This is a genomic window from Sphingomonas gei (genome assembly GCF_004792685.1).
Lineage (GTDB): Bacteria > Pseudomonadota > Alphaproteobacteria > Sphingomonadales > Sphingomonadaceae > Sphingomonas > Sphingomonas gei.
Window position 1 is genome coordinate 519044 of record NZ_SRXT01000003.1, and the last position, 57671, is coordinate 576714.

At 66.0% G+C, this 57671-nt stretch carries 27 protein-coding genes (2 of these 27 running past the window's edge); 19 read left to right on the top strand and 8 right to left on the bottom strand.

Going from position 1 to position 57671, the window contains the following annotated elements; genetic code table 11:
* Both galA and E5A73_RS09435 read right to left on the bottom strand, forming a co-directional pair.
* Positions 1 to 208 carry the 5' end (the start) of a beta-galactosidase GalA gene (gene galA, locus E5A73_RS09430; protein WP_135963554.1) on the bottom strand. Its footprint begins 2699 nt before the window's first position, so only the first 208 of its 2907 coding nucleotides appear in the window; it begins with the start codon at positions 206 to 208; its stop codon lies off the left edge, out of view.
* A 24-nt stretch (positions 209 to 232) separates the two neighbouring features.
* Entirely contained in the window at positions 233 to 970 is a 738-nt protein-coding gene (locus E5A73_RS09435) for a GntR family transcriptional regulator (RefSeq protein WP_135963555.1), read from the bottom strand.
* Between the two features lie 249 nt (positions 971 to 1219).
* On the opposite strand from E5A73_RS09435, the gene E5A73_RS09440 reads away from it, so the two are divergent.
* The 11 genes from E5A73_RS09440 (at position 1220) to E5A73_RS09490 (ending at position 38375) form a co-directional block, all read left to right on the top strand.
* The gene (locus E5A73_RS09440; RefSeq protein WP_135963556.1) at positions 1220 to 3859 is read left to right on the top strand and encodes a beta-mannosidase; all 2640 of its coding nucleotides are present in this window, start codon (positions 1220 to 1222) and stop codon (positions 3857 to 3859) included.
* The gene (locus tag E5A73_RS09445) at positions 3856 to 6417 is read left to right on the top strand and encodes a glycoside hydrolase family 3 C-terminal domain-containing protein (protein ID WP_135963557.1); all 2562 of its coding nucleotides are present in this window, start codon (positions 3856 to 3858) and stop codon (positions 6415 to 6417) included. Before E5A73_RS09440 ends, E5A73_RS09445 begins: the two co-directional genes overlap by 4 nt.
* Positions 6414 to 8726, top strand: a complete 2313-nt coding sequence (locus E5A73_RS09450; protein ID WP_420822568.1) for a GH92 family glycosyl hydrolase — start codon at positions 6414 to 6416, stop codon at positions 8724 to 8726. The genes E5A73_RS09445 and E5A73_RS09450 overlap by 4 nt, the downstream gene beginning before the upstream one ends.
* Before the next feature lie 10 nt (positions 8727 to 8736).
* Complete coding sequence (locus tag E5A73_RS09455) at positions 8737 to 10653, top strand: alpha-L-fucosidase (protein ID WP_135963559.1); 1917 nt, start codon at positions 8737 to 8739, stop codon at positions 10651 to 10653.
* Between the two features lie 247 nt (positions 10654 to 10900).
* Entirely contained in the window at positions 10901 to 11899 is a 999-nt protein-coding gene (locus E5A73_RS09460; protein WP_135963560.1) for a glycosylasparaginase, read from the top strand.
* Between the two features lie 94 nt (positions 11900 to 11993).
* Positions 11994 to 14969 carry a TonB-dependent receptor plug domain-containing protein gene (locus E5A73_RS09465; RefSeq protein ID WP_240700110.1) on the top strand — a complete coding sequence of 992 codons (2976 nt, stop codon included), beginning with the start codon at positions 11994 to 11996 and terminating at the stop codon, positions 14967 to 14969.
* Between the two features lie 658 nt (positions 14970 to 15627).
* Complete coding sequence (locus tag E5A73_RS09470) at positions 15628 to 17301, top strand: Hint domain-containing protein (RefSeq protein ID WP_135963561.1); 1674 nt, start codon at positions 15628 to 15630, stop codon at positions 17299 to 17301.
* 80 nt (positions 17302 to 17381) lie between these two features.
* Positions 17382 to 20930, top strand: coding sequence for a hypothetical protein (locus E5A73_RS09475; RefSeq protein ID WP_135963562.1), 3549 nt, complete (start codon positions 17382 to 17384; stop codon positions 20928 to 20930).
* Positions 20931 to 20943: 13 nt separating this feature from the next.
* Positions 20944 to 24753, top strand: a complete 3810-nt coding sequence (locus tag E5A73_RS09480) for a hypothetical protein (RefSeq protein ID WP_168355871.1) — start codon at positions 20944 to 20946, stop codon at positions 24751 to 24753.
* Positions 24750 to 26309, top strand: a complete 1560-nt coding sequence (locus E5A73_RS09485) for a ComEC/Rec2 family competence protein (protein WP_135963564.1) — start codon at positions 24750 to 24752, stop codon at positions 26307 to 26309. Before E5A73_RS09480 ends, E5A73_RS09485 begins: the two co-directional genes overlap by 4 nt.
* A gap of 48 nt (positions 26310 to 26357) precedes the next feature.
* Positions 26358 to 38375 carry a hypothetical protein gene (locus E5A73_RS09490; RefSeq protein WP_168355872.1) on the top strand — a complete coding sequence of 4006 codons (12018 nt, stop codon included), beginning with the start codon at positions 26358 to 26360 and terminating at the stop codon, positions 38373 to 38375.
* Positions 38376 to 38377: 2 nt separating this feature from the next.
* On the opposite strand, the gene E5A73_RS09495 is transcribed toward E5A73_RS09490, so the two are convergent.
* The gene (locus E5A73_RS09495; RefSeq protein ID WP_206366436.1) at positions 38378 to 39742 is read right to left on the bottom strand and encodes a glycoside hydrolase family 88/105 protein; all 1365 of its coding nucleotides are present in this window, start codon (positions 39740 to 39742) and stop codon (positions 38378 to 38380) included.
* 285 nt (positions 39743 to 40027) lie between these two features.
* On the opposite strand from E5A73_RS09495, the gene E5A73_RS09500 reads away from it, so the two are divergent.
* On the top strand, positions 40028 to 42775 hold the full coding sequence (locus tag E5A73_RS09500) for a TonB-dependent receptor (protein ID WP_135963566.1): 2748 nt from the start codon (positions 40028 to 40030) through the stop codon (positions 42773 to 42775).
* Positions 42776 to 42784: 9 nt separating this feature from the next.
* Here the strand turns inward: E5A73_RS09500 and E5A73_RS09505 are convergent, their stop codons facing one another.
* Entirely contained in the window at positions 42785 to 44053 is a 1269-nt protein-coding gene (locus tag E5A73_RS09505) for a family 1 glycosylhydrolase (RefSeq protein WP_240700111.1), read from the bottom strand.
* Between the two features lie 278 nt (positions 44054 to 44331).
* Here E5A73_RS09505 and E5A73_RS09510 point away from each other — a divergent pair, with 278 nt between their 5' ends.
* The 7 genes from E5A73_RS09510 to E5A73_RS09540 all read left to right on the top strand — a co-directional run bounded on the left by E5A73_RS09510 (position 44332) and on the right by E5A73_RS09540 (position 55001).
* Positions 44332 to 44574, top strand: a complete 243-nt coding sequence (locus E5A73_RS09510; RefSeq protein WP_135963568.1) for an LPS-assembly lipoprotein LptE — start codon at positions 44332 to 44334, stop codon at positions 44572 to 44574.
* 173 nt (positions 44575 to 44747) lie between these two features.
* Positions 44748 to 45509: an AcvB/VirJ family lysyl-phosphatidylglycerol hydrolase gene (locus tag E5A73_RS09515; RefSeq protein ID WP_135963569.1), complete on the top strand. Its 762-nt coding sequence runs from the start codon at positions 44748 to 44750 to the stop codon at positions 45507 to 45509.
* A complete protein-coding gene (locus E5A73_RS09520; RefSeq protein ID WP_206366437.1) occupies positions 45509 to 45928 on the top strand; it encodes a DUF2147 domain-containing protein in 420 nt (139 codons plus the stop codon). Before E5A73_RS09515 ends, E5A73_RS09520 begins: the two co-directional genes overlap by 1 nt.
* 77 nt (positions 45929 to 46005) lie before the next feature.
* Positions 46006 to 48489 carry a bifunctional lysylphosphatidylglycerol flippase/synthetase MprF gene (mprF, locus tag E5A73_RS09525; RefSeq protein ID WP_240700112.1) on the top strand — a complete coding sequence of 828 codons (2484 nt, stop codon included), beginning with the start codon at positions 46006 to 46008 and terminating at the stop codon, positions 48487 to 48489.
* Between the two features lie 194 nt (positions 48490 to 48683).
* Complete coding sequence (locus tag E5A73_RS09530) at positions 48684 to 50402, top strand: eCIS core domain-containing protein (RefSeq protein WP_206366438.1); 1719 nt, start codon at positions 48684 to 48686, stop codon at positions 50400 to 50402.
* 460 nt (positions 50403 to 50862) lie between these two features.
* Complete coding sequence (locus E5A73_RS09535) at positions 50863 to 51861, top strand: ABC transporter substrate-binding protein (protein WP_240700113.1); 999 nt, start codon at positions 50863 to 50865, stop codon at positions 51859 to 51861.
* 296 nt (positions 51862 to 52157) lie between these two features.
* Positions 52158 to 55001, top strand: a complete 2844-nt coding sequence (locus tag E5A73_RS09540) for a TonB-dependent receptor plug domain-containing protein (protein ID WP_240700114.1) — start codon at positions 52158 to 52160, stop codon at positions 54999 to 55001.
* Between the two features lie 75 nt (positions 55002 to 55076).
* On the opposite strand, the gene E5A73_RS09545 is transcribed toward E5A73_RS09540, so the two are convergent.
* From E5A73_RS09545 to E5A73_RS09560, 4 genes are all read right to left on the bottom strand, one after another.
* A complete protein-coding gene (locus tag E5A73_RS09545; RefSeq protein ID WP_206366439.1) occupies positions 55077 to 55418 on the bottom strand; it encodes a hypothetical protein in 342 nt (113 codons plus the stop codon).
* A 64-nt stretch (positions 55419 to 55482) separates the two neighbouring features.
* A complete protein-coding gene (locus E5A73_RS09550; RefSeq protein ID WP_135963574.1) occupies positions 55483 to 55929 on the bottom strand; it encodes a hypothetical protein in 447 nt (148 codons plus the stop codon).
* Positions 55926 to 56753 carry an amidohydrolase family protein gene (locus E5A73_RS09555; RefSeq protein WP_135963575.1) on the bottom strand — a complete coding sequence of 276 codons (828 nt, stop codon included), beginning with the start codon at positions 56751 to 56753 and terminating at the stop codon, positions 55926 to 55928. Before E5A73_RS09555 ends, E5A73_RS09550 begins: the two co-directional genes overlap by 4 nt.
* Positions 56746 to 57671 carry the 3' portion of an MFS transporter gene (locus tag E5A73_RS09560; RefSeq protein WP_135963576.1) on the bottom strand. It continues 433 nt past the right edge of the window, so only the last 926 of its 1359 coding nucleotides appear in the window; its start codon lies off the right edge, out of view; it ends in the stop codon at positions 56746 to 56748. The genes E5A73_RS09555 and E5A73_RS09560 overlap by 8 nt, the downstream gene beginning before the upstream one ends.

Consider the following 57671-nt stretch of genomic DNA (forward strand, 5'->3'; position numbering starts at 1 on the left):
CCGGAATGTCGCCTTCGTGGAAGCGCCAGCCGAGTTCGAGCAAGGTACGCGAGGGATCCGACTGAGGAAGCCGCGTGGGGAGGTTCCGCTCCGGCGCCGGCATCGGGAAACCGTCAGCATTTTCGGATCTGGCCGCTGCCGTGCCTGCGCTCACCGGGGTGACGAGCAAGGCGCCGGCGCCTCCGACGAGAAGTTCGCGGCGATCCATTGCGGTTACTCCAACTAAGGTGCGCTAGATGTCGCTGAGCTCGGCGACGAAATCATAGGCATCGCCGCGATAATAAGAGCGAGTGACTTCGGCGGGGCGGCCGTCGCGCAGGAACGCGCGCCGCTCGATCAACAGGCCGGGATGGCCGGGGTCGACGCCGAGCATCTTGGCGTGCTCGCTTCCGAATGGCACCGCGCGGAGGCGCTGGAGTGCGCGAACGGGGCGATTTCCGGCCTTTTCGAGCGCAGCGTAGAGCGAATCCTGCACCATCTCGACCGACGACAGGCAGTAACCGGCGATGGTCGAGAATTCGAGCGCCATCGCCTCGTCATCCGCATAGCGGATGCGCGCGAAGCGCAGCACCGGTGCGCCGGGAGAGAGCCCCAGCATCATCGCCTCTTCGGGATTGACCTGGCCGGGCGCGCGCGAGATCCAGCTGCTGCTCGCCTTGCGCCCGCGTGCCGCCATGTCTTCGGTGAACGACGAGAGCTTGGAGAAACTTTTCTCCACGCGGCCGGTAACGAAGGTGCCGGCGCCCCGGCGCCGCGTGAGCAGGCCTTCCTCGACCAGCCCGACGATCGCCTTGCGCACCGTGATGCGCGCCACCTCATATTCGACGGCGAGATCGCGTTCGGGAGGAATCGCATTGCCGGGCGTGAGGACATCGGAGCCGATCGCGTCGCGGATGAGCTGCTGAAGCTGCAGGTAGAGCGGAGACCGATTGTCCTCGCGGAAACGCCCGACCTGATCCGAAAATGCCATCCTTCTCCCCTGCGGTGCCCCTGCAGCCGTCGCCCCGGGTCGATGGCAACGCTATCGCAACGAGAATGATCGGGCAATGGCATGCAGTGGATTCATATTGGTCTCTATTGCGCTGTTCGCGAGCGTTCGGCGGCGTAGCCGCACGACAAGGCGCGTGGCAAAGCGGCGCAGGCGGCTATTGTGCCGCAGGACCTATATTGGTTACATCGGCCCGAATGCGTCCTCGGACGCCAGTTAAAGGGTGCGCGCATGCAGGTTGTGGAAGTTCGGCAAGCCGATCGTCGTCGCCGGCTTCGCGCTGCCCGACCTTTGGCATTGCTGCCGGCGTTGCTCGCCAGCGTCTGTGCCTTTGCCGCGCCGCGCGAGACAGTGTCGCTCGACGGCGCGTGGGAAGTGCGGATCGATCCGGCGGACACCGAACAGGTCGGGAAGCATCCGAAGGAGGCGAAATGGTTCGCCGCGCATGTTCCGGGCAGCGTCCAGCAGGACCTGATCGCGGCGAAGCGCGTCCCCGATCCGTTCAAGGGGATCAACGAGGCGCCGATCCAATGGGCGGGGCTGACCAACTGGCAGTTCCGCAAGCTGATCAATGTGACTCCGGCGATGCTGGCGCGCGGCCATGTCGAACTGGTGTTCGACGGGCTGGATACGTTCGCGACGGTGACAGTGAATGGCAAGCAGTTGCTCGCCGCCGACAACGCGCATCGCCGTTGGCGGGTGGACGTCAAGACGGCGCTCAAGCTCGGACGCAACGAGCTGATCGTCCGCATCGCCTCGCCGATCCGCACGCTCCAGCCGATGGTGTTGGCGCAGGCCAATCCGCTGCCGGGCGAATATGATTCGGCGTTCGGTGACGAACCCAAGGGCAAGCAGACCTCGCCGCACATCCGCAAACCCAAATATCATTACAGCTGGGACTGGGGTCCGCGGCTGGTCAATGTCGGCGTGTGGCGGCCGGTACGGATCGAGGCGTGGGACGAAGCGCGGATCGATGGGTTCCGGGTCGATCAGGAAGCGATCAACGATACCGAGGCGCGCCTGGTCGCACGTTGGCGGATCATGGCTGGGGGTCCGGCCGAGGTGGCGTTGCGCGCTCGCGTCACCGGGCCCGATGGCAAACAGGTCGAAGTCAGCCGGGTCGCGAGCCTCGTCGCCGGAGAGAATTGGGTCAGCGCGCCGCTGACGATCGCGACGCCGCAGCGCTGGTGGCCGGTCGGCTATGGTGCACAGCCGCTTTACGCAGTCGAAGCGACGCTCGACGCGGGCGGCGAGACCGAGGACCGCGTCACCCAGCGGATCGGGCTGCGCACCACCGAGTTCATCCGCAAGCAGGGCAGCTTCGGCTTCAAGATCAACGGCGTTCCGATCTTCGCCAAGGGCGCGAACCTGATCCCGTTCGACAATTTCCCGTCGCGCGTCGGTGAGCCGCAGATGCGCCAAGTTCTGGCCAGCGCGCGCGACGCCAACATGAACATGATCCGCGTCTGGGGCGGCGGCTATTATCTCGATGACGCCTTCTACCGGATGGCCGACGAGATGGGGCTGATGATCTGGCAGGACTTCATGTTCGGCGGATCGGTGACTCCGCCCGACGCGCCGTTCCGCGAGAATGTCCGCGTCGAGGCCGAGGAGCAAGTCGAGCGGCTCCAGCCGCATCCGTCGCTGGTCGGCTGGTCGGGCGGCAACGAGATATTGTCGGGCTGGGAGAATTGGTCCGATCGCAAGGCATTCAAGAAGCGTATCGGCGCCGACGAACAGGAGCGGATCGGTGCGGGCATGGCAGTGCTGTTCGATCGGGTGCTGCGCGAGGCAGTGACCAAGCGCGCGCCGGGCACGCCCTATTGGCCGGGCTCGCCTTCGAGCGACTATGAGGGGCCGACCGATACCGACAAGGATGGCGACCGCCATTTCTGGGACGTGTGGTCGGGATCGAAGCCGGTCGAGCGTTATCTCGACACGTGCCCGCGCTTCATGTCCGAATATGGCTTCCAGGGCATGCCCGATGTGTCGACGATCCGCGGCTTCGCCGGCACGGGTCCGCTTGCGATCGACAGCCCGGTGCTCAAGGCGCATCAGAAGTTTCTGGCGGGCGAGGGCAATGAACGCCTCCAGCTCTATCTCGACGCGCGGTTGCGCAAGCCGAAGGACTTTGCCGATCTGGTCTATCTGACTCAGGTCAACCAGGCGCAGGCGATCGACATGGCGGCGCGGCATCACCGCGCCTGCCGCCCGGTGACTCTGGGCTCGCTCTACTGGCAGCTCAACGATACCTGGCCGGCGATCTCCTGGGCGAGCGTCGACTATGAAGGCCAGTGGAAGCTGCTCCATTATGCCGCACGGCGCTTCTTTACGCCGCAGGCGATCGTTGCCGAGCACAAGGACGGCGCGACGCGGGTGGCGCTGGTTTCCGACGCCATGGCGCCGATCGCCGCCGAATGGCGAGTCCGCGCATTCGACATGGCGGGCAGGCCGCTCGGCACCAAAGGCGCGGCAGTGACCCTCGAACCCCTGGGCGCGCAGGAAGTGGCGCGCATCGCCGATGCCGAATTGTTCGCCGGCGCCGATGCCAACGCAAGCTTCGCCGTCGCCGAACTGACGATCGACGGGCGCAGCGTCTCGCGGACCATCGTCGAGCGCGCATTGGCCAAGGACATGGCCTATCCGGTGCCGGCGCTTCGCGCCCGCTGGGAAGGCAAAAGCGTGACGATCACCGCAGGCGCGCTTGCGCGCGCAGTGATGCTCGACTTCGGCGAACTGGCGGCACAACCGAGCGACGACGGCTTCGACTTGCTGCCCGGCGAGAGCGTGACGATCGATGTCCGATCCCAAGCCTCCGCCCCCGCACTGAAGCGGGCGCTGACGCTGCGCACCCTGGGACCGCAACAATGATCCTGCCATTTCTGCTTGCCGGCGCCGAGCCCGATCCCGACGCAGTCGCCAAGGCGATCGCGACGATGACGGTCGAAGAGAAGGCCGCGCAGCTGCAGAGCACTGCCCCTGCCGACGCCGAGGCCGGGATCCCGGCCTATGACTGGTGGAACGAAGGACTGCACGGGCTGGCGCGAAATGGCGTCGCGACCGTCTTCCCGCAGGCGATCGGGCTTGCGGCGACCTGGGACACCGGGCTGATGCGGCGCGTGGGCGACGTGGTGGCGACCGAGGCGCGGGCGAAGTTCAATGCGCGCCCGATCGGTGCCGACCGGCGGATCTATGAGGGGCTGACGATCTGGTCGCCCAACATCAACATCTTCCGCGATCCGCGCTGGGGTAGGGGGCAGGAAACCTATGGCGAGGATCCGTATCTGACCGGGCATCTCGGCGTCGCGTTCATCCAGGGGCTGCAAGGTCCCGATCCCGCGCACCCCAAGGTCATCGCCACGCCGAAGCATTTCGCGGTCCACAGCGGCCCCGAGGCCGGACGCGACGGCTTCGATGTCGATCCGAGCCCGCAGGATCTGGAATCGACGTATCTGCCAGCATTCCGGCTGGCGGTGACCGAAGGCAAGGCGCGCTCGCTGATGTGCGCGTATAATTCGATCCACGGCGTTCCCGCCTGCGCGCTGCCATCGCTGATGATCGATCGGCTGCGCGGTGACTGGGGCTTTACCGGCTTTACGGTTTCTGACTGCGACGCGGTCGCCAACATCCATCTGTTCCACCATTACCGGCTCGACGGGGCGGCGGCGGCCGCAGCCGCGCTCAAGGGCGGCAACGACCTCAATTGCGGGTCGGCCTATGCGGCATTGCCGCAGGCAGTGAAGCGCGGGCTGGTGAGCGAGGCGGAGATCGACACCGCGCTCACCCGCGCACTTTCAGCCCGCGCCGCGCTTGGCACTTTGTTCGGTGCGAACAGCCCGTGGCGCCGGATCGCGCTCGACGCGGTCGGCACGCCCGCCAATCGCGCGCTGGCGCTCGAAGCCGCGCGCAAGGCGATCGTGCTGCTCAAGAACGATGGCGATCGCCTGCCGCTTGCCAAGGGCAGCCGCATTGCGGTGATCGGCGCCGATGCCGACGATCTGAATGTCCTCGAGGCCAATTACCACGGCACCGCCAGGGATCCGGTGACGCCTCTCGAGGGCATCCGGCGCCAGTTCGGCGCGGCCGATGTGCGGTATGCGCAGGGCTCGCTCTTGGCCGACGGCGCGCCGGTGGTGGTGCCCGAAACGGCCTTCACGGCCGACGGCAAGCCCGGGTTGAAGGCGGAGTATTTCGCCGGCGCCGCGGTGACGGGCGCGCCGGCGGCGGTGCGGCAGGATCGCCGCATCGACTTCAACTATACTCGCGCCGCGCCCTTGCCCGGGCTCGACGCCAAGGGCTTCGCAGTGCGCTGGACCGGCGAACTCGTGCCGCCGGGGCCGGGCCGCTACGCGCTGGCGATCGATATCCCGGCCTGCTGGAAGGATTGCACCAGGCATGATGCCGTGCGGCTGTGGATCGACGGCAAGCCGCTGCATCAGGGCTCGCTCGGCAAGGCGCGAGTCGAAATCCCGCTCGTCAGCGACGGCCGGCGGCACGATTTCCGGCTCGAGCTCGACCATCATGGCGAGGACGAGGGGCTGCGGCTGCTATGGATGCCGCCCGCCGAGCCGTTGCTCCAGCAAGCCGTCGCGGCGGCGAAGGTTTCGGACGTGGTCGTCGCGGTGCTCGGCCTGTCGCCCGATCTCGAGGGCGAGGCGCTCCAGGTCACCGTTCCCGGCTTCGTCGGCGGCGACCGCACCGACATTGCCTTGCCGTTCGCCCAGCAAAGGCTGCTGCAGGCGCTGCGCGATACCGGCAAGCCGGTGGTGCTGGTGTTGACCAATGGCAGCGCGGTCGCGGTCGATCCGGCGATGGCCGATGCGATCCTCACCGCCTGGTATCCGGGCGAGGCGGGCGGCACTGCGATCGCCGAGACCCTGGCGGGGATCAACAATCCGTCGGGGCGGCTGCCGGTGACCTTCTACAAGTCGGCCAGCGACCTGCCGGCGTTCGTCGATTACGGGATGAAGGAGCGGACCTATCGCTTCTTTACCGGCACGCCGCTCTGGGGCTTCGGTCATGGGTTGAGCTACACCAGTTTCGCCTATCGGGGACTGGCAGCAAAAAGCGCGGGCACCGCCGCACCGGTTGAGGTTCGCGTAAACGTCCGCAACAGCGGCGCGCTAGCCGGCGAGGAAGTCGTGCAGGCATATCTGGTGCCGCCGTCACAGAAGGGCGGGTCGCTCACCAGCCCGGTGCTGCAGCGCCAGCTCGTCGGCTTCCAGCGAGTCACGCTGGCACCGGGCAAGGCGCAGACTTTGCGCTTCACCCTCGGTGCCCGCAGCATCAGCGTCGTCGCGCGCGACGGCACGCGACGGGTGGTGCCGGGCGCCTATCGCTTGTGGATCGGCGGCGGCCAGCCCGGTGACGGGCCCGGTCAATGGGTCGAGTTCACGCTGAGCGGCGCCGCGCAGGAGTTGCCGAAATAGTGGACCGTCGCAGCCTGATCGCCGGCGGGCTCGCGCTGGCCGCGACTCCCGCCATTGCGGGCCGTCGCCGCGAGATGGGCGGGGCGCCAAACCTGTTCATCGGCACCGGCGGGACCGGCCACACCTATCCCGGCGCGGCCTTGCCTTTCGGGATGGTGCAATTGAGCCCCGACACCGGAGTCGAGCGCTGGGAGACCTGCTCGGGCTATCATCGCGGCGACACCTCGATACTCGGCTTTTCGCATACGCACCTTTCGGGCACCGGCATCGGCGACCTGCTCGATGTGCTGGTCGTTCCCGGCACGGGCGCGGTCCGGCTCCAGCCGGGCGAGGAGGACAAGCCCGGTAGCGGCTATCGCCAGCGCTTTGCCGGCGAGCATGCCGAGCCCGGCTATTACCGCGTCGGACTCGAAAACGGCGTCGCGGCCGAACTGACGGTGACCGAGCGCACCGGCTGGCACCGCTATCGCTTTCCCAAGGGCGCCGGACATATCCTGGTCGACCTCTCGCACCTCGTGCTCGACCGGCCCGGCGCGCGGCCGCTGATCGACGAGGCGATGCTGGCGATCGAGGCGGACGGCACGCTCACCGGCACGCGGCGCACCTTCCGCTGGGCCAAGGGGCGGCGGATCTTCTTGGCGCTGCAGCTGTCGCGCCGGCCCGACCGCATCACCTTGGTCGGTGACGGCGATATCGAGCAGCCTGCCGGCGCCGCGCAAGTGACGGGCAAGCGGCTCAAGGCAGTGCTTCACTATGACGATGCCGGCAAGGCGCCAGTGATGATCCGCTGCGGCATCTCGGCGGTCGACATCGCCGGCGCGCGCGCCAACCTAGATGCCGAGGCTGCGCATTGGGACTTCGATCGCGTGCGTAGCGTCGCGGCAGACTATTGGCGCAATGCGCTCGACGTCGTCCGGGTCGAGGGTGGCACCACCGATCAGCGCACGATCCTGTCCTCGGCGCTTTACCACGCCCAAGTGGCACCGACCTTAGTTTCGGACGTCGACGGCCGCTATCCCGGGCTCAACGGCGAGGTGCAGAATGCGCCCGCCGACGGCGCCGCGTATAGCAGCTACTCGTTGTGGGACACCTATCGCGCATTGCATCCGCTGCTGACGCTGGTTCAGCCTGAACGGACCAAGCAACTGATCGACGACCTGATCCGCCAGACCGCGCAATCGCCGTTTGGGCCTTTGGTCTGGCCGCTGCAGGGCAAGGAGACGGGAACCATGATCGGCTGGCACGGCGTAGTGCCGCTCGCCGAGGCGCACGCCAAGGGGATCGAGGCGGATTATGCCGCGGCGTGGCCGGCGATCCGCAAACGCAGCTTCGATTTCGCCGCGCCCGACAAGGAGAATAGCCGCGGCCGCGACCTCTATGACCGGCTCGGTTTTGTGCCCGCCGACAAGATCAACGAAAGCGTAAGCCGTACCCAGGAATATGCCTATGACGATTGGGCCTCGGCACGGCTAGCACGTGCGGCGGGCGCCGGGGCGGATGCCGATCGGCTGACAAAACGCTCGGGCAATTGGCGCAACGTCATCGACGGCGGGATCGGCTTTGCGCGCCCGCGCTTCGCCGACGGGAAATGGTGGAAGGCCTATGACCCGATCCAGCTCGGTCACATGCCTGAGCCCGACTGGCGCGATTACACGGAGGCCAATGGCTGGCAGGCGACCTTCCTCAACCAGCACGACATTTACGGCCTGATCGCGCATCTGGGCGGCGATGCGAAGTTCGAGGCGAAGCTCGACGCCTTGTTCGATGCCCCCTCGACCTTGCCCGCCAATGCCCCACCCGACATCTCCGGGCTGGTCGGCCAATATGCCCATGGCAACGAGCCCGACCAGCACGCCCCCTATCTCTATGCTTATGCGGGGGCGCCGTGGAAGACGCAGGCGATGGTCCGCCGCTTGTGCACGGAGATGTACCGCAACGATCCCGACGGGATCATCGGCAACGACGATTGCGGCCAGATGAGCGCGTGGTTCGTCTTTTCGACGCTCGGCTTCTATCCGGTCGACCCGGTCGAGGCGGCCTATGTGTTCGGCTCGCCCTTGTTCGAGCGCGCCGAAGTCTCGGTGGGGGGCGGGCGCAAGCTGGTGATCGAGGCCCCCGGCAACGGCCCCGACACGCCTTATGTCGCCGCGGTGACCTGGAATGGGCGTCCGTGGACGCGCAGCTGGATCTCCCATGCCGAATTGGCGAAGGGCGGTGCGCTGCGTTTCATCATGGCCCGTACGCCCAATCGCGCCTTTGGCCGCCCGGTTGCCGACCGGCCGCCGTCCTTTGGCCGCACTCCCGCTTGAGAGGACTGGAATGACCGAGCTTTCCCGGCGCACGCTGATCGCAACCGGGCTCGCCGCCAGCGCGCTTCCCGCCGCGCCTGCGCTGGCGGGCGCCGCTGCGCCCAAGCCGTTCGGCGCGGTGCCGAGCCCGCGCCAATGGCGGTGGCACGGCCGCGAGCAATATGCCTTCGTCCATTTCTCGATCAACACCTTCACCGACAAGGAATGGGGCTTCGGCGACGAAGACCCCAAGCTGTTCGATCCGAGCGATTTCGACGCCGACCAGATCGTCGCCGCGGCCAAAGCCGGCGGGCTCGAGGGGCTGATCCTCACCGCCAAGCACCATGACGGCTTCTGCCTGTGGCCGACCCGGCTCACCGAGCATTGCATCCGCAACAGCCCCTACAAAGGTGGCAAGGGCGATATCGTCCGCGAAATGGCCGACGCGTGTCGCCGCGCGGGGCTCCCCTTCGGGCTTTATCTGTCGCCCTGGGATCGCAACCATGCCGAATATGGTCGCCCGGCCTATGTCGACTATTATCGCGCGCAGCTGACCGAGCTCTGCACGCGCTATGGCCGCTTGTTCGAGGTCTGGTTCGACGGCGCCAATGGCGGCGACGGCTATTATGGCGGCGCGCGCGAGGCGCGGAAGATCAATGCGCCGCGTTACTATGACTGGCCGTCGATCGTCGCGCTCGTGCACAAGCTCCAGCCCGACGCCTGCACCTTCGATCCGCTCGGCGCGGACATTCGCTGGGTAGGCAATGAGGACGGCGTCGCCGGGGATCCGTGCTGGCCGACCATGCCGGACCACCCTTATGTTCAGAGCGAAGGCAATTCGGGGGTGCGCGGCGGGCCGCTCTGGTGGCCGGCGGAGACCGACGTGTCGATCCGGCCGGGCTGGTTCTACCACGCCGACGAGGATTCGAAGGTCAAGAGCCCCGAGCGGCTGATCCGGCTGTACGACGAATCGGTGGGGCGGGGGACCAATCTGAACCTCAACCTGCCGCCGGATCGGCGCGGACGGATTCCCGATCAGGACGTGCGCATCCTCAAGTCGTTCGGCGATGCGATCCGGGCGACCTTCGCGCAGGACTTGGCGAAAGGCGCGATTGCGCATGCCAGCCATAGCCGCGGGCCGGGCTTCGAGCCGGCTCGCGTGCTCGACGGCGATCGTGAGAGCTATTGGACTGCCCCTGACGAGGTTGCCAATCCGGTGCTGACGCTCGACCTCAAGCCGGGGACGCGCTTCGATGTGATCCGGCTGCGCGAATATCTGCCGCTGGGGGTCCGTGTTACGCGCTTCGCGGTCGAAGCCGAGATCGACGGTAGCTGGCGCACGCTCGCCGAGCATGCCTGCATCTCGGCGCAGCGCGTGATTCGGCTGGCCGCGCCGGTCGTCGCGCGGCGGGTGCGGCTGCGCATTCTCGAAGCGCCGGTATGCCCCGCGATCAGCGAATTCGCCTTGTTCCGCGCGGTGGCGCCGGTCCCGGTGCCGACCATCGTATCGAGCGATCCATCGATCCTGGACGTGACCCGCTGGCAAGTCGTGACGGCGAGCGCGCCGGGAGCGGAAAAGCTGCTCGACAACGACGCCGGCACGGTCTGGATGCTGCCGGCGCCGACCCCATCCGCGCCGGCGCGCGTGACGATCGACCTTCGAAAGCTCGAGCGACTCGCGGGCTTCAGCCTCACGCCTTCGCGCCACGTGATGTCGAAGGCATCGCCGCCGAAGCGCTATGTCGCCGAAACGAGCGCGGATGGAAGCAGTTGGCAATCGGCGGCGCGTGGCGAGTTCAGCAACATCGCCTATGCGCTGTCGACTCAGCGCGTTCCGTTCGCGGCGCCGCGCCCCGCACGGTATCTGCGGCTCTCCTTCGACGAGACCGCGCTTGCCGAGCCGCGCATGGCGATCGCGGGCATCGGTGGATTCGTGGCCAAACCGTAACGGAACGGCCCCGCCGTCGGCCCCTGCCAAGGGCATCAAATGCCGCTGCAGCCTGCTCCGGCGGGCGGAAGCGACGCATATCGCGCGCAAACCATTGGTCCTATCGCGCTCACATTTTTATAAAACCAATTTTGTTTTTGGTATTGAAATTATGTTTCACCCGTGAGAATTGTGTTTCAGGATTGTGGCACACCGGCCGCGCCTGCCAAGCGGACGACGCCAGCAGCGTCGAACGAAAGGATTGGGGATGGAAACTTCGCGACGGGGAGCGATCGGGCTGGGCCTTGCCGGCATGGCTGGCGTTGCGCCTGCGATCGCCGAAGCCAGATCGGCGCCGCGGGCGCTGTTCGTCTCCACCTGGGATTTCGGGGTAGCGGCGAATGCTGCTGCCTATGCGCGCTGGAAGGCGAGGGGCACGCTGCTCGACGCGCTCGAAGCGGGCGCGCAGGTCCCCGAATCCGATCCGACCAATCACTCGGTGGGCTATGGCGGCTATCCCGATCGCGACGGCCATGTGACGCTCGACGCGATTCTGATGGACGACGCCGGCAATATGGGCGCGGTCGCGGCGCTCGAAGACATTATGCACCCGATCTCGGTCGCCCGCCGCGTGATGGAAAAGACCCCGCACACGATGCTGGTGGGGGAGGGTGCGCGTCAGTTCGCGCTCGCGCAGGGCTTCAAGCCCGTCAAATTGCTCACCCCCGAAGCCGAGGCGGCGTGGCGCGACTGGCTGAAGACCGCGAAATACCAGCCGATAGCCAATAGCGAGAATCAGCGCGGCTCCGCGCTCGATCATGACACGATCGGCATGCTCGCCTGCGGCCCGGACGGGCGGCTCGCGGGGGCCTGCACCACCTCGGGCATGGCGTTCAAATTGCGTGGGCGGATCGGTGACTCGCCGCAGGCGGGTTGCGGGCTGTTCGTCGAGAAAGGCGTCGGCGGCGCCACGGCGACCGGCGTCGGCGAGGAAGTCACCCGCATCGCCGGCACCGCGCGGGTGGTCGCTTCGATGCGCGCCGGGATGACGCCTGCCGCCGCCTGCCGCGAAGCCGTGCTCCACATCGCGGCGTTGCGCGGCGTCGCGGTCAAGGACGCGCAGGTCGGCTTTCTCGCGATCGACACGCACGGCCAGGTGGGCGGCTACGCGCTCCAGCCGGGTTTCACCTTCGCGGTCACCGACCTCGAAGGCCGCACGGAAGTACGCGCCGCGGAGAGCCTAACAAGGCCGCGCGGCACGAAATAAAGTTCAGGGTCTCTCAAGGGGAAAACACATGAAGAAGTTGAATAGTTTGTTGTTGGCGTCAACCTGTGTCGCAGCGATCTTTGCGATGCCGGCGATGGCCCAGGATCAGGCCGCGGATCCCACGCAGGTCACGACCGCCGACACCGACGACACCGCCGCCGGCGGCGACATCGTCGTCACCGGTACGCGCATCGTGCGTCCGAACAACCGCTCGGCCGCCCCGATCGTCACCACCACCGCCGCCGAGATCGCCGCGCAGGGCGCGACCACGATCGAGGAAGTGCTCAATCGCCTGCCGCAGGTGCAGGTGAACTCCGAGCAGAATTTCAGCGACTCCGAAGGGCGCCAGCGCATCAAGCTGCGCAGCCTGGGATATGAGCGCACGCTGACCCTGATCGACGGGCTTCGCGTCGGCCTCGCCAACACGGTCGACGTGGGCATCATTCCCACCGCGCTGGTCGAGCGTATCGACGTGCTGACCGGCGGCGCCTCGTCGGTCTACGGCTCCGACGCGGTTTCTGGCGTCGTCAACTTCGTGCTCAAGAAGAATTTCGAAGGCATCCGCCTCGACGCCAATTACAGCTTCTTCAACCACGACAATCGCGCGAACGACGTCACCGACGCCGTCCGGCGCGCCGGGTTCAACTCGGCGACGGGCATGGCCAATGACGGCGGCCGCGCCGATGTCAGCCTGGCAGCGGGCGTCAACCTGTTCGACAACAAGGTCAACATCAGCGGCTTCGTGAACTATCGCGAATCGAGCATCGTGCGGCTGCGCGACCGCTCCTTCTCGCAGTGCGAAGTGGTGCAGCCGAGCAACACGGCGGTGCTGTCGTGCTCGCGCGCCAGCTACACGCCGGCCGGAACGATCATCCCGCAGGCCGGGGCGCAGGCCGGGCAGATCCTGGTCAACAACCCGAACGGCAACGGGACCTTCATCCCGATCAACAGCGGCCCGGCCGCCGCTTCGGCCAATCCCTATGACGACTGGGCCTTCCAGCGCCCGTTCGAACGTCTCAATTTCGGCGGCTTCCTGACCGCGCAGATCAGCGATCATGTCGAATTTTACAGCACGGCTTTGTTCTATCGCGACAAATCGTACAACACGCAGCTCAACCGCAACTTCTCCTACACAGCCTATGGCGATGGCGACGTCCCGTTCCGGGTGAATTGCGACAATCCGTTCCTGTCGACGTCGCAGGCGCAGACGCTGTGCGGCGCCAATGCCGGCGCCGCCGGGCAGTTCGCACCGCTCGACGTGCGCTATCGCTTCGATGGACTGCCGCTGGTCGAGCAGAAATTCACCAATGAAGGCTACCGCATCGTCGCCGGACTGCGGGGACGCGTATTGGACGATGTCTGGTCCTATGATCTGGCGGGCATGATCTCGCGTGCGCAGCTCGATACGATCGATGTGCCGTTCGCGCAGTTCGACAACATCAACCGCTCGCTCGACGTGGTCAACGTGGGCGGACGGCCGACCTGCCGCTCGGTGGTCAACGGGACCGATCCGAGCTGCGTGCCGTTCAACGCCTTCACCCCGTTCAACCAGGATGCGGCGCTCAACAACTATCTGTTCGGCGGCGGAGATACGGGCGGCATCAGCACGCGCATCCCGCGGCTGCTTCAGTTCGTCGGCTCGGTGAGCGGCGATCTCGGCAAATACGGCATCACTTCGCCGTTCGCCGAGCAGGGCCTGGCGATCGCGCTGGGCGGCGAATATCGCGAGGAGATGGAACGCACCATCGTCAACGAGATCTACCAGCAGAACAACCCTGGCGGCCCCCAGAATCAGCGTTTCACGCAGAGCATCCTCGAAGGCAATATCGAGCTGCAGGCGCCTTTGGTCGAGGATCAGTCGTGGACCAAGCTGCTCCAGCTCAATGCCGGCTATCGCCTGTCGAAGTATAATCGCCTCGAAGGCAAGTTCGGTACCTGGAAGGTCGAGGGCATCTGGTCGCCGGTGTCGGACATCATCTTCCGCGGGTCGTACAACAAGTCGCAGGCCGCACCGGGTGTGGGTGCCGCCGCAGGGGCCGCCAACATCTTCTGGAACCAGGGTTTCTATGCCGACCCCTGCGCCCCGCAGATCAACCCGGCCAATCCGGGTGGCCCGCGCAATGGCCCGTCCGCGACGATCGAGCAGTGCCGCAACACCGGCCTGCCCGACAATCTGTACGGCAGCACGACGCTGATCTGCCCGGACGACCGTTGCACGGTGCGTGAAGGCGGCTTCGACCTGGCGCCCGAAAGCGCGTTCACCACTACCATCGGCGTGGTACTGCGCCCGCGGTTCATCCCTGGCCTGACCGTCTCGGTCGATCGCTGGCTGATCGACCTGGAGGACCAGCTGACGTTCCTCAATCCGTCGGACTGGATCAACGAGTGCCTCAACACCGGCAACGACTATTTCTGTCGCGGCATCGTGCGCGCTCCCAACGGCACGCTGTCGAGCTCGCCGGCTTCCAGCCCGTCGAGCGGTTGGGTCTCGCGCGGCTCGGTAAACGGGTACAAGTCGCAGTCGCACGGCTGGGATTTCCAGGGGCAGTATAATGTCGGTCTGGGCGGCGCCGGTTCGCTGGACATGGGCTTCAACGGCACCTTGATGACCCGCGTCGGCAGCCAGGGCGCGCCAACGGTGGAGCCACGTGACTGCACCGGCTATTTTGGCAATGGCTGTGGCGAAAGCATGCCCACCTGGGCGCATCAGTTCCGCACCACCTGGACCACGGCCGACCGTGTCGCCAGCGTATCGCTGAACTGGCGGCATCGTAGCGGCATGCCGATGACCGTCTATGCGCCTGCCGACACCGGCATCCCGGACCTGCCCGATAGCGATCGGCGCGACCAGTATCCGGGCATCAAGGCCTATGACTGGTTCGATCTGGCGCTCAGCTTCGACGTCAACAAGCAGATGACGTTCCGGGTCGCCGCGAACAACATCTTCGATCGCGATCCGCCGCTCGTCCCCGACAGCCGCGCCCGCATCGGGCTGCTGCGTGGCAATACAATCATGGGCTACGACCTACTCGGCAGGCAGATCGTCGCGGGCATTTCGCTCCGCCTGTGACGCCAAACCGCTACGCCTCCCGGGATCTATTTCCCGGGGGCGAGATCGTCATCGCTACGACGATCGACTTCTAAGCCCTGACCCTCGACCCCGAGGGTCTCCCCCCATGGGCCCGCCTCCTCACGGAGGTGGGCTCTTTTTTTCCTTTTGGGCCGGGCTTCCGCGCGAGCGCGGCAAGCGCGCGCTGAGCCGGTGCCGAGGTCGTGGATCGCAAGGCTGGGCGGACACCACGGCTATCGCGATACTGTGTTCGAGCGCCGCCGGGTTTGCTCGTGGTCGACTTCGGCCGTCGGCAACCACTGCATATTGTTGGCTTCATTGGCTTTCCGTCGGATTAGAGAGGCATCATTGCAAATATCCGACCTGAATTTGTGGCTAATGGATTTTTAAACCGTGAAGTTTCGATTTTTTTCTTCTTCGGAATGTTCAGCCCAAATAAGTTCTGATACGCTATTGGCAAGCGAGTCGCAGATAAGTCCATTTTGGACACTAACTTTCGTCTGTATTTTGTTTCACCGTTGAGATTGATGGATGCGGTCTTGCACCTCCTCGGGGAGCGGGAGCAATCGGCACGTCTATTCGGTGGAAGCGTAGCAATTGGTCAGACTTGCTGGCGTCTTGGCGCCGATGTTCTCGAATGTCTGTTGGGGAGGGTGGCATGGAAGCGTTACCGAACGTATCGGCAGCCGATCTCGATACCTTGCACGATCTCAGGCGGAGCTTGCCGCCGGGAGAGGCGCAGCACTTGGACCTTGGCGATCCGGCGCACGAAGCGGCGATCCGGCTCGCGCTGGAAATCGGCGGCTTCACTCCGGATAAATATCCCGCGCTCTATCGATCGCTCGACGCTCCGCCCGCCGGCGATCCCCCCGCCGACACGTTGTTGCTCGTCGACGCCGGCGCCACGCCGGATGGCAAGGCGACCGCCAGAGTATGGGCATCGGCCGGCGGTGACGTACAGATACTCGGCGGCGTGCTGTTCGCGTTCGACCCGGATACCGGCGATCTCGCGGCCTGCGGCGAGAACGTCGCGGTGAGCAACGGCTTCCTAACCTGCCCCACGCGTGCCGCACAGGCGGACGCCGCGCCGAAAGACGGGCTGCACCTGCTGCAATTGAGCCACGCCACCGATCCGGCGGGCAACAGCCGCTTCTTCGCGCTGTCGGCCGAAGCGGCGGTGGGCGATGGCATTCAGGCCAATGTCCTCCAGCCGGTGATCGTCAATAGTGGCCACAAGGTGATCGAGATCAGCGTCGGGCGGATGGCCGGCTATCAGAATACCGATTGCGACTATGTCTATCTGAACCCGACCGGAGTCGGCAATCAGGACAAGCCCAATCTGATCTGTCCGTTCAAAGGCAACGTCCCGCTGTCCGGCACGCCCAATCTCGCTGCCCTCACGGTCAACAATCTGCTGACCAACATCGTCGTCGACGACGGCAGCGGCGGCTCGTGGACGATCGCGCGGGATTCGCAATATACCAGCGATGCGCAACTGGTGGCTGGGGTTCAGCAGGGGAGCCCGCCCAATGTGGTGACGTGGAATTATCCCTATGACGGGCCGAACACCTATTTCGCGAACACGACATCGCTGGTTTATCAGACGTCATCGCTCCAATCGGAAATTGTCAGCTATTTCTATTTCATGTTCGACATCCCGATGCAGAACGATCAGCCCAACCAGACCTTCTATGTCTGTTCGAAGGACTCGCCCGAAGTGCATTCGGTCAATTGCACGACGATCGACAATTTGCTGTTCTGGTGGCATTGCGCAGTCGAAGGTACCCTGGTGACGCTCGAGAGTGGCGAGACGCTGCCGATCGAGCAGATCAACAACGGACACCGGGTGAAGAGCGCCGACGGCAGCGCCTGGGCGGTGCGAGCGACGCGGCATGGCCCGCATCAGTCGAGCGACGATGCCAGCGGAACCGCGGCGGTCTATCGAATCGACACCGACAAGGGGCATAGCCTGAGCGCCAGCGGCGCGCATCTGATCGCGCTGGCCGGCGGCAAGTTCAGCCAGATCTGCGACCTTGCGGCAGGGGACGAGATCCTCACGCTGGACGGCCCGGCAAGCGTGACCGGCCTTTCGGCGATCGCCTATGACGGCATCTGCTACTCGCTCGCGATCGGCGACGATGACGAAATGGCCAATGGCGACTATCCCGTCGACGCGGCGATCTATTTCGCCGGCGGGATCGGCTGCGGCGATCACATGGCGATGCGCGCGCATACGCTGAACCGGCGCAACGACCTGGACGCGATCCTCGCCCGTGCCGACGAAAGCCTGCACGAGGATCTGCGGTCGGCCTTTGCGGACCGCCGCTTCTGATCAGGCTCTGACCCCCCCGGCCGTCGCGCGCGCTTGCGAGCGCACGTGACGGCCCCCCGCAGACTCAGGGGAGACATCGGATGACCAGCCCGGCCGACATCATTTCGAGCATCTATTATGTCACTCCCTATGCGACCTTGCCGCCGGGGCGCGGCACTGCGGGGCTGACGGTCAACGTCAAGCAGGCGAGCGTGCCGACCACGCCGCCGAACCTGGTGTTGGTGATCCGGTTGCGATTGGCGGACAATCCCTCGGTGATCGGCGTGTCGGCGACATCGGGCGCGGGTACCTCGCCGATCTACGCGCTCTACCAGCCAAGCTTTCCGCTTTCGGCGACGACCGGCTATCTGGTGGACTTGATCTGGGTGCCGCAGGGCACTTCGCCCGACGGCATCGACTGGAGCGAGGCGGTCGCCACCGCGCCGGTGATCGCCGCGTCGGTCACCGTGGCGAGTGCGAGCTTCGACGGGCAAAACGTCACTGCATTGCTCGATTACGGCCCGAGCAGCTTCCAGGTCGGCGCGCAATTGCTCGTCTACGGTTATTCGGGCGGGGTCTGGGCGCTGGCGGGGAGCGCGAACGTCGAGGGCAGCTTCGCCACGGTGAGCGTCGCGGGCTATCCCGCGCCCTATCGCATCTATGCCACGGCGCTGATGCCGGCAGTCAATCCCGGCGGCGCGGGCAGTTTTGCCGCCCCCTTCAGCCAGGGGCCGTTCAGCCCGCCCCAGACCGTGCCCCAGGCCGCAGCCTCGACGACTCAGGCGGACTTTGACGGCAATGCCGTGGCGCTGGTCTGGGCGCTGGACGGCGTGCAGGGCGCGCCGCTGCCGCAGAGCAGTCTGGTGTCGCTGCAAGTGAATGGCGGCGAGATCGCAGTATCTGCCGGCGGCCCGACTTCGGCGGGGTTCGGGTCTTCGATCGCCGCGGCCTCGGGCGTCACCGCGCGCGTGCAGACGACGGCGCGGGCGATCGGTGCCGCGCCGCTCAGCATTCCGCTGATCACCGCAGTGCCGACGGTCGGCAACGTCGCGATAAATGGCGCCGCGGTCGAGGCGATGGTGACGACGACCTCGGCGAGCAGCGAAGGCTGGCTGCTGCGGGGTGACTCAGTGGTCGCCGGCCCGGTGGACGCGGCAAGCGGCAAACTGAGTTTCACTTACGCCGCCACGGGCGCGGTCGGGCTGACGGTGGTCGCGCGCGGCAAATCGAGCGACGGCAAGACCACCGGCCCGCGCAGCCAGCCGGCGACATTGCTCGCCACCGCGCCGGCGCCGATCGCAGTGACCGTCCGCACCGATCCGTCGAACAGCGCCAATTGGCAAGTCGCGGCGCAATGGGCGGCGCTGCCCGACAGTCCGGCGAGTGTGGCGGGCTATACGGTAGCGGTGATGCAAAGCGGCAGCACGACGCCGCTGGCGTCGCAGACGACGAGCGGCACCACCGCCGTGCTGAGCTTCGCCAAATCGGCGATCACCCAGGGCCAGACGCAGGGCCTGTCGCTCCAGGCGACCGGGGTCAGCGGCGGGGCCTCACCCCCGGCGGCGCAGGCGCTCGCGTTCGTCACGCCGGCGCTGACCGCGGTCACGACGACTGGGGATCAGCTTGCCGTCGCCTGGACCGCCCCGGCCGGACTCCCCGCCGGTACGACGCCGAGCTATGCGATTCGTGTCCTCAACGGGGCCGGGGCGGGTGCCAACCAAGTGCTGCTGCTGGGAGCTCCCACCGACGCTGCTGCCGGCGCGGTGCCGCTGGCGGACCTCGCGGTCCCGGCCGACGGCAGCGCCGTCGTCATGGTCGATCTCCTGCTGGGGCCGGTGCGCATCGTCGCCGACCGCTCGATGGCCGCGAACCAGCAAGCGACCGCGATCCTCGCCGCGCCGCGCGTCGCCGCCGCCTCCACCCATCCCGTGACGGGGCTCGCCACGCTGAACTGGTCGAGCGTGGGTGCGGGGTTCGGCTATGCGCTGCAATTCTCCGACGGCACCAGCCAGACGAGCGGCACGACGCAATATACGCTGACCAGCCCGGCAAGCGTCGACGCCGGACTCGCTTACCGGATCGCAGCGACACGGACCGACAATGGCGTCGCCGTCGCCGGACCGTACAGCGCCTTCGCGTCGGTGCCGACCGGAGCCGACACGCTGGTCGCCGCGCGCTACGACGGCACGGCGCTCCGGGCGAGTTGGAACGCCCATGGCGGTGCCGACGCGCATCTCGTGTCGATCTATGACAATGCCGCACCCGCGACAGCGGCGGCGACTGTCACGGTCAACGGTAGCTCGGGCACGCTCGCTTTCGCCGCCGATGCCAGCAAGATCTATTCGGTTTATGTCCAGCCCGTAACCGCCGCCGGCACCGGGCTGGCCGCCAATCCGCTGCCGCTGTTCGCCGCGGCCTATTTCCTGAGCGATCAGCCTGCCACTAGCGCAATGCCCTATGCCTATCCGGCATCCGCGCAGGCCAATCTGGGCAGCGATGCCGCCAATCCGCCCGCGCAGGCAATCGTCCAGTATCTGCCGCAACTCGGACTCACCGCGACCGCCTTGGGATCCGATCCGATCGTCAGCGGCCCCTTCACCGTCGAACCGTCCGGCGATGCGAGCCTGCCCTACAAGCTGACCATCGCCGCCGACGCCAGCGTATGGATCTTCGACACCACCGCGGTCCGCAAGGCGCTGCAGACCGCATATGTCTCGCTGCTGACCAGCCTCGAGGCTCCGGGGGAGAGCCTTGCCGGGGCGAGCCCCTATGGCATCTATCTGGTGCAGGCCGCGATCGCGCGGATGATGCCGCAAACCTTCGACGAGCAGCTTTACTATAATTTCGGCCTGTCGCTCTCGACCAGCGCCGGCAGCGCCTATGTCGATCTGCGCCCCGGCATGGTGCTGCGCGTCGTGCTGAGCGACTATGTCAGCATCAACGAACAGTCGCTGCCGACCTGGCTCAACGGCTATGCCGGCGCCACCGTGTTCGACTTCGACATGGGCAGCTATCATACCAACGGCGCGTGGCGCGTCGGGTTCGACGGGTTTCTCAGCCAGCTCGCCGCGCACAATGCGTTGCAGGTGCCGCCACCGTTCAAGAGCACGACGGGCTCGGGCCAATCGGGGGTCGCGGGCGCGGCGGACCTCTATTATCCGCAATTCCAGCAGCCTTATTATCGCGCGTTCGTGCCCGCCACGTTGCTGTCGCCGAGCAGCACCGCCAGCGCGAACCAGGCCAACCTCAACTTCGCGATCGTCGCGGCGGCGAGCTTCACGACCATCAACGCCGCGACGCCCAATCCCCAGCAATACGCCACCGCCTATTTCCGCGGACGCAGCACGCTGGAGGCGATGATCCGCGTCCGGCTCGACGGTACCGAACGGCTGGTGCCGGTGGGGACCAGCCTCGGCAATCTGCTTGAGCAACTCCAGCAGCGAGCGCCGACGGCGGGCCGCAGCGGCGTGCGGCTGCTGCGCGCGAGCGGCCCCGGACAAACCGGGACCATAAGTGCGACCAGCCTCGCCGCGCAGCTCGAAGTGATGCTCGATTGGCAGGGCGGCGTGGTCTACGCGCAGGGCAGCGGCCTCAACGGCTATTCGCTGCCGCTGCTTGCGGGCGACCAGATCTTCTCCGGGGGATATTGATTCCTTGCCGGCGGTGCCGGTCTTCGAACAGCAGGCCGCCAGCCGCCTGTTCGCGCTGTCCACCAGCGCACAGGCCGGGGTGGCGGGATTCTGGGCCGGCTATTGCGCGGCGCCCGGATCGGCTTTGTCGGGCACGCTCTCGACCAGCCAGGTGTGGCAGGATCCGGGCGGGACCTATCTGTTCCTGGGAGCGACGCCCGGCGATTGGGCCACGTTCCTGAGCGGCTTCGACGCGCTGCGCCCCAATCTCGGGCCGCCCGAGCAACTCCGGATGCTCTGGATCGAAAATCCCGACGCGCCGATGGTCCAGTGGCGGCTGACGGCGCTGCAGGCACGGGCGCAGGGATCGGGCAATGCGATCGCCTGGCAAACCGTGCGCGCCACGGGCTTTCGCCTCGGGCATTACGGGCTCGAAGTCGCCGGGCGCGGTGCGCTGACCCAGATTGCCGACGATGCGGGCGGCGGGATCGGCTTTGCGGGGGGCGGCGCATTCCTCGGGCCCGATGGCGCGGCCGACTTCGCAGCCGATACGCTCGCGATTCCGTTTGACGGCGCGGCAGTGGCCAGCCTCACGGCGCGCTTCACCGTCCCCGCCGTGCCCGTGGGGCAGGACGAGGGATCGATCTGGCACAGCTTCGCGATCGGGCTGCTTTACGCCGCGCCGCCCCTCGCGACGGACACCGACGCAACACCGCAGCAGATCGCCGGGCAGGGCGCGACGCGGCTGCTGTTCCAGCAGGTGTTCGACGGCCAGCCTGCCGCGATCGCTGCCGCATTGGCCTTCGATCCGCTCAATCTGCTGGTGGGCGCGCGCAGCCATGTGTCGCTTGCGCCGGCAATCGCGGCGGGTGCGCCGGCACTCGCTTCGTTCCTGCGCACCACGATGGGCTATCCGATGACGCTCACCCCGCTCGCCGCCGCCGGAAGCCTGCCCGATGCGCGCTTCGTGTTCGGCGCCGCGCCGGTGCAGGGCAGCAACCGCGATGACGGGATGGTCTTTCATCTGAGCCCCGACGGCGCGTTCCAGATCACCGTCACGCCGCTCAAGGGCAAGAGCGCGAGCAGCTATCAATTGCTGCCGGGCCAGTCGGGGCTCGAATATATCGAGATTTCGCCCGACAGCCATCAGATCGCCTTTGCCGGCAACTGCCCCGCTTTCGCCATCCCCGCCGACGACGGCAAGCCCGACGCGCCGACCGTGGCCGAGGCGCTGAACGATACCGCGACGACGTCGCATGCGGCGATCCTGCCGCTCGGCAGCGCGAGCGACGCGGTGTATTTCGCGCAGCCGCGCCAGGCGCCGATCTTCTCGGGCAACACCCAGATTGCGCCCGATTTCCTCGACTTCAACCCGATGCCTGCGGCGACGCTGAGCGCTTCCGGCGCGCCACCGGTCTTCCCGTTCGGAGTCTATGCGGGGCTGCGCAGCGTGGACATCGTGCTGGCGGACACGCTGGAGAATGCCAGCCTCGGCCCGTATCGGCATTTCCAGATCGACACCCATTATGGCGCGCGCGCCAAAGCGCGGAGCGCGTGCGCAGCAGGGGAGGCTGTCGCGTCGCTCGGCCCGGTTCGCCGGGTTCGCGCCGAGACCGACCCGCTCGGCGTGACGCCGCAGGGCCTGGTCGTCGAGTTGACTCCCGATTATCGCGACTATGACGGCGTCTATATCGCCAACATGCCGGGGACCGACTATCCCAAGGTCGATTTCACCGTGGTCACCGGCGGTTTCAAGTCGGCGTTGCAGAGCAACCAATTGTTCTTCGTCGCGGCGAACGTCGACGTGCTGATGCAATCTACGTCGGTCCGCTACGCGCTGGCGGAGACTGCCGAGAACACCGCTCTGCTCCTTGCCAGGGGCGTGCCGCAGGCGATCGTTACTGCAGTCTATGCGGCGCTCAGCGGGCAGACCCAGCCATTCGACACCGAGGCGGCGTTCGTCGCCTGTATCGGCACCGCCGCAACGCCGACCTATCTGCCGGTCTATCTGGCGATGGCCGGGCTGCTGCAGGTGCAGATGGACGGCTGGACCTTTCAGCTGTCGCCGCGCGCATGGCGTCCGTGGCGCAACCCGAACGGCGGCGACGTGGCGGATCCCGCGGTCAACAGCCCGACGGTGATGATCGCGAAGTTCTGCAACCGCACGCTGGCCGATCTGGTTGCCGACAGCAGTTCCTGGCTCTGGCCCGAAGTCGCGGTGCCGCCGATCGAGGGCGGAACGATCGGCAAGACGCAGCGGCTGATCCTCGACATCTTCAAGGCCGCGGCCGGTGCAGAAGCCGGATCGCCTTACCGGCGCTTCCTCGCCGAGGTGGTCGACAATCCGGCATGGAACGGCTTCCTGTTCCTCAATGCGCCGGTCGACATCGCCGAGATGCCCGCCGACTTGCTGTTCCTCACCGCGGGGATCGATACCGACCTTTTCTATGCGCATCATCTGGGGCTGTCGCAGACACCGTTCGTAGTGACGGGCACGACGCCGACGCTCGAGAACACCGCCGCGTTCGGGCTGATCGACTATAGCGACCCGGTCGATCTCTACAGCGAGACGACGGTCGCGTTCGATTTCAAGACGCTTCAGCTGCGCGCAGGCTTCTCCAATTCGTCGTTGAGCGCTTTCTCGGCGAAGGCCGAACTGCTGGTGAACCGATTGTTCTCGGACGCGCTGACCAAGGCGCAGACCGAGCATGGCAACAATCTGGTGCTCGACGGCGGCTATCAGCGCGTCGGCGGGGTGGCGGTGTACAGCTTCGTGCTGGAGGGCCGCAACAGCTATGCGCCCCGGGCCTCGGTGCTGTCGCGGATCGACATTTCCACAGTCGCCCTGCAGACGCGCGGCGCGGGCGGCGCGCCGGGACAGATCGTCACCGACTTCACCCTGTCGGGAACGCTGCAGTTCGGCGCGCCGCAGGTGTTCGACCTGTTTTCGTTCGGCCCCGAGCCCGTCGATGAAGATGCGCCCGCCGATACCAGCGTCGGGCTGCGGTTCAGCAAGCTCACCGTATCGATGCAGTTCACGCTCGACGGCGGCGCGGATTCGAAGCAGTTTACCGTCGATGAAGGCAATCTGTCCTTCGATCTCGCGAACAGCGCGACGCGCGGACAGTCGCTGGTCAACCATTTCCCGCTTGCGCTGAACGGGCTGCTTGCGGTGCTGCCGACGGCGGACGAAGGCGCACCCGCCGGCGCGACCGGGGCGCGGCCCGAGGATCTGGGTTTCACCTCGGTATCCGCGCCGATCGAGCAGACGCCGCTCGTCGCGCCCTGGTACGGGCTGCGCTTCACGCTCGATTTGGGCACGCTCGGCGCATTGCTGGGCAGCGTCGGGATCGGTGTCGAAGTGCTCGCCGCATGGCAGGCCGGCGAATCCGGCCGCGAAGGCGTGCCGCCGCAATATCTCGGTCTGCGCATCGACACCGGTCCCGCCGAGGGCGTGCAATGGCCGCTGCAAGGGGTGCTGCGGCTCGGCTTCCGCAACTTCCAGTTCCTGACGTATATCGGGGACGACGATGCCTTGGTCTATCTGCTGCGGCTGCACCAGTTCACGCTTTCGGTGCTCGGGCTGCTCAATTTCCCCCCGGGCAACAACGACATCGTCCTGTTCGGCAATCCCGATCAGCACGGCAGCAGCAAATTGGGCTGGTACGCCGCTTATGCCGCCGACCTGAAGCAAGAAGAGAAGGCGCAGGCGCGCCCGGGTCGTGCCCGGCTCGCGGCGAGCGCACCGGCTGACGAGGTGGCGCAGCCGCATCGCCGGCGCGAGACGCTGCGGCAGATCCGCGCCGCGCGATCGGGTCGCAGGGACGGGGAGGCGCCGCGATGACCAAGGCGACCAAGATCGTCGTGACGTTGCTCGACGTGGGGCAGGGATCGAGCACCTTCGTCGAGATCTATACCGGCACGGCAATCACCGCGACGGCGCTGCTCGATCTCGGCTCGGAACGCGCCAAGACCGAGGCGGGCGGGCCCTCGGTCGAATATATTACCAAGCAGCTCACTTCGATGGCCAAGCCGCGAATCGACTTCTTCTCGCTCTCGCACAGCGACAGCGACCATATCAATCTCGTCCAGGACCTGCTGGCCAATTTCGACAAGCCGGGGACCAAGAAGCCGACCAAGCCGATCCTCGAGGTGGGCCATGTGATCTATGGCGGTCCGCGCGTGCTCTACGCCAAGCACAGCAGCAACAACGTCATCAGCGATCTGGAAAAATATCAGCCTACCGGCACGACCAAGCCGGAGCCGCTGCCAGCGAACAATTGCTCCTACAGCAAGACCAGTGCCGTATTTGCCTCCAATGAGGTTAGTTTCTATCTGCTCGTCGGAAATCACGTGGCCAGCGAGCCGCGAACTTTCAGAAAAAAGATTGCTGACAAGAAGTGGCGAACGGACAGCTATTCACTCAATACTTACTCGATGATATTCGTCGTGGATTTCGTCGGATGGCAGTTCGTCGTCACGGGCGACGCGACTGGCGCCACCATTGCGCAGGCGAATTACTTCATCGATCTGTATACCGCCAAGTTTCCGTACGTCGCGGTCCTGACTATGCCGCATCATTCCAGCGAAACGACGACGTTCAGCCTGACCGCCAGCAAAAAGCGTCTCAAGCCCGGCGAACGCGTGCCGGATGCCGCCAAGAAAGTGATTGAGGCGTTCGCGACGAGCATCGCGCCGAAAACGATCCATGCCAGTGCCGAGGACGTCGGCAGTTTTCGCCACCCCAGTGCCTATACGATGAGCTATTTCTGGAGCTATGTCGAGAAAACCTCTTGGTACGATGATCCCGTCCTTGTTGACCACCAGCACCTGTACAATGCGTATTTTGCTGAGGAAGACGATTACCAGATCGCGCTCGAAGTAGAGGATCCGACGACCAAGAAGAAGATGAAGAAGAAAGAGCAGCTTCCGCCGTTCGATGACTGGTGGACTTTCGCGACGCAGCATTCAATCTTCACCAATCGCTATTATGTTCGCGAAGCGGCTTATGACCCAGCCAAGGACGAGACAGCGAGCTTCCCGCCCGATCCCGGCAAGGTGACTGCCATTCCGGCATCGGGCGCGACGACCAGTCCGCCCTTTGCCGTCGCCTGGGCCTATAGCCTCGACGGAACGACCGAAGAGGTCACGATCGAGCGGCTCGAGAATCGCAAGGTCGGCACGGCGTTCGTCCATACGCCGGTCATGGTGCTGTCGAAGACCGCACCGGCCAGGAGACCGCCCGCCACCGATTCTGCCCCGGCCGAGACGGCGTCCGCCGTGCCGCCGCATCGGACCCTCGCGCTCCGACCGCCGACGCATCTTGATGTGCCTCTTCCCGGGAGCAGGGGTTGCGCCGCCGCGCGTCCGCTGCCCCGCCTGAGGCCGCTCGATGTCTGAGGCCATGCCTGCGCCGCGATCGGCAGATTGCCGTCGATGGGTGAGCCGATGACGCTCGACCAGATCTTCCAGGCATTGCGCGACGACATCGCGGGCGGCTCGATCGACCTGGTGACCGCGGCCACCGGCGATCTCGCGAGCATGGCAACCGCGCTCGACCTGCTCCAGCTCAAGACGCATTTCCTGGTCGCCAACGCAGTGCTGACCCAGCCGGTCAACCAGGTGCTGCTGCGCGGCACTGCGCGATACGGGCTACCCGGCGCAGAAGCGGCGGGAAACCATGTCGTCGACGTCGGAGTGGCACTCGCCGCGACGGTGGAAGGCGGCAATGCGGTATTTACGCTCACCTTGTTCCTGCCGCCGCAGGCCTGGACCTTCTCCGACACCTTCGCCGGCCTGCCGGACTCCCAGCAGATCGCGCAGGACGGCCAGACGGTGGAGCTGGCGCCGTCGTTCCTGATCGGGTTGCCGCTGCGCGACGCGGCGCTGGCGGCGCGTTCGGCGCCGGGCGCAACGGCGACGCTGGAGGGTAGCCTGCCCCAGGCAGGCGTCTTCTCCCAGGCTGCTTATGCCGGGCTGTTCCCAGGCCGCTGGCCGCTGGCGGCGCGGGGAGCCGTGGTGCTGCCCGCGACCTATGATGCGTCACCCGATCTCGACCTGATGGCAATCGTGAATGGCAGCACGCTGCCGTTCGGCGACGCGACTCTGTTCGAGCTCGGTTTCGAGCTTTCCGTCCAGACCGGCTTCGATCTCGACGATTACGGCTATAGCGCAGTGTCGAACCTCAACCTGACGGGCAAGGTGCAGTTCGATCCGGAGCACAGCCTGCGCCTGGTGCTGGCGATCCTGACGGTGCAGACCACGTGGCGGCTGCTGGTCGAGGCCGACCCCGACACGATCCGCATCGGCGATCAGATCGAAAACGTCGCGGCGCTGCTCGGACTTTCGGTGGCGGAGCTGATCTCGCCCGAGACGCTCGACACCTTCAACGCCTTCTATCTCGCGTCGATCGAAATCTGGCTGCCGGCCTATCAGGGCAGCCTGCTCGACAGCCTCGGCGCCGCGGCGTTCGACGTTTCGAATATCGGGGTCACGCTGAAGTCCGATCGCGTGTGGAACCCGCCGATCCCCTTCGTCCGGGTGATCGACACCGGGATGCGCTGGGACATCGGTTGGGCGCCCGGGCCCAACAACCAGCCCGAAATGTTCAGCTTCGGCTCGGTGTTCGGCGGCATCAACATCGGCGTGTCCGACGCGGAGGTCGCCGTCAGGCCTTCCGCCCGTGAATTGCCGTTGCTCTCGGCACCGCACCCCTTGATGAGCGATGTCCGCATGCCCGTGACATCCGCGCTGGCTGCGGGCGATGGCGAAGGGGACGACCCGCCGATCCTGGCCGACAGCTTCACGGTCGATCTGGTGGGCTTCATTCCCTCCTTCGTGATCGAGGGGCGGTTGCGCAGCAATCAGGAAATCCCGATCGGCTATGCGTTCAACCAGTTCTTCGGCAACCCCGGTCCGCCGACCAAGGACCAGATGCGGATCACTGCCTTCGCGTTCATGGCCGATCCCTATCGCCTGACCTTCCGGGCCGAGGCGGTGGTCACGATGAACTGGTCGATCCCGTTCACCAATTCGGTGAGCCTCGACCTCATCGAACTGCGCTTCAACATCGACGTGCGGCAGTCCGCCGTCGGCGGCTCGATCGCGGGGACGCTCCAGCTGACCGGCGGCGGCAGCGGCGACGCGCAGCCCCAGTTCACGGTCAGCGCCACCTATGTGCCGTCGACCCGCGCGAGCGAATGGAAGTTCCGCGGCTTCCTCAACCAGAATGCCCCGCTCGAGCTGGTGACGCTGGTCGCCAATCTGCTGACCGACGACCCGCCCGATAATCTGCCGGCGCTCAATGTCGAGCGGATGTCGATCGAATTCGCCTCGTCGAGCCAGGCCTATAAGGTCGAAGGCTCGATCCTGGCGCGCTGGCAGTTTTCACCCTTCGGCACGCCGCTGACGATCTCGGCGCGCGCCGAAGCCGCGATCTCGCGCCCGAACAGCAGCACCGCCCCTTCAGGCTATGTCGCGGGCAGCTTCCAGATCAACCGCATCGGCCTCTACGCCTCGCGCGACATCGGAGTGGAGTTTCCAACCTACACGTTCCGCGTCCTGTTCGGCGACAATTACCTTACCGCGCAGACCGCGTGGATCGGCGAGGGCGACGCGCGCCACCAGATCGTCACGCTGCAATTGAGCTCGATCACGCTGGGCGAAATTCTCGAATATCTGGTCAATCTCGCCGCACCGACCCTGGGCTACAAACTCACTCCGCCCTGGGACCTGCTCAACCAGATCGACTTGTCGCGCTTCGCACTGACGATCGATCCGACCGAGCAGACGATCGCGTTGACCTATGCCGTCACCGTCGACCTGACGATCTTCCGCGTCGACAAGATCGGCGTGAAATACAGCCGCAAGCAGGGCGAGGGCAGCGTCAATCTGATCCTCGAGGGTGCGGCGCTCGGGCAGGAATATACCGGCGACGACGCACTCGACTGGGACGTCATCAACGACAATCCGCCCGATCTGGTGCCGGCCAGCACCGCGGTGATCGACCTGCGCTATCTGGCGTTCGGCCAGCATGTGAAGATCAACGATATCGACAATCTGAACACGGTCCGCGCGGTGCTGCTCCAGATGGAGCGCGCGATGCAGCCGGTCGCGACCGATCAGTCGCCGATCGGCCAGCCCGGCGCGAACGGAGTGTCGTTCGATGCGGGCAGCCAGTGGCTGATCGGGCTCGACATCGGCATTGCCGGGATGCTCGACCTCGGGCTGATCTTCAACGATCCGCGGCTCTACGGCCTGTCGATCTCGATGGGCGGCCCCGATGCGGGTTCGCTTGCCGGGCTCTATTTCGAGATTCTCTACAAGAAGATCACCGATTCGCTCGGCATGTTCCGCGTCGAGCTCCAGCTGCCCGAGGCGTTCCGCCATCTCGAGTTCGGCGAAGTGTCGATCACCCTCGGCGTGGTGGTGGTCGAGGTCTATACCAACGGCAACTTCAAGGTCGATCTGGGCTTCCCGCACGAACGCGACTTCTCGCGCTCGTTCAGCGTCGAAGTCTTCCCGTTCATCGGCCGCGGCGGCATCTATTTCGGGCTGCTCGACGGCAACAGCTCGAGCCGCGTGCCGGCGATCTCCAACGGTTTCTTCGCGCCGGTGATCGAGCTGGGTGTCGGCATCGCAGTGGGCGTTGGCAAGGATTTCAGCGTCGGCGTGCTCAGCGCGGGCGCGTTCATCGAGCTCGAAGTGATCTTCGAAGGCGTATTCGCGCGCTTCCTGCCCAGCAATAGCGGCGAGGACAGCGCGCTTTATTACTGGGTGCGCGGCATGGCCGGGCTCCACGGCAAGATCTACGGCACGGTCGATTTCGTCGTCATCAAAGTGAACGTGACGCTGGAGGCGTCCGCCACGGTGACGCTGACGCTCGAGGCGCACCAGCCGACGCTCGTCGCGCTGAACGTGGATGTCACGGCGCGCGCGTCGGTGAAGATCCTGTTCATCCGGGTTCATTTCAGCTTCAACGTGACGGTTTCGTTCGATTTCACGCTCGGCAGCAAGTCGACGACGCCGTGGATACTCGCGGGCACCGGCGGCGGGGGCCAAGGCACGGGCCTCGCCGCGGCGCGTGGCGCGCCAATGGTGCCGGGCGCGTCCGCCAGCTTATATCGGCTGAGCCGCGGCCGCCGCGACGTCCGCATCGCCTTGCTGCGCAGCGCTCATCTGCGGCAGCTGCACGCGGCGAATTTGATCGCTTCGCCGGCAACTCCGCGTAGTCTGCTGATGGGGAAGGCAGTGGATCGGCGCGGGAGGACGGGGACGCGGATGACGGTCGAGGCGGAAGCAAGCGAGACGCTCAACTGGGATCCCGCCTTCGCGGTCTTCAGTGATTCTCCCCGCACGATCCCGCTGATCCTGCTGCCGGCCTTTGCTTGCGACAACATCGCGCTCAGCTGGTCGACACCGCCGGTCGAATCGACAGCGGTGTACAAGATCGTCCTGCAGCTCTGGGCGGCTACCGGCACCGTCATCGATCCGGACAGCATCGCCGAAAGCTATCGCCGCGACACTTCGACCAGTGCGCACGCCGGGGATGTGAGCGAGATGCCCGCGGCCGAGTTGGTCGAGGCGTTCCTGCGCTGGGCGATTTACGCGGTCACCAATCCGGCCGGGGGGACGGCGGCGGCCGATGTCACTGCCGGGCAGCTCGCCCATCTCGCCGACGAGATGGCGGCCGGGGACGCGGCGACGCGGACGGCCTTCACCTTCACGACGCTGAGCGCGTTCCTCGACACCAATGTCCGCTTCTCGGTAAGCGGCCAGCCGACCGTGCTCCCCACCGAGCTGAGCGCGATGCCGGTGGCAATGCCGCCGGTGTTCCGCTTCGAATGGAGCGGCGATGTGGCCGGCTCGGTCGACCTTGCCGCGTTCAATCCGATCGGCCCCGATTATATCGCCGACGTCGCGGCCTATCAGCAAGCCTTCACGCCGACCGCCGCGCAATCCGCCGTGCCCCCCGACGGCGCCGCGGATACAGTTTCCTTTGCGAGCCATATGTTCTCGGACTGGAGCCTGATGCTTACGCGCGCTGCGGTCGACGAGGCGCAGAAGCAGCTGGCGCGGTGGGAGCTACGCCCCGATGCGGCAACCAGCCTCGCCGCACTCGCCGCAGGATTCTCCAAGGCCCAGGTCCAATATGCAGTGCGCGAGGGGGACACGGTCAATTCGGTGGCGCTGGCGCTTGGTGCGACCGCCGAGGAACTGCTGTACCTCAACGATGATCTCGACGCGCAGCTGCGCACAACGCCGGCCGGATCGGAGATCACGATCCTCCTCGGCGTCGCGCCCGAAGTGATCGCACTGGACAATAGCGGCCGCGATCTCGTGCCGGGGCAATATGCCGTGGATCACATCACGTATCAGGTTCGCGACGGGGACACGCTGGCGGGCATCGCAACCGCGTTCGGCCTCGCCGGTGCGACCAGCCTTTTGTCTGATCCGACGCTCGCCGCCAATCCCGCGCTGTTGCGCGCCGATGCCAGCTTCACCACCCCGGCGACGCACTACACCGCGCCCGCCGGGTTCGGCGCGCTCCAGGCGGCGGCGTTCTTCTTCGCGCGCTTCCAGGACACTCGCGCGCTGGCCGACCGCCAATGTTATGTCGACTTGATCCTCTATTGGAACGCGCAGGTGCTGCGCGACCAGCAGCCCGGCGATGCGCTCGCCCCGGGGCTCGCGCTGAAGCTGCCGGTCGCGCTCGGCAACCTGACCGAGCCCGCCGAGGCCAATTACACCACCCAGATCGGCGACACGGTGACTGCGATCGCGGCGGTGGCCGACCTGACGCAGAATCAAGGTTCGGGCCCGGCGGTGGCGATCCCCGGCTGGGCGACCTATCGCGATGCGATGGTCACTGCCTTCACCCAGGGCTCGGGCGGTGCCGCAGCGCCCGCTTTGGTGCCCAGCGTGGTGACGATCCTGCCCGGCGAAAGCCTCGATCACCTCGCGCGTCGGAGCTACATCTTCGGCGGCCAGGAATTGCCTGACGTCGCCGGGCTTATCGGCTGGATCGCCAGCGCGCCCGACCTGCTCGCGGTCCATGCCGCGCTCGGGATCGACGGGTTCACCCTCGACACGACGGTCTATCCCAGTTTCGGCGCAGTATCGCAGGGGCTCGGGCTGGACATCGCGGCGCTCGCGCATCAGCTGGCCGGCGCGACGTTGGTCCCGGTTATCGCGGAGGACGACGATGCCTGGATCGTGACCGACGTGCCGGTCGTCGCAGTCGATACGCTGGTGTCGCTGGTGCTGACGGGGAAGGGCTTTACCGACATCACTGCGCAAAGCAGCCGCCAGCTGATGTCCGGGCTGCGTCTCCCCGGCCCCGTGTCGGAAGGGGACGGCCCGGCGCGGGCGACCGGGCCGATGACGGCGATGGCGAGCCTGTCGGGACAGCAGTTGACCGGCCCGCCGCCCGGCACTGCCACCACGCCATCGATCACGATCACCGCGACTCTCGACAGCGGTTTCGACTGGATCGGCCTGGTCGACAGCATTGTCGCCGAAGAAGGCGAGACCCGCGTCGCGCTCGAAGCGCGCGCGCCCGCGGCGCTGTCGGGCAACCGCCGGCTGGCGCAGTCGCCCGACGCGGAGCCGATGGCCGGCACGATCCTGCAGCTCGACGCCGTCGACCAGCTCGACTTCGCTTATACGCCCGCGGATCTGAACGGGCTGTACCCTGCCGCTTCGCTCACCGTCGTCCCGTTCTCCGGGCCGGAGGCGTTGCCGTTGTCGGTCGAAGTGCCGGTCACCTATGGCCTGTCGAACCGCATCGAGCTTCAGGTGACGGCGCCGCTCGCCATCCCCGCCGAAGGCGTGACGCCCAAGACCGGCAATCCAAGCCTGTGGCCTTTCCCCGCCGCGGTGCAGGCACTCGCACTCGCCGGTGCACCGACTGGCTATGATCTCGTCAGGTCGGCGCCGCAGGGGGTGCCGGGCGGCGAGGACGAAACCCTGCTTTCCTCGAGCTATGGCACATTGTTCTCGGTCAAGATCAAGACGCTGCCCGGGTCGCGGACATTGTACCAGCTGCTCGGCACCGACGATGTCCAGCGCCAGACGCTGCTGCACTTGTGGCAATATCTCGTAAGCAACACGACGCCGCCGCCGACGCTCTCGCTGTTCGTGTCGCCCGATCCGGCCGCCGCCAACATCCAGGGACTGGCGCAGGTCGCGCTCGATGCGAGCCTCTCGACCATCGTCAAGACCAACCTGTCGACCGAGACGGTGCCTGGACTGGCGGACGTCCACCCGCTGTTTCGCGCCCAGGCCGTGGCCCCGCGCGACACTGCGCCGGTCTATGCCGCCGCGCTGGCGGACATTCCCGGCTTCCTCAAGCTGCTGTGGGAAGGCGTGTCGGTCGGCGGCACCGGCTATTATCTGACGCTGCGCGACCCGGATGGCGGCGGACTGCCGCCGACGATCTTCACCACCGACGGCGAAGCGGTGATCCAGTTCCTCGCGATCGTCGGCGCGCAGCAGGGATCGGCACCACTCGGCCGCCCGCTGCTGCCGCTCAACACCTGCGCGCTGATCGGGCCGGGCCTGGATGCCTCCGCGTCGACGGTCTATCTCGAGGCCGCCGACGGCAGCGATATGAAGCGGATCGCGATCGTCCCGCCGGGCAATGCCGGGACGCGAATGGTCATCCCGATGGCGCCGAAAATCCCGGTCACGTCCGAGGACCGCGCGCAGCAGCTCTATTCGATCGCCACATATGATGTCGGCCAGGAAAGCGCGACCTTCTACGCCGACCGGCCGGGCATGCCGATCCTGCCCGACGCGAAGGACGATCCGGCGCTGACCGCAACCGCACGGCGCCGGCTGGCCCGCCAGGCGCGCGCGCGCAGCGAGGCCTATGCCGAGGCCGAGCCGACGCGCTGGAGCTACAGCCAGGTCTTCCCGATCGCCCAGATGGGGCCGGCGTCGAGCGCTCCGGCAGTAAATGGGTTGCCGCTGCCGGGCGCCGATCCCTATCGCGGGATCAACAGCGGCACCGCGCCCGTCCTCGCCGATCTGGCGATCGGTTTCGTCGACATCTTCGGCAACGCCTCGGCACCCGATCAGGCGAAAGCGATCACCCTGCCGGTCGGCTATACCGATGTGCTCGTCGGGTTCGATTCCTGGCCGGGGCTGGCGACCGGCTACGGCCTGGCCGCGGGAGCCACCGCCGGAACAGTCGCGATCGGCGTGACCTTCGCCACCCAGGCCGGCACGCTGATGCCCAGTTTGAGCGGACCGGCGGAGAGTGCCGTGCTGGCGGCGGAGAACCAGGCGGCGATCTATGAGACGGTCTATTACCAGCTCTCGCAGCCGTTGCTGGCGCTGACCTTCACCTCGACGCTCTATTCCGAGACAAGCGGCGCGGGCATCGGACATCCGAAGCCAGTCGACCTGTCCGCCCAGTTGCCGGCACTCTGGCGCGTCGCGGCCGCCAATTTGCTCTATGCCCGTGCGGTGGCTGCACTCGATCCCGAGCGTCCGCTCGCGGCGGCGGCGCAGACGATCGGCGCGCTCGCCCAGATCTATGGGCTCGGCACGGACGTGCTGGCGGCGGGCCAGGCGCAGGCGCGCGCGTACGACATCCTCGGCGGACAAGCCCTGACCATCCCGGCGCAAGTGCCGTTCGCCGAGAACCAGACCGCGAATGCGATCCGGGCAGTGGTGCGACCCGGCTGGCCGCAGCCTGCCTCCGGCGCGGCCATGCTCGCGATGCCGCAGAACGCCGACCATCTGCCGCTGCGCCCCGGCACGCTGCTCGCCATTCCGGATCGACCCATCACGGTGCCGTCGGGCGATCCGGTGCCGTCGCTCGGCGCGATCGCTGCGCTGGCGGGAAGCACTGCACCGCTTCTTGCGGAGGACAATGCCGCGGCGACCGATATTCTGGCGGGCGGCGTGACGGTCGTCTTCGACGCGCTGACCGTCACCACCGTCGCGCCCGGCGTCGCCGGCGTGCGCAGCTTCGACGACATGGTCGCCGGCTTCGCCGCACAGGGCGTGATCGTGTTCGTCGGCGACGTCGGCGCGCAGCTCGCCGACCAGACCGATACGCTGGTCGCGGGAAGCGCAATGGTGGCGAAGCGCTATCTGGTGCCGCTGCCGACCGAGCAGGCGCCGTTCGAGACGCTGGCGAGCAACGGCAGCGGCACCTCGGTCGCCGATCTGGCCTCGCACAACGCCGCCACGCCGAATGTCTTCGACACCGGCGCTTTGGTCTATCTCGGCGATTTCCCCGGCAGCCCGGCGGCGCAGGCTTCCGCCACCACGACGCTGGTCGAGTTCTGCTACCAATATGGCACTACGCCGGCCCAGTTGTTCGCGGCGCTGGCTGCCCAGAATCCCCCGCCGAGCCTCCCCATGGGCGTGGCGCTGACCATCCCCGGGATGCTCGCTCTGCCGCAGGATCCAGGCGCGGTGCGGATGCCCTGTCCGGTACGCGCTTCGGACACGCTGTCGGCGATCGCCGGGCGTTTTGCCTATGCGAATGGCCGCCTCGACCAGCTCGGCCTGGACAACGAAGCGATGCCCGGCCTGTTCGCGGCGAACCAGACCGTCACCGTTTCGGTGGACGGCAGCGACTATGACACGGTGACGCAAGCGGGCGACGGGATCGGTTCGGTACTTGCCCGGCTGCAGGCGAAGTCGAGCGCGATCGAGCTTCCGGCACTGATGGCGGCGATCGGGCCGCAGACTGGCCTGCTTGCGGAAGGCGCGCTGCTATCCTGTCCGCCGGCGGTGATGCCGGACCCGGCGGGCAACGGTGCGCTAACGCCCAACCAGGCTGCGGCGGCGTTCGGCACCGATGCGACTGCTTTCCTCGCCGCCAATGCCGCACTCAAGGGGCTGCTCAAGCCCGGCGTCACGGTCAATGGGCCGGGGCCGACTCCGTTCACCGCCGAAACCGCACCGATCGACACCGTAACTGCGCTGCTGGCGCGGCTCGCCGCGGCCGGTGCGCAGATCGACGTGGCGCAGCTCGCGTCGATCAACGGTGACATACCTTTCCTCGCGGCGGGGGCGCTGGCGCTGCTGCCCCCCGCACCGCTGACGATCGCGGTGTCGGTTCCCGCTGCCGCGGGGCCGTTCGCCGACCCCGTCATGCCGTTGCAGGTGTCGCTCACGCTCGCGCGTCCGGAAACGCGGATCGATCCCGCCTTCGTGCTCGAAGGCGCGGCCTCGGCAGTGCAGAGCTTCACCACGCGGATCGGCTCGCCGGTCTCGTCGTCCGGCGCGGGCGGCGGGCAGGGCGTGGACCAGGACAGTTTCGGGACGCTGCTGGCCCAGCTCTTCCCGACTTTGCGTCTGGTCACCGGCCGGGTGGCGGGAAAGCCCGACGAATTGTGGTTCCTGCCCTTCGATGCTTCGGGGCTCGCAGCGCTGACGGTGGAGGGCGTATTCGATCCGCCGTCTGGCCAGGGTGACAAATGGCCGCGCTATTTCGCGTTGCGCCCGCTTTACGCCAGCCTCGTCTCGTTGCAGGCGATCCAGCTGCCGGCGCTGAACCCCGACGGCACGTTGAACCGCGACACGCCGCTTTCCGACCTGATCGGCCTCGACGTCGAGCCGATCGCCCAGCGCTTCCTCCAGGACATGGAACAGCTGCTCTCGGCGCAATATGCCGGCGCGCTCTACGCCGATGCGCAGGCGCGCGCCGCATTGCTATCGGTAATCGCGAGCAAGCAGAAGCTGGCCTCGGCGGTGGCCAACGGGATCGCGCCGGTCTTCCAGCAAGCCGATCCCGGCCTCGTGCCCGCAACCTATGCGGCGGCGGCCGAGCTGCGCCAGGCGCTGTTGCTGAGCCTGACGCAGGGCTATGCGGTCTCGACGATCCTGCAATATGTCTCGACCTGCAGTTCGGCATGGATCGGCGGCGACGCGGCGCCGGCGCGGCTGCTCGGTCGTGCGATCGGCGGGCCGGACGACGCGGTTTCGAGCGGGCTGCAATATGCGATCACTGCCGCCAAGACCCGGCTCGACGCGGCAAGCGACTATGTCAATTTCCTGCTCACCCTCAACGATCCCGCGCATGCCGAGCAGATCGCGCTCGCGCTTCAATACGCTTTCAGCAATCTCGAATTCGACATCAATGTCATCCCGGTTGCTACGGGCATGAGCTATGATGCATCCGACTGGCTCGCTTTCACCCCGCTGCTGAACCCCGCCGCGATGCCGCCGGGCATCGTGACGAAGCTGGGCGATGTTACGGTGCCGATTCCGAACCGCGCCTTCCCGCAAGTGCCGACTCTGCGTGGGCAGACCGTCGGCAGCGATCCGGTCGCCGTGCTCGCCGGTGCGGCGAAATGGACCTATGCGCTGCGCTATTCGCACGAGCATGCGAGCCAGGATGAAGTGCATCTCGACATCCGCTTCAACCAGCAGCCCGAGGGGCTGATGCGCATGGCGGTGGTCAGCGACGCGCTGGCCGGTGCGCTGATTTCCTACGATGCGGTCGCGACCGGGCTGTGGGACCTGCTCGGCTATTATGCCGATCCGGCAAAGGGCGATGCCCAGACCGCGGCGGCCGCGGCGGCGAGCTTCGCGACGCTCGCTGCGACAGTCGCCGACACCTGGGTAGCGCATTGGCCGGACCTCGAGCAGCGCCGGCTGGCCGTCGCGCCGGTTGCGGATGCGGTGCCGCCGGGCCTGTCGCCCGCCATGTTCGGCTTCGACGTTGACCTGGATTATCTCACTGTGGACGGCGGCGTGCTGGTGACCGATGTCCGTGTCGCGTGCGGCAGCGGCGGGCCGGGGCCCTCCGGCCAATGGCCGGAGCTGATCTTCCGCACCGTCGACGGTCTGCCGGTCCCGACCACGCGCAGCGAAATTTCGTCGACGCAGAGCCGCTATACCCTGGAGCACCCGGCGCCGGCGGGAAGCTATGCCGACATCGCACTCGAGTGGCACGGCATCGCGATGGCATCCTACCAGAACGCCACTGCCTCGCTGATGGTCACCCGCAACGGGCATCTGTCGGAGGACTTCGCCACCAACCCGGATTTCGTCTTCTCGACCGATCTCGTGGACGCGTCCTCAACCGTGACACCGATCAATAACGAGAGCACGCGCTTCGACATCACCGGTCTCGGCACGGACCTGGGCTCGGCGCTGACCGCGGCATTCCAGGCGCTGTTCGGGGACACGGCCTATCTCGGCCAGCCGGTGACGCTGGCGCTGAGCTACGGGTTCGAGCTTCTCGCCAACCCGGATCCCGATGCCGAGCCGCTGGTCAGCTATTTGCCGATCGCGCTCTATCCGGACCAGGAACTCGCCGCCACGACCGGTGCCACGATCCAGAGCGCCGTCGAGGCCTGGATTCTAAACCAGGGACCCAATCCCGACGGTGGCGAGATCGTGGTGTCGCTGTCGCTCTATTCGCAGATCCAGAACCGCGAAAAGCTGACGCTGCTGACCGTCGAGCGGCTGGTCTACAAGCTCGCCAGCTCCGACTGACCTCACTTGAAGACGAGGTTCTCGCGCGGTCCGGCCGGATCCTTGCGCAGCAATGCGATCACTTCGGCGCCTGCGAGCAATACCGGCCCATAGCCATGCCCGGCCCTGACATGGCGCGGGCGATAATAATAAAAGGCGTGCTCGAAGCCCATCCCCGTGCCGACGCACACATCCTCCACTTCGCCGGCCGCATTGACCTTGGTGGTCACTGCATTCCACGCGAGCACCGCCACCGGGGCATAGACGCGTCGATCGATCCAGCCGCGGTTGACGGCGCGGGCCAGGGCAAAGGCATACATCGCGCTGGCAGATGTCTCGAGATAGCTGTCCGGCCGGTCGAGCAACTGGTGCCACAGCCCCGTGCCGGACTGCATGCTGGCGAGCCCGGCGGCATGCGCACGCAACTGCGTGAGGATCGCCGGACGCCCCGGGTGATCTGCCGGCAATACCTCCAACAGTTCGACCATCGCCATGATCGCCCAGCCATTGGCGCGGCCCCAGAAGAAGCTCGGATGCGGATCCATGCCGTCCACCCAGCCGTGGCGGTAGAGTCCCTTGTTCGCGACGAACATCCGCTGCGAGAATTGCCGCACCTGGCGCACCGCGTCGTCGAAATAGCGCCGCTCGCCGGTCAGTGCACCCATCTGCGCGAGCGCGGGAACGCTCATATAGAGATCGTCGAGCCACAGGCTGTTCGGCATCGGCACTTGCCGGGCTAGCGTGGCATCCGACAGGCGGAACTGGCGGTTGGAGATCCAGTCGAGATAGAGGTCGATCTGCGCGCGGCCCTGTGTGACCAGCCCAGCCCGCTGCGCCTTGATCAGCGCCGCCGCCATCGCCCCCGAATCGTCGAGCTTGCCTGGCGCGAGCATCTGCTTGACCGGGGTCTGGTCGGCCGCCGTCTTCTGAATGCGATAGCGGTTCGCCACATCGACGATCGTGCCAAGCCGATCCGCGACGTACTGCGTGTAGCGCGCATCGCCGGTCACTTCACCCGCGAGCAGCGCGCCCGAATAGAGGACGCCCCATTCGTAGCTGGTGAGGCGATAGGCCGAGCGGAAGCTGCTGCCCGGCGCGAGCGCGCCGCCGGGGCGCCGGTCCTTGTCGCCGGTATCGACCAAGGCCGGCGAGGTCTCGCGGTCGACATAGCCGAGCACGCGATTCATCACCGCTTTGACTGCGGCCTCCGACGGGCGGCCATAGGGGATCGGATAAGCGGGTTTGAGCCGGGTAGGGGCGTCCATGACGTCGGTCACCGGATCGCGATGCATTCCGGAGGGCGCGGCAAGCTGCGCCTGCGCCACGGGCGCCTGCGTCAGCGCCAGCGTGAGAGGCACGACGGCGGTGCGGATCAGGATATGCGGCATCTTCCCCTCCAATGGCTCGCCGACCTTGGGTCGGCTGCACCCGTTCATTTTATGACATTCTATGCCATATGATGGCACCACGATCCTGGTGGCAACGCAAGCCAAAACACGAATGCGATCTTCCACTCGATTTGCAGGATGCTGATGCGCCGCGTTTGGCGTCGAACTGCACTGCCGGGAATATCAAATATTGCGAGTGTGTCCCATATGATGTAATTCCTCACCGGACGGCAAATCGCCGCCACGGGTGACACTGCAGGAATGCAGGCGCGAGGAGAGAGATTGATGAGGCTCCACGGTTCGATCGGCACCACTTCGGGCGTTGCCGCGCTCGCCTGGGCATTGGCGTTCGCCCCCGCAGCATCTGCGCAGGTCGAGGCGCAGCCCGCGCCGCAGGACGAGGCTTCGGAAGTCGTCGTCACCGGGATTCGGCAGAGCCTTGCTGACGCACAAAGCGTCAAGCGCAACTCGGCGCAGGTGGTGGATGCAATTTCGGCCGAGGATATCGGCAAGTTCCCCGACAAGAATATCGGCGAGGCGCTCCAGCGCGTTACCGGCGTTCAGATCACCCGTGCCGGCGGCGAGGGCCAGAGCATCTCGATCCGCGGCGCGGAGCCGGGGCTCAACCGCGTAGAGATAAATGGCCAGACGGCGCTTTCGACAGTGGTCGGCAGCGGCCGCGCGGTCGAGTTCCGCGACTTGCCGGTCGAGTTCGTCTCGCGAGTCGAAGTGGTGAAGTCGGCGACGCCCGACATGACCGAAGGCGGGCTGGGCGGAACGGTGCGCATCCTCACGCGCCGGCCTTTCGACAGCAAGAAGCCATTCATCGCCGGCTCGGTCCAGGGGATTTACGGCACGCTCGCCGACAAGGTCGATCCCAAGGTCGCGCTGATCGGTAGTACGTTGTTCAACAACGACACGATGGGCATCCTCGTCTCGGCGACCTATGAGCGGCGCAGCCTGTGGTACGACCAGTTGCGCACCACCGGCTGGCGTCAGATCGATCGCGACCCGGCAACCGCGGGCGTCCAGGCGCTCGACCTCAACGGGGACGGGAGGGGGGACTTCTACCCCGATATCCCGCGTCCGGTGATCAACCGCGAATCGACCAAGCGCGGCGCGATCAGCGGCGTCTTCGAATGGCGCCCGAACCCCGATTTCCGCGCATTCGTCGAGGGCACCTACACCAAGTCGAAAATGACGCTCGACAGCCAGTTTCTACAACTCAACACCGTCCAGAACATCGTCGACGGTGGTGTCGACCGCACCCGGACCACGATCGGGCCCGAAGACACTGCGACCAGCGTGACCTTCATCGGATCGCTCGCCGCGCCGAACGGGCTCGCGGTCAGCTATCGCAACATCCTCGGCACGCAGAACCGCAACACGTTCAACGCCCAGACCGGCTTCGACTGGACCTTGGGCCGGCTGACGCTGCAGGCGCGCGGCGGCTATGCCAAATCGCGTGCGTATAATAACGAGATCAACGCCACCGGGGCGGCGCTCGGCATCTCGTCGCTGACGATCGACTATGACAACGATCAGCAGGCGCCCAACATCACGCTGCCGCTCGACCAGACCACCTCGCAAGGGCTCAACCAGCTGATCGTGCTGCGGCGTCCGCGCTACAACGATCAGGAGGAGTTTGACGGGCGGCTCGATGCCGAGTTCAAGCCCGAGGGCGGCTTCTTCACTTCGCTCAAGGCCGGCGTCCAGAAGCGCGTGCTGACTGCCGACAGCCGCTATTTCGACCGGTCGGTCACGCTCAATGGCTATAACGGCCAGACGATTACCAACAGCTACGCCACCGGGGTGAGCTCGAACGTCACGGTCTCGACCGTTCCGTCGGCGCAGCTGACCCAGCAGATCCGCGACCTGGTCGCGGCCAACGCGACGCTCGGCGATCATGATTTCTTCGGCAATGCCGATCGCGGCTATGACGGCGGCATCCGGCGCTGGCTCAATCTGGGGATGCAGGTCGCGGATGCGGTCGGCGTGCCGGATCCGTTCGGCAATGCGGTGCCGCTCGACACCTGGGAAGTGAAGGACGACAATCTCGCCGGTTACGGCCAGGCGGCGTTCGCGTTCGGCGATGGAATCAGGATCACCGGGGTGACGGGTCTCCGCGTGGTCGATACGCGCACGACTTCGGACGGCTTCCAGGTTCGCGCCGGCACGGTCACGCCAGTGTCGTTCGAGGGACATTACACCGAGTTCCTGCCGTCGCTGAACCTCAAGGCCGAACTGATACCCAACCGCCTCCAGCTGCGCGCGACGGCCACCGAGGTCCTCGCGCGGCCCTCGCCTGCGCAGCTCGCCCCGCGCTTCGCGCTCGACGCAGTCGGGCTCACCGGCTCACGCGGCAATCCCGCCCTCGAGCCCTATCGCGCGCGGCAATATGATCTGGGGATCGAATTCTACGCGAACCGCACCGGCTATCTGTCGGCGACCTATTTCCGCAAGGAGATCGGCTCGTTCATCCAGAACGGCAGCGAGGCCTATGTCGAGCCGACCACCGGGGTCACCTACACCGTCACCGTGCCGGTGAACGGCACCAGCAAGGTGACGATCAACGGCGCCGAGGTCGGCGGGCAATATGTGCTCGATTTCCTGCCCGGCGCGCTCGGCAATCTCGGCGTGATCGCGAACTACACCTATTCGAAGGATTCGGGCTATGCCGATCGCGACGTGTTCACCGGCGGCGCGCTTTCCTTCCCCGGGCTGTCGCGCCACAGCTACAATCTGTCCGGTTTCTACGAAGACAGCATATTCAGCGCGCGGGTCTCGTATAATTGGCGCTCCAAATATCTGATCACGTCGCGCGGGCGCGGCAACAATCCCGAGTTCGGCGAGGCCTATGGTCAATGGGACGCCTCGGCAGGGGTCAACCTGAACCAGAACCTGTCGCTGTTCTTCGAAGGGGTCAACCTGACCAATGCAGTGCGTGCCGAGAATGCCAACAGCATCTACCGGCGGACGATCATCGAGAGCTTCGGCCGCCGCTTCTACGCCGGAGTACGCGCCCGCTTCTGATCCGCGGGCTCATCCATTCTGCTGTGGATCCGACGCGGCGAGATCGAGCTTGATCATTTCCTGCGCGCGCGCCTTTTGCCGCTGTGCGTGCCTGCCCGACGCTTCGTCGGGCAGCACGACGGGCACGGTCAGGCACATGCTCTGCGTCGGCAGCACGTCGCGCCACTGCTCGATGAGTTTCTTATAGGCTCTGCCGACCGGCCGGATCTTGCGGTCCAGATCGTACAGGCCGAGCGGATTGACGTTGCCGTTCTTCTCGCGAAGCGCGCTGTCCCAGTCGGTCTGGTCGGTCAGCGAATACCAGGTGAAGCCGACGACCGGCACGCCGTCGTTGCGGACGCGCAGCACGTTCGCCCATTGCTTCCACAGCCAGTCCACGGCTTCGGTCCCCAGCGGACCCTCGACCAGATTGGTCTCGGTATGCATCACCGGGAGGCGATAGCGATCATGATATTGGCGGGTGATCTCGCTATAGCCGAAGATCTCGCCCGAGGCGCTGGTCCCGCCCTCGGCATTAACGCGGTGCTCGTTGGTGACGTAATAGTCGTTCCCCATGATGCAATGCTGCTTCATGCGGTTCTGCAGGAAGAAATGATATTCCTCCCGCGTCATCCCGTTATCGAGCAGAAACTCGTACATCTCCGAATCCACCCGGCGGCCATAGTTCAGATCGAGTGAGAGGAATCTCTGCGAATTCATTACTTCCGCTGCTCGGATCGCCATCGGGCTCTCGGCATGGAAATATTCCGATGACTCGCTCTGGATGAAGATCGCGTCGGGGCGAAGCTTGAGGATGGACTGCATCGCGAGGACATTGGCTTTGACGAGATGCTTGAGCGCGGTGATGAATGCGCGGTCGCTGCTCAGTTGTTCGTTCCACCAGCCGTAGCGCGCCGAGAAAGTCGCGCAGATGAACATCTCGTTGACCGGGGTGTAAAGCTGCACCCAGGGGAAACGCTCGGCAAAAGCGCGGGCGTAGCGGCAGAATTGTTCGGGGAAGTCGGGATTCTGGAAATTCCCGAGCCAATCGGGGAGCCCGAAATGGCAGAGGTCGACGATCGGGACGATGTTGCGACGCTCGAGATCGGAGAAGGTAAGATCGGCGAATTCCCAATCGTAGCGCCCGGGTCCCAGCCAGGTCTTGTGAATCGGCGGACCGAAGCGGAGATAGCCGATGCCCATTTCCTGGACGAGCTGGAAATCCTCTTCCCAGCGCTGATAATGGCCGCAGCTTTCCATCTCGTCGATGCGTGTCCGGCCACCATCGATGGTGGGCACGCTGTTTTCTATCCCGGTGGCGAACATGAAGGTGGCGATGGTTGGTCTCCCGCTTGGCGTCTGGACAACGCAGGGGAGGCGATGCGGGCCCAATCGCGGTTCAATTCCCACTAACTAGGTAGGATAAAACTTGAGCGGCCTATAGTTTTTGTGTGCGTTCAAATCGGTGAAGCCGAGGGATAGTCGAAGGTGCAGCGTCAGGCGGCCGCCAGCGTGATCCGGTTTCCCGGGATCCGATGGATGCTCCGCCCGGTGCTGCAGAAAAGGGAGATTTATATATGAAGAAGTTACTCGCACTGGCGGCGCTGGGCCCCTTTGCGTTCGCGCTCTCGGCTTGCGGCGGTGGTGCGCAGAATGAGACCGTGGTCAACGAAACCACGGTGATCAACGCTGATGAAGGCTCGGCGTTCGGTAACGATACGCTCACCGATCCGGGCCTCGACAACCAGACGCTTGCGGGTAACGCTGCCGATGTCGTCGCAGACAATTCCGCGGTCGAGGCGCCTGCCAACGCGCACTGAGCGTCTCCTCACAAGTCCCGCCAGGTTAGCTCCCTAGGCGAAACTTGGCCCGGCCATCGCCGGGCCATTTCTTGTGCCGCAAACGTCCCAAGGGGATCGTGCCAGAAGAAAGATGAAGCAAGCTTCATCCACCCGCCACTGTCCCGACAGGAACATTGTGGCAGATCTGCCCGATGTTCTCGCGCGCACGCCCCCGAACCCCGCAGCGGTGGATCCCGACCTGGTTGGGCTGGGCCGGGATCCTTGTTGCGATCCTCGCACTGATCGTCGCGGGGCTCTATGCGAGCGCGGGCTTCTTCGATCGTGACCCGGTCCACCTGTTCGGCATGGGCGGCGCACGCAGGCCCGTCGCGGCAGTCTATTTCTCGGGCGATATGGGATTGCGTTTCGGCATGGGCCCCTATGTCGCCGATGCGCTCGCCGAGGCGGGAGTGCCGGTCCTCGGCGTGGCGTCCTCGACGGCATTTGCGTCGCATCGTACGCGTGCCGAGACCGATGCGATCGTGGTCGGCGCGATCCGCCAGACCTTGCAGCGCACCGGCGCGGACCGCGTCGTGGTGCTCGGCCAGTCGTTCGGTGCCGATATCGCGCGGGTCGGGCTCGCCGATCTGCCGCAGGCGCTGCGGGCGAAGGTTGCCGCGGCCGTCCTGGTGGTGCCGGGGCGCACTGCATATTTCCGCGCAGACCCGTCCGGGCTGAGCTATCGGGGCACGCCCGATGCCGACGCATCTGAAGCGCCGCTGCTGCGATGGCTGCCGCTTGTCTGCATCCGCGGCGCCGCCGAGACCGATACGCTGTGCCCTGCGCTCGTCGCACCCAATGTCCGGCGGATTGCGCTGCCCGGCGGGCATTTCCTGCGCAACGATCACGCCTTGCTCGTGCGCACGATTCTCGACGCGCTCGGCCCGTTTCTGAAGTCTCCGGAGAAATCATGATGCGCCTGTTTCCGGTCGTGCTCGCGATCCTGCTGTGCGGCAACGGCCCCGCCGCGCGCGTGCCCGCAGTCGCCGGCGCCGCGGCCGATCCGGTGTTTGGCACCTGGGCCAACCCCAAGCATACCATCGCCGTGAAGACGGCGCTGTGCGGGGGCGCATTGTGCGGCGCGATCGTAGACGCCACCGCGAAGGCGCAGAGCGACGCGCGCGACGCCGGAATCGAGCATCTGGTCGGTACCGAGCTGCTGCGCGCCTATCACAAGACCGGCAGCGGCCATTGGTCCGGAACCGTCTTCGTCCCCGATATGGGCCGGAGCTTCGCGTCACGCATCGTCCAACTGTCGCCGAACACGCTGCGCATATCCGGATGCATCTGGGGAGGCCTGATTTGCAAATCGCAGGACTGGACGCGCCTCTGAGCACGGGCGGTTTGACGGGCCGCATCCGGGCGCGGGTGCGGCCGTTGCGCGGACCGTTATTGCTGTTCGCGGTACTGATGATCACCGTGCTCGCGTTCGAGGCGGTGCGCGGCATCCTCGCCGAGGTCCGCTTTCGCGACATCCGCGGCGCGATCGCTTCTGTGGAAACTGGACGGATCGCGCTCGCCGGTCTGTTCACCGCCGCCAGCTATTTCGCGCTGACCTTTTACGATTGGTTTGCGATACGCACGATCGGCCGCGACCTGCCGTGGCGCACCGCGGCGCTCGCTTCGTTCACCAGCTATACGCTCAGCAACAATCTCGGCTTCGCGCTGCTGACCGGCGGCTCGGCGCGGCTGCGCGCTTATGGCGCGGCGGGGCTCGATTTCGGGGATGTCGCGCGGATCACGGTGATCGCGTCGGTAACGTTCTGGAGCGGCGTGATCGCGGTCACCGCGGCCGCCCTGCTGTTCGCCCGAACCGCGATAGCGCTCGGCCCCGTGACGATAGCGCCGCTGGTGCAGCATCTGATCGGGCTGCTCCTCATCGCGCTGATCGCGACCGCGCTGGCATTGCGGAGCCGCGGCGCCAGCGCGTGGCGGGTAGGGGGCACCGGGGTTCCGCTGCCGCGCGCGCGGCTGCTGGCGGCGCAGATAGGCATCGCGGCCATCGATCTCGCCTGCGCCTCCGCCGCGCTCTACGTGCTGATTCCCGGCGCGCCGCTCGCATTGTTCGGTACCTTCTTCCTCGCTTATGCGCTGGCGATCGTCGCCGGGCTCGTCACCCATGTGCCCGGCGGGCTCGGCGTGTTCGAAGCGACCATCCTGGCGCTGGTGCCGCTCGGCCATGCCGAGCTGTTCGCCGCCTTGCTGCTCTACCGCCTGATCTATTATCTGCTGCCGCTCGCGCTGGCGGGGGCGCTGATGGTGGCACTGGAGGGACATCGGCTGCGCAAGCCGCTGCTCGCGGGCCTCGGCGTCGCCGATGCCATCGGTCAGGCCCTCGCGCCGCCCTTGCTCGCGTTGCTCGTCTTCGTTGGCGGGCTCGTTTTGCTGGTGTCGGGCGCGCTGCCGGGTCTCCACGGGCGGATGTCCGTGCTCCGCGAGATCGCGCCGCTTCCGTTCGTCGAGGCCTCGCACTTCGCTGCCAGCCTGGTCGGCACGGCGTTGCTGCTCGTCGCGCCGGCGGTGCAGGCACGGCTTAGAAGCGGCTTTCACGCCGCGCGGCTGCTCCTCCTCGCCGGTGCGATGTTCTCCCTGTCGAAGGGCATCGATTTCGAAGAAGCGGGCGTGCTGCTCGTCGTGGCGGCTATGCTCCAATATGGCCGGCCTGCATTCTATCGGCGGGCCGGTATCGGCTCGGCACCCGTCGAGCGCTGGTGGTGGGCCGCCGCGCTGATCGCGCTCGCGCTCAGCGCCTGGGCGGGGTTCTTCGCCTATCAGCACATCCCCTATTCCGACGAGCTTTGGTGGGATTTTGCCTGGCGCGGCAACGCTCCGCGGTTTCTCCGCGCCATCCTCGGGGCGACGATATTGATCGCGAGCTGGGCGTTCTGGCGGCTCATGTCGGCCGCGCCGGCGGCGAGCGAACCGGCAACGCTCCTCGCCGAAGTTGCCGAAGCGGCGTTCGCCGCAGCCCCGCGCACGGACGCGCAGCTCGCCTTTACCGGCGACAAGAGCTTCCTCGTTTCCGCCGCGGGAGACGCTTTCCTGATGTACCGGGTGCAGGGCCGAACTTGGGTAACGATGGGCGATCCGGTCGGCCCGCCCGCGGCCTGGCCGGAGCTGATCTGGGAGCTTCGCCGCCGGTGCGACGCCGCACGCGGGCGGCTGTGCCTGTTCCAGCTGAGCACGGACATGCTCCCGCTCGTAGTCGAATTGGGGCTTCAACCCATGAAATATGGCGAGGAAGCGATGATCGACCTGGACCGCGGCTTCACGCTACATGGCAGCCTGTACAAGTCGCTGCGCCATTCCACCAACAAGGCGGTCGCAGCGGGGCTGGTGTTCGACGTGATTCCCGCAGCGCGGGTCTCCGCGCAAGCCCAGGCTCTGCGGCACGTCTCCGACGCCTGGCTTGCGGGCAAGTCGGGCCCCGAAAAGGGGTTCAGTCTCGGACGCTTCGATCTCGATTATCTGTCGCGCTTCGACTGCGCCGTGCTCCGCCTCGAAGGCGAGATCGTGGCTTTCGCCAACATATGGGAGACGCGCAACCGCGAGGAAATGTCGGTCGATCTGATGCGCCATCTGCCCGACACGCCATATGGTACGATGGACCTTCTGTTCACACGGCTGATGCAGCTCGGCGTAGAGCGCGGATTTCGACGATTCAATCTCGGCATGGCGCCGCTGTCGGGCCTCCAGCGGGGGCCGCTCGCCCCGGTCTGGTCGAGACTGGGTGGAGCAATATACGGCAATGGCGAGCGGCTTTACGGCTTTTCGGGACTGCGCGCGTTCAAGGGCAAATTCGGGCCGCGCTGGGTTCCGCGCTATGTGGCGCTGTCCCCCGGTATTTCGGTGCCCCGTGCGCTCGTCGATCTCGCGATGCTCGTCGGTGGATGAGCGCATGCCCCCGCGCCCATGATCGGTATCTTGAACAGCTTGCGCGGTTAGGGAGCGCTTCCTCAAGATCACGAACAGGCGTATTCCATGCCGACACTGCACTGACGATCCGTGTTATCTGCGGCGGGGGGAGGAAAGGGGAAATGTCCACGGCTACACGGAAGCAATTCCTGCGAAGGCCCGAAAGCCAGCCCATGCCGTTGCCGTCCCTGGGTCGCCCGGGGCAACCGGCGACGCTGAGCCGCTTCGCGATCAGCGACACCGCGGATGGTTCCGAGCATGAGGCGAATGACGTCGCGGCCCGAATGGATCGCGCCGACGAGCCTCTCCACGCCCGACCCCTTGGCGCCGGGACCTTCCACCGGATCGAGCCGCCGTCCGTCGTCCGCGACGCGATCGCATCGTCCGGTAGTCCGATCGAGCCGCAGGCCCGCGCTTATTTCGAGCCGCGTTTCAGGCGGGACTTCAGCGCGGTCCGGGTCCATTCCGACGCGCAGGCGGGGCAAGCGGCGGGGGTGCTCGGCGCGCGCGCTTATACCAGCGGAGACCACATCGTCTTCGGCGAGGGCCAATATCGTCCGGGCGGCGCCGACGGACGGAAGTTGCTGGGCCACGAGCTGACTCATGTCGTCCAGCAGGGCGGGCGACGCGACGTGCTGCAGCGGAGCCCGTTGTCGGACTCGGTCAAGGCCGCTTGGGCCGCGGAGCCCAAGATCGAGGCCTTGCTCGCGCGCTTGTCCCAGCCGGACGTCCAGGCCGCGCAAGGCGATGCCGATCTCGACGCGGAAATTGCACGGCTTCTCGCCGGCCGCCCCGACGATTTGTGGCTCGCGCGCAAGATCCGCGCCCACGAGCTCGGCAAGACCAATGGGGAGGCGGGCCCCAAGGACTTGTCTGGCAAGCCCGTCGCGCGGCCGGTCCAGGCATATTTCTTCCGCGGCTCGACCGAGCGGCGGGCGCTGGTGATCGCCGGCGTCCACGGATCCGAACGGCAAGGCGTGGAGGTGGTGGAAATGCTCCTGGCCGATCTTGCCAAGCAGTCGCAAGCACCGGTCCTGAGCGTGATCGTCGTCCCGACCCTGTTTCCGGACAGCAAGGCGAAAGCGGACGACATGGTCGGCAAGGGCAAAAGCGGCATGGACCTGCAGGCGGCGCGCGAAAGCGTCTTCGGAGGCAAATCGGTGGAGACCAACCGCAACTTCCCGAGCCCCTCCAAGGACCTGGCGGCATCGCGGGACGGCGGCGGCAAGGCGATCGATGCAGTCGGCAATGCCATCTCGCCCGAAAACCAGATGCTGATGGAGCTGATGGAGCGCTTCCGGCCGGAGCGGATCATCTCGGTCCATGGCACCTGGGACCCGGGTGCCGCCGGCGTGTTCTACGATCCGCGCGAACTCCGGGCAGAGGAGCGCGACGCGGCATGGCGCACCGGGCCGCGCAGGTCGCCGTCCTGGGAAAGCGAAGGGCACGGCGATGCCATGAATGCCGCGGAGCGCAAGCTCCACGAGCGGCAGGAGGCCGAGCTACGCGCGGCAGCATCGAAAACCGACCTCGGTCTGTCAGTCAAGGCAGCGGCCGAAATCGACAAAACGACAACAGCGATCAAGGGACGCGATAGTCGCGGGTTCGGCGGGGGAAGCCAGGGAGCGAAGCGCTCCAAGCATCCCTCGGTAGCCGGCAATGTCGGCAAGAGCGGCGATCTCGACTTTGGCTTCTGGAGCGGCGGCGTGAAGGAGGGCGTGTCGCTTGGCCGATATGCGCCGGCGCGCGGAATGTCGGTGTTCACGGTCGAGCCTCCACTCAATTATCGGAGCGATGACCCAAAACGGCTGGACAAGCTCACTGAGGCGGATCGCAAGATTGAGTTGAAAGCCTATGCGGACGCGATCCGGACCATCCTGCTCGGCAGCTAAAGCAGCTGATAACCGACAGGTCGCCCGGCGGTTGCTGCCCCCCACTTCTTGTCGCTAGGCGGCTCTTAGCTTCCTGCTTTCGCGCATCATCAGTTGGACGCGGATCTTCGCTTCTTTACGAGCGAATGATCAGAAACCGCGTGACGCGGTAGTAGGCAAATTCAACCAGTAGCCGACGATCTATCCAGCACTTATCATCTAATTTGACAGTACCCGTTTTGCGCGGCCGTGTGAGCCTTGCCCTTCCGGGCAACGGCGACGATGGTTCTCGCAATGGGTATGTCCGGCGTGGACCAATATCCTCTCGGCACCTGGAAAGTAACTGCCCTCAGCTTAGCAGGAAGTTCGGAATAGCCTTGCGCGATCCGCTGCGGGACGAAGTGGCATGTCCAAAAAGGTTGTAGCACTCTTCAGTCTATCACCCTAGCTTATATCAGGTGAGGTTTGAAGGAGAGAGTTTATGTCAGCTCGGCGCCGCCGAATCGTCGCGATAGCGATGCTCATCGCATCGTCGGCCTGCGTGCCGCGTGGCGGCCCCGTGCCCGGTTGTGTGCCTGCGCCACTCAAGGTCTCCGGCAGCACCGCAACACTTGAGATCGCGCCGGTGCTGCTCGCGGCGCGCGATCATTATCCGGCGGGCGCGGTGGTTACCAATGGCGGCATCGCCAATCTGATGAGTGCGATCCCGGCGCGCCAACCGCGCACGGATGGCCTTGCCGATGTCGCCACCCATGCCGAGACCCAGGCGCTTCGATATTCGGTGGGCAATCCCGATATCCGCATCATCCTAACGATCACCGAGGGCCGCTACCGCATCATCGCCCGCCGCTCAGCCGGGATCGCCCGCATCGCCGATCTGAAGGGCAAACGCATCGCCACGCTGGCGACCACGTCGGCAGGCTATTTCCTCGCCCGGATGCTGGCGCAGGACGGGATGACCTTCGCTGACATTACACCGGTGCGGATATCCCCGCTAGAGGGAATGGGAGCTGCCCTGGAGCGGCGCGAAGTCGATGCGGTGGCCATCTGGGAGCCACATGCAGATAATGCCGCGCGCGTGCTTGGGAACGATCTGGTCATATTCGCGGGCGACGGCGCCTATCGCGAAATGTTCAATCTCAACACGACTGCCGCCAATCTGGCTGATCCCGCCAAGCGGCGCCGCATGGTGGCGTTCGTCCGCGCGCTGATCGAGACGGCCGCCCAAATTCGGCGCGATCCGGCCGGCGCCCAGGCGCTGGTTGCGGCTACAGCAGGATTCACCGCGGACGAGGTCGGGCGGTCATGGGCGACGCTCGCTTTTCCGGCGGCGCTGCCGGCTGATCTGCTCGACATATTGGTTGAGGAAGAACGGTGGCTGGCTGCGCAGGATCGCCGCGCGCCGCGATCGCGCGAAGTACTTTCGCATCTCATCGACACGAGCATATATGCGGAAGCTCTTGCGATCGGTTGGCCATGATACTGATAGTCATAGATAAAATGAACGATTCAAATGCCCGGGCCGCCCCTTCGAATTTTAGGTTGTCAGCCTGTCTTATCTGACATAAACGATCGTCATTCGTTAATACGTAATGCGTTGTGTCACCTACGAACCCGAAACGGGCCGGAATCCTGGCGCGAATAGGGATAATTGAACGAGCATTTGATGCTGGGGAACAACGGCAAAAAAGACGCCGGTCCCCATCCTCACCGGAGAGGGGAGCTGGTATGGCAGTTTTGAACAACAGTCGGTCTGTATCGTGGTTGCGTTGCCTGATGGTTACGACCGCGCTCACTGTCGCTACCTTCGGCGGTGGTGCCGCCTTTGCGCAGGATGGGCCCGCTGAGGCAGCCCCGGCTGGAGCAGGTGACGAGGGCGACGCCCGGAACGACGAGATCGTCGTCACTGCATCGCGCACCGCGACCAACGGCCTTCAGGCGCCGACGCCAACCCAAATCGTGGGCGCCGAGGTGATCGAGAAGCAGGGCGCCACTACCGTGATGGAGGTGCTCAACCAGAATCCTGCATTCAAGGCGACGCGCTCGCCCGGCGCCAACGCCACCAACACGTCGAGCCCGGCCCAGGCGACCGCCGATCTGCGCGCGCTCGGCGGCCAGCGGACGCTGGTGCTGGTCAACCAGTCGCGCGTCGTCCCCTTCGCGCCGGCCAGCAACCTCGGCGTGCCGACCACGACCGATCTCAACCTCTTCCCGACGCTGATGATCGAGCGCGTCGATGTAGTGACCGGCGGCGCCTCCGCGCTCTACGGTTCGGACGCCATTTCTGGTGTCGTCAACATCGTCATGAAGAAGAAGTATCAGGGACTCGAAGTCACTGCGCAGTCGGGTATTTCGCAGCTCGGCGATTACAGCACCAAGCGGCTCGGCTTCATTGGCGGCACCAGCTTCAACGACGATCGCGGCCATATCGTTGTCAGCGCCGATTATTCGGACAATAATGGCGTCGGCGACCTCTACACCCGCGACTGGGGCCGCAAAGAATATATGATCGTCAGCAACGGTCAGCGCACCACGCCCGGTGCGCCGGGCTTCGGTCAGCCGGCCTTCCTCCTGTCGCAGAACGTCCACAACAATCTTGGCGCCGGCAGCGTCATCCTCAGCAATATCCCCGGCCTGAACAACATGACGTTCAACGCGAACGGCACGATCCGTCCGTTTCAGAAGGGCTCGATCTTCGGCGGCGCGACGATGATCGGCGGCGAAGGCGGCTCGATCATCACCGGCACCGCGCTGGTTCCAGACGTGCGGCGCTTCACGGCCTATGGGAGCCTCTATTACGATTTCTCGGATTCGATCACCGGCTATATCGAAGGCGGCTATTCGAGCTCGCGCGGGTTCCTCGACGGCGTTCCGATCCGGCTTTCGACCCAGCCGATCCGCCGCGACAATGCATTTCTCCCCGCGCAGGTGCTGGCGCTGCTGCCACCGACGACGGCGAGCTTCAACATCAGCCGTATCGGCCACGACATCGGCATCAATTATTACGAGATCACCAACGACACCCCGCACGGTACGATCGGGTTCGAGGGCAAGCTCGGCGGATCGTGGAAATGGGACGCACACGCGTCCTACGGCGTCAACAACTACGCATCTGCCACGTTCAACAATCCGATCACGGCCAATCTGAACTTCGCGATCGACGCAGTGCGCGACGGCGCGGGCAACATCGTCTGCCGCGGCGTGCGCGATGGTGTCGCCGCCGCCGCGGGCTGCCAGCCGCTCAACCTGTTCGGCGAAGGCAATACCAGTGCCGCCGCGCGCGATTATATCTGGGGCGAAGGCCTCGCCAAGGTGAAGTACGACCAGTTTACCGCCGCTGCCAATGTGGTCGGGGAGCCCTTCTCGACCTGGGCCGGACCGGTTTCGGTGGCGTTCGGCGGCGAATATCGCCGCGAAACCGAGAAGCTGACCGCCGACGCCGTCGGCGCCAACAATGGCTTCCTCACCGCCGGCAACGCAGTTCCCTATTCGGGCGCGTTCAACGTCAAGGAAGCCTATGTGGAGGCGACCGTCCCGCTCGCCAAAGACACGCCCTTTCTCAAGAGCCTGAGCATCAACGGCGCGTTCCGCTATGCCGACTACAGCACCGTCGGCGGCCAGACCGCGTGGAAGGCCGGAGCGGTGTGGGAGCCGGTCGACGGGCTTAACATCCGCATCGCCCGCTCGCGCGATATCCGCGCGCCGGCGATCAACGAACTGTACAGCCCTGGCAGCAACGTCAGCAATGCCGTGACGTTGGTGGTGGACGGCGTGACCAAGAGCCCGGTGATCCCGCAGAACACCAGTCTCGGCAATCCCGACGTCGGGCCCGAATTCTCCAAGACCTTCACCGTCGGCGCGGCATATCGCGGCCGGGGGGCATTGACCGGCCTCGGTGTCTCGGTCGATTATTACAATATCCAGATCGACGACGCGATCACCAACCTCTCGACCGCCAACATCGCGACCTTGTGCAGCGGCGGAGATGCCTATTTCTGCAACCTGTTCACCTACGGACCCGATACCAGCACTGCGGCACCGAACGACCGCATTCATACTGGCCTGGTGGCGGGATCGCTCAACGTCGGGGCCTTTGCCCAAAAGGGCATCGACATGACGGTGACCTACAACACGCCGCTCGAGTTTCTGGGCGATGGCGGCCGCTGGGGGATCGCCGCAAGCGGCACCTACATCCTCAACGCGATGGTCGATTCGGGGACCGGCGCCGCGCCGATCGATCGCGCGGGCGAGAATGGCTGGGCCAATCTCGGCTCGATCCCGCGCTTCCGCGGCAATCTGTCGGAGACGATCGGCACCAATGGCTGGGAGCTGACCCTGCAGACGATCTTCATCTCCAGGGGCGTGCAGGACGTGACCTACAACACGTTGCCGACCAACACGATCAACGACAACAAGGTGCCCGCGGTCACTTATTTCAACCTGTTCGGCAAGATCTTCGCCGGTACGGACAAGAAGTACGAATTCTTCTGGGCGGTCAACAATCTGCTCGACAAGGATCCGCCGCCGGTTCCGTACATCATTCTCAACGGCCCGGTGAACGGTCAATATTACGACAAGGTCGGCCGTGCCTTCATGGTTGGAGCGCGGGTGCGGTTCTGATCGCGACGTTCGGGTAACATCGAAAGGGCGCCTCGTGGGGCGCCCTTTTATCATCCGGATTGCGCGCCAGAATGCCTACGTCGCGGCGAGGGGGGTCACCGTATCGATCAGGAAGATCTCGGTGGTGCCAGCCGCGGTGCGCAGAATCTCGGCGCCGGGCGCCAGCCGCGCGGTGCGGATCGCCAGCTTGTCCTGCCGCGCGCCGTCGCTCGCATAGGCGCCATAATCGATCCGGCCATCGCCCATCAGCGCGAAGGGATAGAGCATCTCGGGCTTAGTGAAGTCGCCCATGCGGCCGAACGCGGGAAATGGTCCGATGGCGGATCCGCCGGCGTCGACCACCATATCGATCGTGATCTGCCGGTCCGTGGCAGCGGGGTCCCTGGGCCCCTTTGGAAACAACACAACGCGCACCATGCCGCCCATTGAAATACCCCTTTTCTGCTATCGGATGATCGCCTTTACACGGCGGCCCGCACGCTCAACTGAAGTTGAGCTGATCGCCGCCGCGGAACAGGTTTGTGAGTTCGCGCAGGGTGCATAGCCAGCGCCCTTCGGCTTCGTCCCAGCGGAAGGTCTCGCTCGCCTGGCTGATCCGGGTCGGCACCCGGCTGTCGAGCGGCGCCTGGCCGTCGGCCGCCCAGAGCAGCATGAACCAGGTCGCGGTGGCGCCGCCGGCATCGTCGAACTCGGCGCGGAAATTGGTGAAAGCGTGGATCGAGACGCGCGCGCCACGGCCCTCGCGCCAGCTGTAAAAGCCCTCGATCGCCTCGCGCCCCTCGAGGTTTAGCCTGCCCGAGCGATAGATCGCCTCGGGCGCATAATAATCGCCGGCCTGGCGGCCCCAATTATTGTCGACGTCGTGCCAGAAATCTGCGAGCCCCATTTCGAGCTCGGCGGCGGCGGCGGCGCGCTCCCTGCGGTTCATTGATCGTGGCTCCGTAGATTGAAGAAGAGTGCAAGCGCGCTGGAGTCGATGACGCGGCGCATTTCCGCGTCGGGAACGAGGCGCAGGTACAATGCGAGCGTGCCCGCATAGTCCATGGCGGCTTCGTGGTTCACGAACGGCGCGTCGCTGCCCCAGAGCAACCGGCCGGGACCGGCTTCGGCGAGCAGGCGTGCGGTGCATTCGGCGGCGATTTCCCACGGCATGCGGAAGCCGGCCGAGATTTTGACCCAAGCAGCACCGCTCTGAACGGCGCGCAGCAGCGCATCGGTGCCGGCGCGGCGTTCGGTCTCGTCGCGCGACGGGACGCCGAAATGGTCGACCACCAGCCGCACCGGCGCTGCGAGCAATTGCGGCAGCAGCACCGGCAATTGTGCGCTTCCGGCGAGCAATTCGACATGCATCCCGCAATCGGCGAGCCGGCCGAGGAACCCGCGCCACGGCGCGTCGGCGAGACCTGGCAGATCGGTCAGCCTGCGCCAGGTAAGCCGTACTCCGACGACCCCCTGATCGGCCAGCGCGCGCAGCTCGCGCGCGCTGGTGTCGGGGCCGGCGAGGATCGTCGCGCGCAGCCGCGGATGCGCGGCGAGCGCCGCGAGCGTATAGGCATTGCCGTCGTCGAACAGGCTGGCTGCCGCGATCACCCCGCGGCCGATGCCGTGGCGGTCGAGATCCGCGAGCCAAGCTTCGACCGGATAGTCATACGTGGGCCGCGAATGCGCGTCGCGGGCGAACGGCATTGCCCGGGTGAAGATATGCGCGTGCGAATCGACGGCGGGTGCGTTCGCCGGCTGCGCGTCAGCCACGCCCGTGCCCGACGCGGACCACCTGCGGCGCGCCCTTGAGGCTCATCAACCAGAAGGTGAAGAAGCCTGCGCATGCCAGCGGCACGCCGAGCATCGCGAAGATGCCTACCGGCCCGAAACCCCCGGTCAGCACAAACGTGCCGAACAGGGGTGCCCAGATCGACACGACGCGGGCGGCACCATAGGCCCAGCCCACGCCGGTCGCGCGGCTGCGGGTCGGATACAGCGCAGCCGCGAGCGCGGGAATGCTTGCCTGGCCGCCATGCTGGCACATCCCCATGAACGCCACTGCGACGTACATGCCCGGCCCGGGGGCGAGCAATCCGACCATCGTCGCGCTCAGCGCGGCGAGCAGGAAGGTCCCGGTCATCACCCGCTTGAAGCCCAGCCGGTCGATGAAGAAGCCGATCGTCAGCATGCCGACGAACCCGGCAGCCGTATTGATGCCGTTGATCAGCGCCACCTGCTGCAAGGGTAGCCCAATCACTTGCTTGAAGATGGTCGTCTTCCACACCCCGGCAGTGATGAACACGAAGCTGGAAATCGCGATCCCCCACATCAGGAAGGTCTTGAGCAATTGCCCGCGTCCGAAGATGTCGCCCAGCAGGATCGCGGTCGGGGCGCGCTCCGGTTTGGGCGCGACGGTGAGCATGACCGCACCGTCGCTTGCCGGCTGCATCCGCCGGATCAGGGCCGTAATTGCCGGGTCGTGAGGGTCGCGCGCAACCAATGCACGCAGCGATTCGGGGAGGAAGAAATAGACGAAGGGCAGCATGACCGCCGGCAGCGCGACGGCGATCCAGAAAGCCCCGCGCCAGCCGAACGGCTCGAGGATGAAGCCCTGCATCAGCGAACCCAGCAGCGCGCCGATCATCGTGCCGCTGACCGTAATCGTGCTCACCGTCGCACGCAGCCTTT

Bases quoted from the DNA above. Each gene is read 5' to 3' on its own strand.
- E5A73_RS09500 (WP_135963566.1), top strand. From the start codon at position 40,028: ATGAGGCTCCACGGTTCGATCGGCACCACTTCGGGCGTTGCCGCGCTC.
- E5A73_RS09535 (WP_240700113.1), top strand. From the start codon at position 50,863: ATGTCAGCTCGGCGCCGCCGAATCGTCGCGATAGCGATGCTCATCGCA.
- E5A73_RS09475 (WP_135963562.1), top strand. From the start codon at position 17,382: ATGACCAGCCCGGCCGACATCATTTCGAGCATCTATTATGTCACTCCC.
- E5A73_RS09550 (WP_135963574.1), bottom strand. From the start codon at position 55,929: ATGAACCGCAGGGAGCGCGCCGCCGCCGCCGCCGAGCTCGAAATGGGG.
- E5A73_RS09490 (WP_168355872.1), top strand. From the start codon at position 26,358: ATGACGCTCGACCAGATCTTCCAGGCATTGCGCGACGACATCGCGGGC.
- E5A73_RS09435 (WP_135963555.1), bottom strand. From the start codon at position 970: ATGGCATTTTCGGATCAGGTCGGGCGTTTCCGCGAGGACAATCGGTCT.
- E5A73_RS09445 (WP_135963557.1), top strand. From the start codon at position 3,856: ATGATCCTGCCATTTCTGCTTGCCGGCGCCGAGCCCGATCCCGACGCA.
- E5A73_RS09470 (WP_135963561.1), top strand. From the start codon at position 15,628: ATGGAAGCGTTACCGAACGTATCGGCAGCCGATCTCGATACCTTGCAC.
- E5A73_RS09540 (WP_240700114.1), top strand. From the start codon at position 52,158: ATGGTTACGACCGCGCTCACTGTCGCTACCTTCGGCGGTGGTGCCGCC.
- E5A73_RS09530 (WP_206366438.1), top strand. From the start codon at position 48,684: ATGCCGTTGCCGTCCCTGGGTCGCCCGGGGCAACCGGCGACGCTGAGC.
- E5A73_RS09485 (WP_135963564.1), top strand. From the start codon at position 24,750: ATGACCAAGGCGACCAAGATCGTCGTGACGTTGCTCGACGTGGGGCAG.
- E5A73_RS09545 (WP_206366439.1), bottom strand. From the start codon at position 55,418: ATGGTGCGCGTTGTGTTGTTTCCAAAGGGGCCCAGGGACCCCGCTGCC.
- E5A73_RS09510 (WP_135963568.1), top strand. From the start codon at position 44,332: ATGAAGAAGTTACTCGCACTGGCGGCGCTGGGCCCCTTTGCGTTCGCG.
- E5A73_RS09460 (WP_135963560.1), top strand. From the start codon at position 10,901: ATGGAAACTTCGCGACGGGGAGCGATCGGGCTGGGCCTTGCCGGCATG.
- E5A73_RS09440 (WP_135963556.1), top strand. From the start codon at position 1,220: ATGCAGGTTGTGGAAGTTCGGCAAGCCGATCGTCGTCGCCGGCTTCGC.
- E5A73_RS09515 (WP_135963569.1), top strand. From the start codon at position 44,748: ATGTTCTCGCGCGCACGCCCCCGAACCCCGCAGCGGTGGATCCCGACC.
- E5A73_RS09455 (WP_135963559.1), top strand. From the start codon at position 8,737: ATGACCGAGCTTTCCCGGCGCACGCTGATCGCAACCGGGCTCGCCGCC.
- E5A73_RS09495 (WP_206366436.1), bottom strand. From the start codon at position 39,742: ATGCCGCATATCCTGATCCGCACCGCCGTCGTGCCTCTCACGCTGGCG.
- mprF (WP_240700112.1), top strand. From the start codon at position 46,006: ATGATCACCGTGCTCGCGTTCGAGGCGGTGCGCGGCATCCTCGCCGAG.
- E5A73_RS09465 (WP_240700110.1), top strand. From the start codon at position 11,994: ATGGCCCAGGATCAGGCCGCGGATCCCACGCAGGTCACGACCGCCGAC.
- E5A73_RS09520 (WP_206366437.1), top strand. From the start codon at position 45,509: ATGCGCCTGTTTCCGGTCGTGCTCGCGATCCTGCTGTGCGGCAACGGC.